The sequence below is a fragment of the Kribbella sp. NPDC050124 genome (assembly GCF_044460355.1).
Taxonomy (GTDB): domain Bacteria; phylum Actinomycetota; class Actinomycetes; order Propionibacteriales; family Kribbellaceae; genus Kribbella.
In genome coordinates, this window is the sequence record NZ_JBITJU010000024.1 from 1 (window position 1) to 57,671 (window position 57,671).

The 57,671-nt window shown below is 67.1% G+C and carries 49 protein-coding genes and 1 pseudogene (1 of these 50 running past the window's edge); 17 read left to right on the plus strand and 33 right to left on the minus strand.

The genetic code is table 11. The annotated features are described in order from the left end of the window. Positions 1–267: 267 nt before the first annotated feature. The 12 genes and pseudogenes from ACIBL3_RS37280 to ACIBL3_RS37335 all read right to left on the minus strand — a co-directional run bounded on the left by ACIBL3_RS37280 (position 268) and on the right by ACIBL3_RS37335 (position 17,244). Complete coding sequence (locus ACIBL3_RS37280; RefSeq protein ID WP_396358621.1) at positions 268–399, minus strand: hypothetical protein; 132 nt, start codon at positions 397–399, stop codon at positions 268–270. A gap of 40 nt (positions 400–439) precedes the next feature. Continuing rightward, positions 440–1,075 (minus strand): annotated as a pseudogene (locus ACIBL3_RS37285) (hypothetical protein). Next, complete coding sequence (locus ACIBL3_RS37290) at positions 1,072–3,555, minus strand: hypothetical protein (protein ID WP_396358622.1); 2,484 nt, start codon at positions 3,553–3,555, stop codon at positions 1,072–1,074. Before ACIBL3_RS37290 ends, ACIBL3_RS37285 begins: the two are co-directional and overlap by 4 nt. A gap of 33 nt (positions 3,556–3,588) precedes the next feature. Next, positions 3,589–4,458, minus strand: a complete 870-nt coding sequence (locus ACIBL3_RS37295; protein WP_396358623.1) for an NAD-dependent epimerase/dehydratase family protein — start codon at positions 4,456–4,458, stop codon at positions 3,589–3,591. After that, positions 4,455–5,768: a hypothetical protein gene (locus ACIBL3_RS37300; RefSeq protein WP_396358624.1), complete on the minus strand. Its 1,314-nt coding sequence runs from the start codon at positions 5,766–5,768 to the stop codon at positions 4,455–4,457. Before ACIBL3_RS37300 ends, ACIBL3_RS37295 begins: the two co-directional genes overlap by 4 nt. A gap of 20 nt (positions 5,769–5,788) precedes the next feature. After that, a complete protein-coding gene (locus tag ACIBL3_RS37305) occupies positions 5,789–9,343 on the minus strand; it encodes an endo-1,4-beta-xylanase (protein WP_396358625.1) in 3,555 nt (1,184 codons plus the stop codon). A gap of 25 nt (positions 9,344–9,368) precedes the next feature. Next, complete coding sequence (locus tag ACIBL3_RS37310) at positions 9,369–10,679, minus strand: Gfo/Idh/MocA family protein (RefSeq protein ID WP_396358626.1); 1,311 nt, start codon at positions 10,677–10,679, stop codon at positions 9,369–9,371. Beyond that, a complete protein-coding gene (locus ACIBL3_RS37315) occupies positions 10,676–12,652 on the minus strand; it encodes an MGH1-like glycoside hydrolase domain-containing protein (RefSeq protein ID WP_396358627.1) in 1,977 nt (658 codons plus the stop codon). The genes ACIBL3_RS37310 and ACIBL3_RS37315 overlap by 4 nt, the downstream gene beginning before the upstream one ends. A 33-nt stretch (positions 12,653–12,685) precedes the next feature. After that, a complete protein-coding gene (locus ACIBL3_RS37320) occupies positions 12,686–14,230 on the minus strand; it encodes an extracellular solute-binding protein (RefSeq protein ID WP_396358628.1) in 1,545 nt (514 codons plus the stop codon). Between the two features lie 18 nt (positions 14,231–14,248). Continuing rightward, on the minus strand, positions 14,249–15,130 hold the full coding sequence (locus ACIBL3_RS37325; RefSeq protein ID WP_396358629.1) for a carbohydrate ABC transporter permease: 882 nt from the start codon (positions 15,128–15,130) through the stop codon (positions 14,249–14,251). 41 nt (positions 15,131–15,171) lie between these two features. Beyond that, positions 15,172–16,122, minus strand: coding sequence for an ABC transporter permease (locus tag ACIBL3_RS37330; RefSeq protein ID WP_396358630.1), 951 nt, complete (start codon positions 16,120–16,122; stop codon positions 15,172–15,174). A 102-nt stretch (positions 16,123–16,224) separates the two neighbouring features. Beyond that, the gene (locus ACIBL3_RS37335; RefSeq protein ID WP_396358632.1) at positions 16,225–17,244 is read right to left on the minus strand and encodes a LacI family DNA-binding transcriptional regulator; all 1,020 of its coding nucleotides are present in this window, start codon (positions 17,242–17,244) and stop codon (positions 16,225–16,227) included. A 122-nt stretch (positions 17,245–17,366) separates the two neighbouring features. Here ACIBL3_RS37335 and ACIBL3_RS37340 point away from each other — a divergent pair, with 122 nt between their 5' ends. From ACIBL3_RS37340 to ACIBL3_RS37365, 6 genes are all read left to right on the plus strand, one after another. Next, positions 17,367–18,152: an SDR family NAD(P)-dependent oxidoreductase gene (locus ACIBL3_RS37340; RefSeq protein WP_396358633.1), complete on the plus strand. Its 786-nt coding sequence runs from the start codon at positions 17,367–17,369 to the stop codon at positions 18,150–18,152. Continuing rightward, positions 18,152–19,273 carry an extracellular solute-binding protein gene (locus ACIBL3_RS37345; protein WP_396358634.1) on the plus strand — a complete coding sequence of 374 codons (1,122 nt, stop codon included), beginning with the start codon at positions 18,152–18,154 and terminating at the stop codon, positions 19,271–19,273. Before ACIBL3_RS37340 ends, ACIBL3_RS37345 begins: the two co-directional genes overlap by 1 nt. Beyond that, positions 19,270–20,466: a CaiB/BaiF CoA transferase family protein gene (locus tag ACIBL3_RS37350; protein WP_396358635.1), complete on the plus strand. Its 1,197-nt coding sequence runs from the start codon at positions 19,270–19,272 to the stop codon at positions 20,464–20,466. The genes ACIBL3_RS37345 and ACIBL3_RS37350 overlap by 4 nt, the downstream gene beginning before the upstream one ends. Further along, a complete protein-coding gene (locus tag ACIBL3_RS37355; protein ID WP_396358636.1) occupies positions 20,463–21,245 on the plus strand; it encodes an enoyl-CoA hydratase/isomerase family protein in 783 nt (260 codons plus the stop codon). The genes ACIBL3_RS37350 and ACIBL3_RS37355 overlap by 4 nt, the downstream gene beginning before the upstream one ends. 59 nt (positions 21,246–21,304) lie before the next feature. Beyond that, positions 21,305–23,446 carry a P-loop NTPase fold protein gene (locus ACIBL3_RS37360; RefSeq protein WP_396358637.1) on the plus strand — a complete coding sequence of 714 codons (2,142 nt, stop codon included), beginning with the start codon at positions 21,305–21,307 and terminating at the stop codon, positions 23,444–23,446. A gap of 615 nt (positions 23,447–24,061) precedes the next feature. Then, positions 24,062–25,132 (plus strand): LacI family DNA-binding transcriptional regulator, encoded by a 1,071-nt coding sequence (locus ACIBL3_RS37365; RefSeq protein WP_396358638.1) that lies wholly within the window; start codon positions 24,062–24,064, stop codon positions 25,130–25,132. Between the two features lie 6 nt (positions 25,133–25,138). On the opposite strand, the gene ACIBL3_RS37370 is transcribed toward ACIBL3_RS37365, so the two are convergent. Genes ACIBL3_RS37370 through ACIBL3_RS37390 form a run of 5 tightly spaced genes read right to left on the minus strand, consistent with a single transcriptional unit; the run spans position 25,139 to position 30,898 of the window. Next, positions 25,139–26,071: a deoxyribose-phosphate aldolase gene (locus ACIBL3_RS37370; RefSeq protein ID WP_396358639.1), complete on the minus strand. Its 933-nt coding sequence runs from the start codon at positions 26,069–26,071 to the stop codon at positions 25,139–25,141. Beyond that, positions 26,068–26,946: a sugar phosphate isomerase/epimerase family protein gene (locus tag ACIBL3_RS37375; protein WP_396358640.1), complete on the minus strand. Its 879-nt coding sequence runs from the start codon at positions 26,944–26,946 to the stop codon at positions 26,068–26,070. Before ACIBL3_RS37375 ends, ACIBL3_RS37370 begins: the two co-directional genes overlap by 4 nt. 12 nt (positions 26,947–26,958) lie before the next feature. After that, positions 26,959–27,972: a Gfo/Idh/MocA family oxidoreductase gene (locus tag ACIBL3_RS37380; RefSeq protein ID WP_396358641.1), complete on the minus strand. Its 1,014-nt coding sequence runs from the start codon at positions 27,970–27,972 to the stop codon at positions 26,959–26,961. A gap of 26 nt (positions 27,973–27,998) precedes the next feature. Continuing rightward, positions 27,999–28,922: a TIM barrel protein gene (locus ACIBL3_RS37385; RefSeq protein ID WP_396358642.1), complete on the minus strand. Its 924-nt coding sequence runs from the start codon at positions 28,920–28,922 to the stop codon at positions 27,999–28,001. Continuing rightward, positions 28,919–30,898: a CehA/McbA family metallohydrolase gene (locus tag ACIBL3_RS37390; protein WP_396358643.1), complete on the minus strand. Its 1,980-nt coding sequence runs from the start codon at positions 30,896–30,898 to the stop codon at positions 28,919–28,921. Before ACIBL3_RS37390 ends, ACIBL3_RS37385 begins: the two co-directional genes overlap by 4 nt. 258 nt (positions 30,899–31,156) lie before the next feature. Between ACIBL3_RS37390 and ACIBL3_RS37395 the strand changes: the two genes are divergently transcribed. The 4 genes from ACIBL3_RS37395 to ACIBL3_RS37410 all read left to right on the plus strand — a co-directional run bounded on the left by ACIBL3_RS37395 (position 31,157) and on the right by ACIBL3_RS37410 (position 35,157). Beyond that, entirely contained in the window at positions 31,157–32,251 is a 1,095-nt protein-coding gene (locus ACIBL3_RS37395) for a sugar ABC transporter substrate-binding protein (protein WP_396358644.1), read from the plus strand. Positions 32,252–32,334: 83 nt separating this feature from the next. After that, complete coding sequence (locus ACIBL3_RS37400) at positions 32,335–33,039, plus strand: ATP-binding cassette domain-containing protein (RefSeq protein ID WP_396358767.1); 705 nt, start codon at positions 32,335–32,337, stop codon at positions 33,037–33,039. Further along, positions 33,036–34,070, plus strand: coding sequence for an ABC transporter permease (locus tag ACIBL3_RS37405; protein WP_396358645.1), 1,035 nt, complete (start codon positions 33,036–33,038; stop codon positions 34,068–34,070). Before ACIBL3_RS37400 ends, ACIBL3_RS37405 begins: the two co-directional genes overlap by 4 nt. A gap of 10 nt (positions 34,071–34,080) precedes the next feature. After that, positions 34,081–35,157 (plus strand): LacI family DNA-binding transcriptional regulator, encoded by a 1,077-nt coding sequence (locus ACIBL3_RS37410; RefSeq protein ID WP_396358646.1) that lies wholly within the window; start codon positions 34,081–34,083, stop codon positions 35,155–35,157. Positions 35,158–35,310: 153 nt separating this feature from the next. Here ACIBL3_RS37410 and npdG read toward each other — a convergent pair whose 3' ends face one another. The 14 genes from npdG to ACIBL3_RS37480 form a co-directional block, all read right to left on the minus strand. Beyond that, positions 35,311–35,967 (minus strand): NADPH-dependent F420 reductase, encoded by a 657-nt coding sequence (gene npdG, locus ACIBL3_RS37415; RefSeq protein ID WP_396358647.1) that lies wholly within the window; start codon positions 35,965–35,967, stop codon positions 35,311–35,313. Between the two features lie 83 nt (positions 35,968–36,050). Further along, positions 36,051–37,163: an alanine dehydrogenase gene (ald, locus tag ACIBL3_RS37420; RefSeq protein WP_396358648.1), complete on the minus strand. Its 1,113-nt coding sequence runs from the start codon at positions 37,161–37,163 to the stop codon at positions 36,051–36,053. A 144-nt stretch (positions 37,164–37,307) separates the two neighbouring features. Beyond that, complete coding sequence (locus ACIBL3_RS37425; protein WP_396358649.1) at positions 37,308–38,225, minus strand: ABC transporter ATP-binding protein; 918 nt, start codon at positions 38,223–38,225, stop codon at positions 37,308–37,310. Beyond that, positions 38,222–39,013, minus strand: coding sequence for an ABC transporter ATP-binding protein (locus tag ACIBL3_RS37430; RefSeq protein ID WP_396358650.1), 792 nt, complete (start codon positions 39,011–39,013; stop codon positions 38,222–38,224). Before ACIBL3_RS37430 ends, ACIBL3_RS37425 begins: the two co-directional genes overlap by 4 nt. After that, positions 39,010–39,864, minus strand: coding sequence for an ABC transporter permease (locus ACIBL3_RS37435; protein ID WP_396358651.1), 855 nt, complete (start codon positions 39,862–39,864; stop codon positions 39,010–39,012). The genes ACIBL3_RS37430 and ACIBL3_RS37435 overlap by 4 nt, the downstream gene beginning before the upstream one ends. Beyond that, positions 39,861–40,883, minus strand: coding sequence for an ABC transporter permease (locus ACIBL3_RS37440; protein WP_396358652.1), 1,023 nt, complete (start codon positions 40,881–40,883; stop codon positions 39,861–39,863). The genes ACIBL3_RS37435 and ACIBL3_RS37440 overlap by 4 nt, the downstream gene beginning before the upstream one ends. A gap of 30 nt (positions 40,884–40,913) precedes the next feature. Continuing rightward, complete coding sequence (locus ACIBL3_RS37445; protein WP_396358653.1) at positions 40,914–42,533, minus strand: ABC transporter substrate-binding protein; 1,620 nt, start codon at positions 42,531–42,533, stop codon at positions 40,914–40,916. Positions 42,534–42,592: 59 nt separating this feature from the next. Then, positions 42,593–43,570, minus strand: a complete 978-nt coding sequence (locus ACIBL3_RS37450) for an LLM class flavin-dependent oxidoreductase (RefSeq protein WP_396358654.1) — start codon at positions 43,568–43,570, stop codon at positions 42,593–42,595. Further along, positions 43,567–44,058 carry a nuclear transport factor 2 family protein gene (locus ACIBL3_RS37455; RefSeq protein ID WP_396358655.1) on the minus strand — a complete coding sequence of 164 codons (492 nt, stop codon included), beginning with the start codon at positions 44,056–44,058 and terminating at the stop codon, positions 43,567–43,569. The genes ACIBL3_RS37450 and ACIBL3_RS37455 overlap by 4 nt, the downstream gene beginning before the upstream one ends. After that, the gene (locus tag ACIBL3_RS37460) at positions 44,055–45,179 is read right to left on the minus strand and encodes an SDR family NAD(P)-dependent oxidoreductase (RefSeq protein ID WP_396358656.1); all 1,125 of its coding nucleotides are present in this window, start codon (positions 45,177–45,179) and stop codon (positions 44,055–44,057) included. The genes ACIBL3_RS37455 and ACIBL3_RS37460 overlap by 4 nt, the downstream gene beginning before the upstream one ends. Further along, on the minus strand, positions 45,172–46,089 hold the full coding sequence (locus ACIBL3_RS37465; protein WP_396358657.1) for a DUF1028 domain-containing protein: 918 nt from the start codon (positions 46,087–46,089) through the stop codon (positions 45,172–45,174). The genes ACIBL3_RS37460 and ACIBL3_RS37465 overlap by 8 nt, the downstream gene beginning before the upstream one ends. Beyond that, entirely contained in the window at positions 46,086–46,883 is a 798-nt protein-coding gene (locus tag ACIBL3_RS37470; protein WP_396358658.1) for an alpha/beta fold hydrolase, read from the minus strand. Before ACIBL3_RS37470 ends, ACIBL3_RS37465 begins: the two co-directional genes overlap by 4 nt. Further along, positions 46,883–47,434: a YybH family protein gene (locus tag ACIBL3_RS37475; protein WP_396358659.1), complete on the minus strand. Its 552-nt coding sequence runs from the start codon at positions 47,432–47,434 to the stop codon at positions 46,883–46,885. The genes ACIBL3_RS37470 and ACIBL3_RS37475 overlap by 1 nt, the downstream gene beginning before the upstream one ends. A 73-nt stretch (positions 47,435–47,507) precedes the next feature. Further along, positions 47,508–48,386 carry an SMP-30/gluconolactonase/LRE family protein gene (locus ACIBL3_RS37480; RefSeq protein WP_396358660.1) on the minus strand — a complete coding sequence of 293 codons (879 nt, stop codon included), beginning with the start codon at positions 48,384–48,386 and terminating at the stop codon, positions 47,508–47,510. Between the two features lie 287 nt (positions 48,387–48,673). On the opposite strand from ACIBL3_RS37480, the gene ACIBL3_RS37485 reads away from it, so the two are divergent. The 7 genes from ACIBL3_RS37485 to ACIBL3_RS37515 all read left to right on the plus strand — a co-directional run bounded on the left by ACIBL3_RS37485 (position 48,674) and on the right by ACIBL3_RS37515 (position 54,889). Continuing rightward, complete coding sequence (locus ACIBL3_RS37485; protein WP_396358661.1) at positions 48,674–49,765, plus strand: LacI family DNA-binding transcriptional regulator; 1,092 nt, start codon at positions 48,674–48,676, stop codon at positions 49,763–49,765. A 91-nt stretch (positions 49,766–49,856) separates the two neighbouring features. Next, positions 49,857–50,909, plus strand: a complete 1,053-nt coding sequence (locus ACIBL3_RS37490; protein WP_396358662.1) for a ketopantoate reductase family protein — start codon at positions 49,857–49,859, stop codon at positions 50,907–50,909. Beyond that, positions 50,902–51,831, plus strand: coding sequence for a 3-keto-5-aminohexanoate cleavage protein (locus ACIBL3_RS37495; RefSeq protein ID WP_396358663.1), 930 nt, complete (start codon positions 50,902–50,904; stop codon positions 51,829–51,831). The genes ACIBL3_RS37490 and ACIBL3_RS37495 overlap by 8 nt, the downstream gene beginning before the upstream one ends. Then, on the plus strand, positions 51,815–52,363 hold the full coding sequence (locus tag ACIBL3_RS37500; protein ID WP_396358664.1) for a gamma carbonic anhydrase family protein: 549 nt from the start codon (positions 51,815–51,817) through the stop codon (positions 52,361–52,363). The genes ACIBL3_RS37495 and ACIBL3_RS37500 overlap by 17 nt, the downstream gene beginning before the upstream one ends. After that, positions 52,360–53,490: a glycerate kinase gene (locus ACIBL3_RS37505; protein ID WP_396358665.1), complete on the plus strand. Its 1,131-nt coding sequence runs from the start codon at positions 52,360–52,362 to the stop codon at positions 53,488–53,490. The genes ACIBL3_RS37500 and ACIBL3_RS37505 overlap by 4 nt, the downstream gene beginning before the upstream one ends. Beyond that, entirely contained in the window at positions 53,490–54,257 is a 768-nt protein-coding gene (locus tag ACIBL3_RS37510) for a CoA transferase subunit A (protein ID WP_396358666.1), read from the plus strand. The genes ACIBL3_RS37505 and ACIBL3_RS37510 overlap by 1 nt, the downstream gene beginning before the upstream one ends. Next, a complete protein-coding gene (locus tag ACIBL3_RS37515) occupies positions 54,254–54,889 on the plus strand; it encodes a CoA transferase subunit B (protein ID WP_396358667.1) in 636 nt (211 codons plus the stop codon). The genes ACIBL3_RS37510 and ACIBL3_RS37515 overlap by 4 nt, the downstream gene beginning before the upstream one ends. Positions 54,890–54,912: 23 nt before the next feature. Here ACIBL3_RS37515 and ACIBL3_RS37520 read toward each other — a convergent pair whose 3' ends face one another. Further along, positions 54,913–57,474, minus strand: coding sequence for a bifunctional FO biosynthesis protein CofGH (locus ACIBL3_RS37520; RefSeq protein ID WP_396358668.1), 2,562 nt, complete (start codon positions 57,472–57,474; stop codon positions 54,913–54,915). Positions 57,475–57,573: 99 nt separating this feature from the next. Then, on the minus strand, positions 57,574–57,671 hold the end of the coding sequence (locus ACIBL3_RS37525) for a hypothetical protein (RefSeq protein ID WP_396358669.1). Its footprint extends 1,243 nt past the window's final position; 98 of the gene's 1,341 nt are visible here — the last part of the coding sequence; the start codon falls outside the window, past its right edge — the gene reads right to left on this strand; it ends in the stop codon at positions 57,574–57,576.

The following is a 57,671-nucleotide window of genomic DNA, read 5'->3' on the forward strand; positions in this document are numbered from 1 at the left end:
TCGAACGTGACTCGCTCAGCGATCAGCTCCGACAGCCCGGCCTGCTCGGCCAGCGCCATCACCGGGACCAGCCCCGCGCACGACACCAAGTGCTCATCATCGAACAATGGCGTGGCCCTGGACCACGCATGATGTAGTTTCACTTCCAGTGCCTTCTCGGTGCGCAGCGAACAGGGACCTCGACACTCCCGATTCTCCTGCCCCAGAAGGCACTTCTACGTTCACCCCGCCGCACGACCCCCTTTCACCCGCGACCGCTCCACGGATTCAGGATAAGGCTTCGTGGACTCCGTACGAGTGCCGGATCGGGGCCTCGATCGGAACGGTCACCTCGTAGGCGTCGACACCGGCGATGACCAGGCTCGCCCGGTCGCCGACGGTCCCGGGTTCGATGCTCATGGACTCAGATTCTCCTCGTGGGATCACAGGACGCCGTAGGTCATGAACGCGTCGGTCGCGACATACCACCGGCCGCCGCGGCGAGGAACTCCTTCTCGGCGGCACGCTTCGTCAGCGCCGCCTCGACCGTCGCAACCGCGACAGATGCAGGTACGACGACAACGCCGTCGGCATCGCCCACCACCAGGTCATCGGGCGCGATGGCGGCGCCGTCGATCTCGCACGGCACGCCGTGCGCGACGACCTCGTGCCGGCCGAGACTGTCGTACGGGATGACACCCGCGGACGCGACCGGAAATCCGAGCCTGCGGATGGCTCTGGTGTCGCGGATCAGTCCGTCGGTCGCCGCGCCGGCGGCGCCGCGGGCCTAGCAGACCGTCGACAGCAGCTCTCCCCAGACGGCGATGTCGTCGGCGCGACCTGTCGGAGTCACGAACACCTCGTCGGGTCCGATGGCATCGAGCGCGGCGACAAGCCCCCGGAACGGGCGATCCGGAACCTGGTTGACGCGTTCGATCCGGACCGGGTAGGCGTACCCGGCGATCGTGTGCGCTGGCTCGAGGGGCGTGATTCCCGCGGCCAAGCACTGATGCCGCAGTCCGCGGCTGTCCAGCGCGTCGGACAACACCGCTGACGACAGCTCCGCGCGTACGGCGCTCAAATCGATACTGCTCACGGCAACTCCCGATTGATCTTGCCCAGGTCAACGGTCTGGATCCGCCACGGTGGCACCGTGAAGCGCAGGGCACCTTCGTGTTCCTCGACCTCCTGCTGGACTCGGTCGGCGAGGTCGACGAGCTCGGCCCGGTCCCGCACCACATCCCCGGTGAGCGCCACCTCGGCGGGCAAGGCGCTCTCATTGACCAGCCTGGCGACGAGGTGGCCGTTCTCGCGCAGGTACAGGGCCGAGATCCGGATCGGATCACCGCTGTTGCCGAGAACGTCGATCTCGCCGACCGAGCCGGCGACCAATCGCGGCATCCGCCACCAACGGTCAGCACGCTCGGCGACCTGCCCAGCCCGCCAGTCCGCGTCCGCAACATCGAAGGCGAACGACCACGTGTTGAGGCCAGGGTTCGTCCACAGCATCCTGCTGTCCCCGCACGACGGCGCGGTCCGCAGCAGGACAGCGGACAGTTCCTGACCGTCGTGCCGGAACGCTGGGTGGCTGGTCGCCAGCATCAGCCCGGAATCACCTCGCCGTTGATGGACCCACTGCTGCACTTCGCGGTAGGCGCGCATGTCCTCGATCGAGATCTCGTCGGCCATCCGGCTGTTCTGCTGCCGTGGCAGGTCTTCCCAGCCCGAGCCGTGAAACGGCGTCCCATGGCTGACATCCGCCCGCGGCAGCCGCCCGAGTGGCAGCCGGATCTGCCAGCGTTCGAGGGCCGGCCACCGGACGGCAAGATCGACGTCGACGCGAGAGCTGTCGGCCCACACCCGCACGTCTGCTGTCCAGGTCACCTGGAGGAGGCGCCAACGGATCCGCACCACAGCGGCAACATGGCCCAGGCCGGACAGCTCGACGGACTCGACCCTGGCCGCCGACCGCGCCCCCTCGTCGGTTCGCAGCGTCACGTCGTTCCCCAACTCCGGTACGGCGTACGGCGCCTTGATTATGCCGCTCCAGGCCCTGTCGCGTCTCCGGTCGTGGAGGCTGACCCGGCCGGTGGCCCGATCGACGCGCACCGAGACCTCCGAATTCGCCACGACGATCTCGTCGTCGTGAGACACGGCACTCAACGGCGAGTGGCCGGCCCGCAGCTGCAGGGGTCCGACGCCGACGCCCGCAGCCGGTGCAAGGGCAAGCGCGCCCCTCGGGCCGAACCCGCCGTCGGGTAGCAACTGAACCTCCGAACTGCCCTCCAGCCAGGGGCGCAGGCGTTCCAGGACGTCGGAGTCCAGCACAATCGCTTCCTCCGACGGACCCAACCGGGTTCGCAGCACGCTCGGGGCACGGTCGTCACCGCCGAGAGCGTGCTCGATGACCTCGGCTGCGTAGTCCGCCGTCCTGTCGTGCCGGACCTTCTTCTGGAAGATCGACAGGGTTCCGTCCTGTCCGCCGCCGTTATGGTCCTGCGTGAACGCGTGCATCCGCCAGAGCCACTCCCATTCGCGTCCGGTCGGCGGCCTGTCGTCGTCGGCGAAGAACGCGTCCTCGCCATAGAGCCCTCGCCACGATGCCGCTGACGCCGGCAGCGGATCCCTGCCGGACAGGACTCCCAGGACCGATGCAGTCTCGGCATCCAGCAGCAGGCGCTCCGTCGCGCGGACCCGGTGGAAGAACCGCATCTCCTCGTCCGGCGCGACACCCCACACACTCGGCAGTGACCCGCTCACTTCGACCAACCCGGTGTTCGACTCCAGGTACGGCGCCAGCACACGGCCCGGGATAGAGAAGCCGATGTCGAACGGCTTGTCGCGGTACCCCTTCACGTACTCCTGGATGTCCTTCCCGTACCGCGTCAGGAAGTCGTCGGCCGCCGTGAGGTCACCCGCGGACCCCGAGACCGCGATCGTGCCGTGCGGATACCGCTCGGCCAGGTCCTGCGTCGACAGCACCGCGTCGCCGGCGAAGTTGCCATCTCCGTGCGGATCCAGCCCGTCCTCGTCGAGGGCGAGGAACACGTAGTGGTGCGGCCACGTGAGCATGGTCAGCGCCGTACCGTCAGGAGCTCGGTGCCGCCAGACCCGCCCCTCCTGGAAGATCTTCCGGCTGGTGACGTAGTACTCGATCCCCGCCTGGGCGTAGATCTGCGCCGTCTGCGCGTTCAGGCCCGGCAGGTCCGGGTGGGCGGCGAGCCGCCCGTCCACGCCCAGCCGGTCCCGCAGCCAGCGCCGGCCGATCTGGACGTTCCTGATCAGCGTCTCGCCGAGCACCAGGTTCTCCCACCGATCGATGTAGGCGGCCCCGATCTCGAGCCGTCCATCGGCAAGCAAGTCACGCACAACCTGCTCGTACTCGGGGTGTGTCGTGAGGAAATGCTCGGCAAAGATTGCGGTGTCGATGACGAAGGTCTCGTCGGACGTCACCGCCCGATCGAGGTACGACGCGATCACCTGGTCGCCGCGCCGCAGGCAGTTGCGGTAGTCACCGAGCCAGAACAGGTCGAGATGCGACGTCGGGATGATCGCGATGGCATGATCAGCAGACATTGGATTCACTTTCGGTCACCCGTTGGAAGTGATTCAAGGCGTCATTGCAGTGCGCCAGGAGCGGGTTGGTTGCCACCCCAGCAGCCGGGTCGCTTTCGCGGTGGAGAATGCGGGACGGTTGCCGGTCAAGCCCGAGGCCAATTGCTCGGTTCCTTCGTAGTAGCGGGGTATGAGTTCGCTGAGCGGGCTCCGGGCGAGCGCGTCCGGGGCCGAGGCGTAGAACATCTCGCCGTTCGGGACTCGGCCGCTGTTCTCGATCAGGAGGGCGATGAGGTCCGCGACATCCCTGGCGTCGACGTAGTTGAAGAGGCTGGTCGCCGCGATCTCGGGCCGGTCGAGTCGTTCCTGGATGGTGATGCCGGTCTGGGTCGGTGCTCGTCCGGCCCATTCGTCAGGCGTGACGACGAAGCACGGCCGTACCGTGAAAGCCCGCAGCCGGTGTACGAAGGACTGCAGAACCTGCTCGCCAACAGCCTTGGCCAGGTTGTACGCGTGCCAGGGCTCGAGCGGGTGATCCTCGTCGATCGGCAGGTACTGCGGGATCCAGCCGTGCGGCGCTCCGTACCCGACGGAACTCGGGCTGCCTGCGTAGATCACCGTCTCGACGCCGAGATCGACGGCAGCCTGAAACAGGTTGAAGGTGCTGGTGACGTTACAGGCGAAGAGCTTCGTCTCCGGGTGTCGGAGCGGCTCGGCCAGTGCCGCGAGATGTACCACGGCCTCCGCCCGGCTGCGTGTGAGCAGCTGGTAGCTGTCGCCGGGCCGGGTGAGGTCGACAGCGATGAACGGCCCGTCGCCGGTGTCGTGGAGATCGGCGTTGACCACGTCGTGGCCGCGTTCCCGCAGCGTCGTCACCACAGTCCGGCCAAGTCGGCCACTACCGCCGGTTACCGCGATCTTCACAGCCACTCGACGTACGGACGGTTGGCCGTGAGCAGGGCCTGGCCCATGTCCCGGACCCGGGAAGAGCTCAGTGTGGCGCAGGTGGGAGCGAGTCGTAGCGCGTCGAGCGCCCGTCGTGGATCGCGGTCGACGCAGGCCTGCACCTCCAACTCGTACACGTGGGCCCATGGCTCGACCAGGCTCGCGGCGGCGGCGGGCAGCGCACCGATGTGGACCGGAGTGAAGCCCTCCTTGTCGTATCGGACCGGTGTTTCGACGACGACACCTTCCGGCAGATTGGCGATCTGACCGCGGTTCGGTACGTTGCCCACGTCGATGAAGGGCTCGCCGGTGTAGTGGGCGCGGACGATGTCGGCGACGGTCTCGCCGCTGGGCTTCACCCAGTCGTCGGGGATGCCGTCGCGGATCATGTGCTCGACCGACTCCTGCTGCTGGGTCAGCTTCGTGAGTCGAGCGGCGACGGACGTACGGCGGAGCCCGTACTGTTCCATCCGTTCCAGGTCGGTGATGTACCACGGCACGAACTCGCAGTTGTGCCGGTCGGCGAGGTACGGCAGCGCCCCCGCGAGCCGGAACAGTTCGGTGGCCACCGCGTGGCCCGAGCTGAAGCCCAGCGGGTCGGGTTCGCGATCCGCCTCGAGGGTGTCCAGATCGGTGTGCTCGACCACCGCTGCGAGATCCGCCAGGACGTCCCTGTCCCCGACCGTGGCACGGGTGGTCCAGTAGAAGTGATTGATCCCGCCGTACGCCATCTCGATGTCCGGACCGTATCGCTTCGTCAGGAAATCGCGGTTGTCGACGACGCCGTGGCAGAGGCCGACGACCGGGCCGATGCAGTGCTCGGACAGGAGCTTCGTGAGCTGTGCCAACGGATTCGTGTAGTTGATCACCGCCGCGCCGGGAGCGTACTTGTTGATCGCCTTCGCGAGCTCGATGAAAACGTCGGCGTTCCGGATCAGCCGGCTCCAGCCACCGGGACCGCACGTGTCGCCGACCGTGTGGTAGATCCCATGCCGCTCGGCGATGTCGAGGTCGTTGGCCATCGTGTCGAGACCGCCGGTCGTGATCGTGATGACCACGTAGTCGGCACCGTCGAGTGCGGAGGCCTGGTCCTGCGTGGCCGTGATGGTCGCAGGTACGTCGAACTTCGCCGCAAGCTGCGTGGCGAAGGTCGCCATCAGGTCCGCGGCGGGTCGGTCGATGTCGAGGAGGACGTACTCCGCCCCGGACAGTTCGGGGGTGCGGAGGAAGTCCTGGATCAGGCGCGGGGTCCAGGTGCGGCTTCCGCCACCGATGATCGTGATCTTCATTTCTTTCCCAGGAGTAGGTGTCAACAGGTGCGGGTCGCACCGTTGGCGGTCAGGGACTGTCCGTTCAGCTGCCAGGTGACGCTCCGGCCGGGGTTGAGCGTGACTGGTGTTCGGCGGGGCTGGGTTCCGGCCTCGAAGAGAACCGGCTGGCCGCGGTCGGCCGGTGCCGGGCTGATCCGGTTGCTGGTCCCGACCGGTACGGGCACTCCGAAGCTGTTCGGGTTGCTGTAGCCGAAGTACGCCATGTCGGTCCTGCCTGGGTGGCGCGCCACGCAGACATCCCGGGGTGTCACCGGGGTGAATGCCGTCTCGGATGCGCCGGCGGGTTGCAGTGCCGTGTCGTCGACGTGCAGGTCGTCGGCGCCACCCGCCGTACTGATCCACCACTCGGCTCGATCGAGGGTTCCGCTCCAGCTCACGGCGACGTCGTTTGCCTGCACCTGGCGCCACTGCGACGAGGTGATGTCGCCTTCGGCCAGTGGCACGGTGGTGCTGGTGCCGTCGGTGAACCACAGTTTGAGCTTGATGAGCGCCGTGGTGTCTGGAGCCCCGTCGGCCAGCCGAAGCCAGGCCGATGTCTTGTAGCGGGCACCGCTGGTCAGGTTCAGCACCCCCTGCGCCGGACCGGTCCACGCATACGTCCGATTGGTGATCCGCAGCGCGCCGGACCCACTGTGAATCGGCGAGCCCACCGGGGATGCCGTACAGGGCGAGAAGCAGTACCAACCGGCCCCGGCGTCCTCGACAGCTCCGTTCGTCAACAAGTCGAGGCCGGGTGGCGGCGCGGATCGGGCACCGAAGGTGACATCGTCGACCAGGAGGTCGGCCTTGGTGGTGCCACTCCGGGTGCTGATCCACAGTTCTGCGGACAGGAACGACCCAGTGAACGTGACCGGCGCGGTCGAGGCGCTGAGCTGAGTCCAGGCAGTGTCCGTGACAGCGGCCGATCCCAGCCGGAGCGTCGTGCTTCCGGTCGACGACGTCACCTTGAGGGCCAGGTCGGCTGTGTCGGTGCCTGGGTTCTTCAGCCGCACCCAGGCCGACGCGTTGTACCGGCCGCTGTGCGCGACGCTGACCCGCTGCGCCGCGCCCGCCCAGGTCTCACCGCGGCCGGTGACCGCGAGTGCGCCCGCACCGCCATGGGTGGGGCTGCCGGCCAGCGCCAGCGTGCAAGGCCCGAGGCAGTACCAACCCGTCGTGCTGCCCTGCTCCAGGTCGGCGTTGGTCAGCGCGTTGGGACTGCCCGGCAGTCTGGGTTGGATGTACGGCGGTGCGGGCGGCGCCGACGGCGTACCGGTCGTCTCGGCCAGTGTGACGTCGTCGACCGTACACGTCGGTCCTCCGGCGACTCCGGGGTTCTGCCAGACGAATGCCTGCGTCCACGTGGTACCCGTCGGTGGGGTGAAGGTAGCGACCTGTTGCTGGTAGCTCGTCTCGTCACGGTAGTTGAGGGTGTACTGGAAGCCCGTCTGGCCCGGGCTCGGACCGCCACGGACGCCGACGTAGCACTGGTTGCCGGGGGCACTCGATTTCGCCCAGGCGCTGAGCGTGTAGTTCGTGCCGGCCTTCAGGTCGATGACGTCCTGAGTCACTCCCCCGCCCGCGGCGCGGCCGACCTGCAACGCGCCCGTCCCGCTGTGTGCATCGCTGCCGGTCTGCGGCGTACCGCCGAGCGGTTGCCAGCCGGTCGTGGCGGACTCGAAGCCGCCGCCACGGATCGTGCTGGACAGCTCCGTACGTGGCGCGGTGGGGATACCGTCTGCGACGATCGTGACGGTCTTGCCGCGGTTGGCCGGCATCGAGACCCGTTGCTGCTTCGTGACTCCGTTCACGGTCACCGTGACGAGGTAGTCGCCGAGGAAGCCGCGGGTAGCGTAGGAACCCCTCACATCGGTCGTGCCCTGAGCGTTGGTCCACCACTGCCGGTAGATCAGGTCCCGCCACGCCTGGGCGTTCGGTTTCGCTGACCAGTCGGTGCGGTACAGCGCCGCCATCGGGTGCCAGATGTTGGCCTGCCAGAGCCCGAACGTGCTGACCGCGTCGACCTTCGGGTGGCTGAACATCGTGGTCAGGAAGTCGCGGGTGTAGTCGGCCTGCAGTTGCTCGTCGACGTACGTCGTACTCCGGCCCGCGAGGTCGAATTCGGTGATCTCGATCGGCAGACCCAGCGCGGCGTACCGATCCAGGATCGGCAGGAGATCCTCCGGCGGCGTCGGCTGCAGGTCGGTGAAGTGACCCTGGATGCCCAGCGCGTCGATCGGCGCGCCCCGCGCCCGCAGAGACTTGAGCAGGTTGTACAGGTAGTCCTGTTTGCGCCTGGTCCAGCCGTTCTTCTCGAGGATGTCGTACTCGTTCAGCAGCAGCCGCGCCTCCGGGTCGGCCTGCCTGGCCAGCCGGAACCAGCGGGCGATCTCGTGCTGCCCGAGAATGTCGGTCACGTTGTGCTCGGAATACGGCTCGTTCACCACGTCCCACGCGTCGATCCGGCCTTTCAGCGACGACACCTCGTCGGTGATATGGTCGTCGATCCGCTTTCGCAGCGCGGCAGGATCGCCGGCCAACTGCTGAACGTCGGGCGGCATCAACCCCCACGACCCCCAGACGAGCGTGTGCCCGTGCACATCCTTGCCCTGGTCCCGCAGCCACTCGAGCGCCGGCTGGGTGTACTGGGTGCGGTGAGCCTGGTTCTCCCAGTAGTTCCATTTCAGGTCGTTGCCGAACGTCACCTGATTGACGTCCTCGCTCACCTTCGTCCGGTGCATCCGTCCGTCCGCCGTGTCGTTACCCATCGTCTGCGCCGAAACCGCCGTACCGAAGTTGAACGCGTGCTCCTGCATGTCCGCGCGAACCGCGGCATTGCGAACCGGCCGCCCGGCGGCGTCGACTACGTGGACCCGGAGATCACCCTTGCGGTACTTGTCGATGCGGGTGTCCGCGGCCGTTCGCCACGCGGCATCCGCCTCCCGGCCGCGATAGGTCACCGACGGGAACCCCGCGGGATTGCCGGGTCCGTGGTTGAGCACCGAGACGTTCGCGAGCTCGAGGACCTGCGGGCCGTAGCCGAGCCACAACGAGATCTGGGCGTCGCCGGCGGCATGGCTGCCGACGATCCGGAACGGGAACTCGAACCGCTGCCACTCGCGACTGAGCTTCAGCGACGCAACCGCGGACTTCGGGCTGCCGCCGTTGCGCTGGAACACGAACGTCGCTTCACCGGTCTCGGCCGCGGACCGCGCCCAGAACGTCGCCACCACGGCATCGTCGGCCTGTACCGCGGTAGCCGTCGATGCGGCCAGTCCGATCTCGTACTCCCCGTCCAACCCGGCGCTACGAGGGCTGCCGGGCACGGTGATCCGCAATGCGCGGTCGATCTTCGGGTTGCCCGCCACGGGAACGATCTGCGTGGTCGGCGGCGGATCCCCCTTGGGGATGGTGAAGGCGGCTAGCGAGTCGGCCGGCAGCACTTCGACCGGTCCTTCCGCGCGAGCCGGTACGGCCAGCGCGGGGAGACCGGCGATGATCATCGCCAGTGCCGCGACAGCACTGCTGATACGGCGTGGTACCACGTCGATCACATCCTTCGGACGGTGGATGTCGTGCTCAGGGAATGCGTACTACGTCATCGATGGCCACTGGCAGTCCGTGGACGAAAGCTGAGTTGGCGGCAAGTCCAGTGGCAAGCGCAAGGGCTCCGTCGACTTCGGTGGCCGTCGCAGCGTCGCTGTCCTCACCGTCGAACAGCGCCCGCAGCATCCGTGCGTCGCCACCGCCGTGACCGGCATGGTCGAATTCCGGGATCTCGATCTCGCGCGGCTGCTGCCACAGGGGGCGTACGAGGATCCGGGCACCGCCCGCGTTGTCCAACGCGGTGTCGCCATGGACAGACCCCTTGGCCGAAGTCACCTTCGCGCGCGGACGCTGCCACACGCTCTCCTCGACATCGAGCTCCAGCCGGCCAGCCGTACCGTTGAACATCACCCGATAGCCCTCACAGGGTGAGTACGCCGTCAGGTGGTACGACATACTCGCGCCGGAGTCGTACCCGACCAGCACCGCCATGTCGTCCTCGATCGTGATGCCGTCACCGAAGACGTTCCGATCGCGGCAGTAGCCGTCCACACTCTCGGCATCCAGGTACAGAGCCCGCAGCCCGTCGTTGTCGGCCAGGTGCAGTGCGAACGGGTCGTCAGCGGCCGCGGGCGAGTTGTGCGCCCGCTCGTAGTCACGCCGATACCCCGTTCGCTCGCCGTTCTCGCGTCCGTAGAAGCCGAGCCGGCCTTGGCCGAAGACCCGCTGCGGACGGGTGCCGAGCCACCAGTTCACGAGGTCGAAGTGATGGCTCGCCTTATGCACCATCAAGCCACCGCTCTTGTCCTTCTCCCGGTGCCAGCGCCGGAAATAGTCGGCCCCGTGCCGGACGTCGAGCAGCCACTCGAAGTGCACGGACAACACCTCACCGATCGAGCCGCCGGAGATCTCCCGGCGGACCAGCTCGTGCACCGGGTTGAAGCGGTAGTTGAAGGCCACCGACAGGTCGCCGCCGGTGTCGGCGACCGCATCCAGGACCTTGCGGCAGCGGTCCGCGTCCGTCGTCATCGGCTTCTCGGTCACCACCCGGCATCCGGCCCGCAAGGCCGCGACGATGTACTCGTCGTGCAGGACGTCGACAGTCGTCACGACAACGGTGTCGATGCGCTCGACGTCGAGAAGCTTTTTGAAGTCATCCGGTCCGTACGTCGCCGCAGGTGCGCGCCCCGCCACGGACAGCAGCCGGTTGTGGTGCTCCATCCGGACCGGATTCGGATCGCAGAAAGCCGCCACGTCGATGTGCTCGCGGTGTGCGAGTCCCTCGGTGAACAGCTGTGCGCGATGGCCGGTGCCGACGATGGCGGCCCGTTTCGTGGACGTCACTTGTCAGGTGCTCCCAGAATCTGTAGCGGGGCCAGTTCCCCGGAATGGATGGTGCGGCCGTCGACTGACACCTCGCAGCGTTCGGCCGACAGCGCGAGGTCGATCTCTCGCCCGCGGTAGACGAGGCCGCGCAGCTCCAGTGCGGTGGGCAGCCAGGTCGGTGGTTCGAGGTTCAGTGCGCCGTTCACTTGCGGCCGCAGCCCTGCGAGGCCGAGGATCACCGCCTCCGTGCCGGTTAAGCCGGCGATCACGTTCGTCCGCCGGCCGCGCTGTTGTACGGCGGGACGGTCGCAGAAGTGGTCCTGCGGGAAGTAGGCGAAGTGCCGTCCCATCCACAGCACCCGCCGCAGGACATCCCAGGCAAGCCGTGGCTCGCCCTGTTCCCACAACGTGAGCGCCAGTTGTGGCGCCTCCCCCGTGTAGGCGCCACCACCAGACCAGTCCAGATCGCCCAGCTCGTAGTGCGTACGGTCCTCGGCCGACACACTGCTGACGCCGTACTCAGCAAGGAAGGCGCCATCGCGCAGCTGCGCCAACATGGCCTTCGTCATGGACGGCGTACAGACGCCCGCCCGCAGTACGTCGAAGGCTTGCACCGAGTAGGCGAGCTCGGTGTGTCCGTCCGGATAGCGGCTCTTGAACCATCCGGCTGTCGCGTCCCAGAGTTCGCGCCGGACGGCCTCACGAACCCGCTCTGCCTGGGCGCGTAGAGCATCGACAGGAAGCGGGACGCCGAACTGGTCTACGAGGCCGGCGAGCGAGTCGAGGCTCGACGCGCGCTCCGCGTTCGGGCTGGCGACGACATGCTCCCAGCCGGTCGAACGCATCTCCAGCAGGTTTTCCTGCGCACCGTAGTCTCGCAACTCCCCTACCGTCAGGAACCGATCGGCGAGCCGCGCTTCCGTCTCGTGCAGTCGCGCCACGAGTTCGGGCGTGATGCCGTCGTGGCAAGCGGCTGCTTGCGCGAGCATCACCAACGACCAGGCGCTGTACGCGTAGGCGACGCCGGTGCCTGCGCCGTCAGGAGCTATGGCGTAGTGATCCGTCAGGTCTGCCTGGACCATCGCCTCGAGTACGTCGACGACGCCGCGGCCGAGCATCAGCGACAGCGTATGAGGTGCGTATCCGCCCGTGTCCCAGGCGTACGCGCACAGCGCACCGCCGTCGATCCCCGACGTCGCCGGGAACGGCACGGTCGCGAAGGACGGGTTGTCCCAGAGGCAGACGAGGCCGCTCGCGAGCGAGCGCCGGTAATACTCGTCCAGCTCGGGCAACTCGGCCGTCAAGCGTGGGACCCGAGCGAGCACCTGCGCGGTACGTCGCCCAGCCGCGACCCGCGACTCCGCGGCCAGCTGAGCCGGTGATGCATGTGGCGTCGAACCGTCGAGCAGCACAGCTAGCTCGAAGACCGCCTCCTCCGAGGGCTCGAGTCCGGTCTCCAACCGGCCGTGCACCAATCGCTCGGCCACCATGGCGCTGGGCTCCGGCGGCATCCACCCCCACTCCCCTAGCGGGACCGTCCCGACCGGCCCGGCCGAGAGCTCAGGCAGCAACCGGAGGGACAGCGTCCGGTCCGAACGGTTGCGGACAGCAACAACCAGCGCGTACCCAGGCTGCCCATGCATCGGTGTCAGCTCCGAGCGCACCTGCAGCGAGACCAGACGGCCGTCGTGCCGACGATGGTAGGTACCCCACCGCTCGACGCCGTCAAGCCGCCAGGTGCCGCCGGACGGCAACAACTTGGTGCCGTCCATCCCGGAAGTTCCGGTGTCGGTGATGCGCGTGCCCTCTGTCTCCAGCACGACGGACAAACTGGCCTGCGGCGCGGCGTACGGCGGAGAGAAGCAGGCCCCCACGCCGCACACCGTGCCCGGCACGAGCGCGACCGTCGACCAACCACTGGTCGTCCAGAGCGTCTCGGCGATCCGTCGCCGCAGATCGAAGTCGAAGTCGTGCGTGTCGTACCCTGCCACCGCAGTGAATCTCCTGTCGTCGAGTCGTCTCGCCTAGCGGACGGGGCCGACTTCCTTCAGCCGGCTTTGCGCGTTCTGCGTCCAGGTGTCGAGTCCGGTCTTCTTGACGCTGGCGACGTAGTCGCCCCAGCCGGACAACGGCTGCGTCCCACTGGCGAACTTGAACGCCCCCTCGTTGATGACCCTGGTCAGGTCCGCGCCGCTCTCCACCGGCGGCGGCGGCAGCGCCGCGAAGCTGGTGATGTCCTTCTTCGGGTACTTCGCCATCTTGTCGAGCCAGTCGTTCGCGGACCAACTGGAACCGTCACCCTGTGTCGTCGACGCCCCGCCGTACCGGCTCTTGAGCTCTTCCGTGGTGCCCTTGATGCCGACAGCAACGAGTTGCAGGTTGCTGGCGTAGTCGGTGTTGGCGTTGTTCAGGCGAATCTTCCCGTCGGCGTCCTTGACGTGGCCCTTGGTCTTGCCTTCCTCACCGAACACGGTCGGGATGTAGCCGGGGCCGGCCATCCAGTCGAGCACCTTGGCGATCTGCTCGCCCTTGCCGGCTTCGACGGCCTTCTGGGAGATGCCGAGTATCATGCCCGCCGCCGAATAGGTCCCTGACCCGGATGCTCCGCCGGGCCCGGTCGGCGGATCGATGATCTCGACGACGCCCTTCGGGTTGCCCTTGTGGAACAGCGAGTAGTTGCCGGCGCAGAGTGCGGCGCACCAGTCGTTCTGCATCAGGCCGACCTTGCCGGACTGGTACTTGACCGCGGTGTCTTCCGGCTTCTGGGCCTTCCAGTCCGGGTCGATGACGCCGGCCTTGTTCATCTTGTCGATGAACGCCAGCGCGTCGCGGTACTTGTCGGACGTTCCGACGAACTCGACCGAGTCGCCGCTCTGCTGCCACAGACCGAGCGCGTCGAAGGCACCGAAGATCGGGTCGAAACCGAACAGGCTGCCGTCCGCCTTGATCGCCCCGGTCCAGCCATAGGTGTCCTTCTTGCCGTTACCGTCCGGGTCGCGCTCGGTGAACGCCTTCATCACCTCGAGGTACTGATCGAGCGTCTTCGGCTCACCGAGGTTGAGCTTCTGCAGCCAGTCCTTGCGGATGACAACGACCGGCTTGTACGGATACCCGGTACGGCCGGTCAGCCCGGTCAGCTTGCCGTCGAACGTGCCGACCGGCTTGAACCGGTCGACCTCGTGCTCCTTGACCCAGGTCGGCATCTTGTCGAGCAACGGCGTCCAGTCACCAGCCAGCCCCTGACTACTCAACTGACTTTGCGTCGTAGCGTCGGAGTAGTACAGATCCGGAAGGTCGTTCGCCGCCGCCCGGGCCTGCAGTTTCGGCGTGTACTGGCTGCCTTCGGTCACGAAGTTCAGCTTCACGTCGACGCCCGTCGCGTCCTTGACGAGCTTCTTCCAGAAGTAGTCGTCGCCAGGCGGTCCGGCGACCGGGGTCGCCACCGACGCGAAGAGCTCGATCGTCGACGAATCGGCGTCGCCGGAATCGCCCGAACTGCCGCCCCCGCTGCAGGCCGAAGCCAGGAGGACAGTCGCCCCTGCGGCGGCGACGAACTTGAGTGAGCGCATCGTGTTGTCTCCTTTGAACTAATCCTTGACCGATCCGAGCAGCACGCCGGCGGTGAAGTAGCGCTGCAGGAACGGATAGACCAGCAGAACCGGGATGGTCGTGATGACGACCGCCGCCATCTGCAACGACTGCTGCGGCGGCGTGTCCGCCGCGGTCACGTCGACGTACGCCGAGAGATTGCCCGAGGTCAGAATCGAGCGAAGTACCACCTGCAACGGTTGCTTGTCCGGGTCGTTGATATAGAGCACCGCGTCGAAGAAGCTGTTCCACTCGGCGACGGCGTAGAACAGACCGATCGTCGCGATGATCGGCTTGGACAACGGGAGCACGATCCGCCAGAGGATCTGCCACTCCGAGGCTCCGTCGATGCGCGCTGCCTCCTCGATCTCGTCCGGCAGCGACTGGAAGAACGCCTTCATCACCAGGAGGTTGAAGGCACTGACCAGGTTCGGCAGCATCAACGACCAGTAGCTGTCCAAAAGGCTCAGGTCCCGGACGATCAGGTACGTCGGGATGAGGCCACCGTTGAAGAGCATCGTGAACAGGACGATCAGGAGGATCGGCCGCCGCAGCTTGAAGCGCTTGCGCGCCAGCGGATACGCCATCAGGGTCGTGGCGATCAGGCTGAGCGCCGTACCGACGACCGTGACGTAGAGGCTGACGCCCATCGCGCGGAACAGGCGGCCGTTCTCGAGCAACTGCTGGTACGCCGCGAAGGTGATGTTGGTCGGGAACAACGACCCGTTGGTCTTGGCCCACAGATCGGTCGGCGTCACCGAGATGACCAGCACGTACCACAGCGGCGCCAACGTCACCAGGGTGACCAGACCAAGCACTGTCCAGACACCGGCGTCCCACAGCCTGCCGTCGCGCACTCTCTTGACAGGCAGGGGTTTCACGACTGCGTCGACACGTTCTTGCAATTGGGTAGCCATCGTCCTCACCACAGTCCCGAGTTCGCCCAGCGCTTCGCGGCCCAGTTGGCCACCAGCAACAACACACACCCCACGAGGCCCTTGAAGAGCCCGACCGCCGCCGCGACCGAGTACTGGAATCCCTGGATGCCCTGCCGGTAGACCCAGGTGTCGATGATGTCCCCGACCGAATAGACCGACGGGTTGTAGAACACGAAGACCTGCTCGAACCCCGCGCTCAGCAACTGCCCGATGTTCAGCGTCGTCACCAAAACGATGACCGGCATGATCCCTGGCAGCGACACGTGCCAGACCCGCTGGAACCGCGATGCCTGATCGACCGCGGCGGCCTCGTACAGCGTCGGCGAGATCGCCGCCAGCGCGGCGAGATAGACGATCGCGTTCCAGCCGATGTTCTTCCAGACGTCGGATCCGACCAAGACGCTGCGGAACCACGTCGGGTCGGATAGGAACTCGATCGGGCTGACGCCGAAGGCCTCCAGGCCCTTGTTCGCCAGGCCGCTCGACGGCGACAGCACGACCAGCGCGATACCGAACACCACGATCCACGAGAGGAAGTGCGGCAAGTACGTGATGGTCTGCACAGCACGCTTGAACCACCGGACCCGGACCTCGTGCAGCAGCAGCGCGAGCCCGACCGCGGCCGGCGTACCGACGATGATCTTGTAGACGCTGATCAGGACGGTGTTGGCGAGAATGTTGCCGAAGTACGGGCTGCCGAAGATCTGCTCGAAGTTGCGCCAGCCCACCCAGGGACTTCCGGTGATGCCGTCCAGCACCCGGTAGTTCTTGAACGCGATGATCGCGCCGTACATCGGCGCGTAGCGGAACACGCAGAAGTACAGCAGCCCCGGCACGACCATCAGGTACAGCAGGTAGTTCGAGCGCAGGTGCTGGAGCAAACTCTTCCACGCCCCCGGCCGTGCGGCGGGTAACGCGGCGTTCGGCGCAGCCAAGCGAGCCTCCCGAATGAGATCGAACGACCGCGGGCCGCGATCGGAGAAACGATTCTCCGGAATCCTGCACTCAGCTCGGGGCGCTGTCAAGAGTTCAGTCGATCAGCTAACGCGCGGTGGGCACGTGGTGCTTCGCGGCACGATGACGGGCGCCGGCGACTGCAACAGCTCCTGGCGCGGCTCCGCATCACCGAGTTGGTCGATCAGTAGCCGGACCGCTCGGCGCCCGAGTTCCTCAAGCGGTAGGGACACCGTCGTCAGCGGCGGACTCGAGTACTGCGCGGGCCAGGCGTCGTGGTGACCGACGATCGACAGGTCCTCAGGAACCCGGAGCCCGGCGTCCCGGACGGCGGAGAGCGCGCCGATCGCCGACAGCAATGTCCCGACGACCACCGCGGTCGGACGCGTCTTCTGGGCGAGCAGCTTCATCATTCCGGCGTACCCCGTCTCGGGTTTGCTGCCCCCGTCCGCGACGAGGTCTGGCCGCGCCGGTAGGCCGGCGACGTCCATGGCCTCACGCCAGCCTTCGAGGCGGTCGAGGGACCGGTTGGTGCTGCCGCCGACGGCGAGGTGCGCAACCTCGCGGTGCCCGAGCGCCAGCAGGTGCTCGGTCGCGAGCGCCGAAGCCTGCCGGTCGTCGAGTGCGACGCCCGCGAGCTGTGCACTCACGCGTTCGTTCACGATGACGAACGGCAGGCCCAGCGCGCGAAGATTCTCGATCACCACGTCGTCGGCCGGTACGCCGTCGCGCTGGAGCAGCAGGCCGTCGATCGCGCCGCCACGCACGAAGCGCTGGAAGCCAGCCGGATCCGCAGCCAGCGTGTCGACCTCGACGGTCACCAGTAGGAAGTCGGAGCGCCGGGCCTCCGCCTCCGCGCCGCTCAGGATCTGCGCGTAGACGGGGCTGGTGAGATGCGGCAAGGCGACGCCGACCGCTCCCGCGCGCGCACCACGCAGGGCTCGCGCCGCCCGGTTCGGCGTGTAGTCGAGTGCGCGTACGGCGGCCTCCACCCGATCCCTGGTCTCCGGACGAAGACGGAGGGTCGGGTCGTTGTTGAGCAGCCGGGACACGATCGACGGGGCAACGCCCGCACGCGTCGCGACATCCTTGATGGTCGCCATTGCCACTCCTCACCTCGCCTGTGAGACCGGGATTCTAGATCCGCTCGATCCACTTGACACTCCACTGCCCGGCCGACAACGATTAGGAAATCGTTTCTCCAGAGTAGAGAACAGGAACCGGCGTGAACAGACTTACCGGCAAGAGCTGTGTCGTCACCGGCGGCGGTGCCGGCATCGGCGCGGCGATCGCGGCCCGGCTGGCCGCCGAGGGTGCCCAGGTCGCCGTCGGGGACATCGACGGTGACGCCGCCGGGCGCGTCACGCAGCAGCTCCGTGAGCGTGGATCCGATGCTTTCGCGGTTCAGGTCGATGTCTCCGTACCCGCGCAGGTCTCCGACCTCGTCAGTGCGGCGGCCGAGCGCTTCGGGCGCCTCACCACGATCGTGAACAACGCCGGGGTCGCCGTTCCCGGCAGCGTCGAGGACATCTCCGAGAACGACTGGGACCGTGTGCTGGCCGTCAACCTGAAAGGTGTCTGGGCCGGCATGCGGTACGCCGTACCGCACCTGCGATCGGCCGGCGGCGGCTCGATCGTCAACATGGCGAGCGCCCAGGCACTGGTCGGGTTCCCGGGTTGGGCGGGGTACGCGGCCACCAAGGGTGCGATCGTCGCCCTGACCCAGCAGGCGGCCGTCGAGTACGGCCCGGAGCAGATCAGGGTGAACTGCCTGGCGCCGGGCACCATCATGACGCCGCTGAACGAGCAGATCTTCCGCACCGCCCCGGATCCGCAAGCGCTGATCGAGGACTGGAACTCGGCGCACGCCCTCCAGCGGTTCGGTGAATCCGACGAGGTCGCGAGCGCGGCGGCGTTCCTCGTCTCCGACGACTCCTCATTCGTTACCGGGACCTGCCTGCGCGTCGACGGCGGCCTGAGCATCCTCGGCCCCACCGGGCGCGCCAACTGATGGCGCTGCGCATCCTGTGCTGGGACCATCCGCGCTGCGTCAGCCCCGTCCGGGCGGCCGCGGCCGCCTGGGAGCGACAGCACGGCACCGCAATTGCCGTCGCCGCACGCCCACTGGCAGCCTTCAACGACCAGCCGATCGGCGACATCGCCCGCACCGCAGATCTGCTGTTCATCGATCACCCGATGGTGGGCAGGGTTGCCCGTGAGGAGGCACTCGTGCCTCTCGAGAGCCTCCTGGACGCGTCTGTTCTCGACGCGCTGGCCGCTGATTCGATCGGGCGTAGCCACGAGTCGTACAACTGGGGCGGTAGCCAATGGGCGGTCGCCGTCGACGCCGCCTGCCAGGTCGCGGTGGTCGACGACAGCACGCTCGACGAATGGGGCGACGTACCGCGTCGATGGGACGACGTACTGGCGGCGGCCCGGAAAGTTCCTGGCTCGGTGGCGCTGCCGCTCTACCCGTCCGACGCTGTCCTCTCGCTGCTCTCGATCTCGGCAGAGCTGTCCACTACCGATGAGCTGTGGGTCGAAGAAGCGGTCGACATCTTCGTCGAACTGGTTCGTGGTGTGGACCCACGCTCCTTCCAGCTGAACCCTCCGGGCCTACTCGACCTGATGTCCTCGGAGTCTTCCGACGCACCCGTCTATGCGCCTCTGCTGTTCGGGTACACAAACTATCAACGCCCAGCCGCACGCGGACGGCCGCTGCGCTTCTGCCGGCCGCCGTCCGTCGGTGAACGCCCGGCCGCTGTGCTCGGCGGCGCGGGACTTGCAGTCAGCGCCTCCAGCAAGCAGGCAAACGAAGCCGCCGCCTTCGCCGCGTTGATGGCTGGTGCCGACGTCCAGCGGACGATTGTGCTGGGCAACGACGGTCAACCGGCCAGCCGATCGGTCTGGTTCGATCCGTCCGCCGACGAGGTGGTCGGCGGCTTCTTCTCCGGTACCCGTACCACCATCGAGTCGTCGTACCTCCGCCCGCGCGCCGCGTGGTGGCCGGCCTACCAGGAGGCCGCCGGCATCCGGCTCACCGAAGCACTGCGCCGAGGCGATGCCGCCTCCGCGATCCACGCCGATCTGAACGACGCCTTGAACAAGGCCCGTGACAAGGAGCACCCATGACGCCGGACCGCCAGCCGACGCCCAGCGCACTCGAAGGTCTTCGCGTGCTCGACTTCACCCAGATGATGCTCGGACCATTCGCGACCCAACTGCTCGGCGACCTCGGCGCCGACGTCATCAAGATCGAACGGCCAGGAACGGGTGAATGGGAACGTGGACTCGCGTACGCCGGCGAGCTGATCGGCGGCGACTCCGCGGCCTTCCTCGCCATGAACAGGAACAAACGATCCGTCGCCCTCGATCTAAAGCTTCCAGCCGCGCGCGCGGCACTGTTGCGGCTGGCCGCCACCTGTGACGTCGTCGTCGAGAACTTCCGCCCCGGAGTGATGGACCGGCTCGGGCTGGGATACGACGACTTCCGCGCGGTCCGCCACGACATCATCTACTGCTCCGGATCAGGCTGGGGCCAGGACACGAAGTACGCCCGGGAGAACCGTCCGGGACAGGACCTGCTGATCCAAGCCGCCACGGGCCTCGCCTTCAACACCGGGACAGCCGGCGACCCGCCGACCGCCGCTGGCACGTCGATCTGCGACGCAACCGGTGCGCTCACCCTGGCGAACGGCATCCTTGCCGCGCTGCTCGCCCGCGAGCGCTTCGGCATCGGGCAGCGGGTCGAGGTGGACCTCTACCACGCCACGATGGCCGTCCTGACACAAGAGATCTCTGCGATGGTCCATCACGACGTCGAATTCACGCGCTCCGAGGCCGGTATCGCCCAGCCCTGGCTCGAAGCCCCGTTCGGCATCTACCGCACCATCGACGGCTGGCTGGCCATCGCCATGGGGCCCATGGACGTCATCGCCGACGTGTTCGCCGACCCGGCGCTGGCCGAGCTCGATCCGTGGCTGGACCGGGATAACGCCAAACGACGCATCGACGAGCTCGCAGCCCAGCGCAAGACGACCGAACTGCTCGACGCTCTGCTGGACGCCGGCTTCTGGGCAGCACCCGTACGGACCATGAAAGAGGCCTACGAGGAGCTCGCAACGGACAGATCACCGTTGCTCGTCGACGTGGAACACGCATCCGGCATCCCCCTCCAGCTGATTGGCTGCCCGATCACCCTGTCCGAGACACCGTGGCGCCAGCGGCTACGTCCGCCGATCGTCGGTGAGCACAACGACGAGGTTCTGGCCGAGGTCCTGAGCGCCGACGAACTCCGCACACTCCGCGAAGCGAGTGCATCATGAGGCTTCACGATCACCTCGTGGCGGAGCGCGACGGCGCGGTTGCAGTCCTGCGAATCGACCGCGAGGAAGCGCTCGGCGCCTTGTCGCGGAGCCTGGTGGAGAAGCTCGGCGAACAGTTCGACCGCCTGCACAAAGATCCTGCGGTTCGGGTCGTGGTGCTCACCGGGACCGGTCGTGGCTTCGTCGCCGGTGCCGATATCGGTGAGTACGACCGCGTGACCCCCGAGGCGTTCGACAATTACCAGCGGTTGAGCCGGCGTACCTTCTCCGCCCTGGAACGGCTGCCGCAGTTCACGATCGCCGCTGTGAACGGCTACGCCCTCGGCGGCGGCCTGGAGCTGGCCTTGTGTTGCGACCTGATCGTGGCCTCCGAGCGAGCCAAGTTCGGACTCCCAGAGGTAAAGCTCGGCCTGATCCCCGGCGGCGGCGGAACCCAACGCCTCGCCCGGGCCGCAGGCATACGCTTCACCAAGGAAGCTGTCGCGACCGGCCGGTTCTACCGCCCCGAGGAACTCCGCCGGCGTGGCGTCATATCGTCCGTCTGCCCTCCCGACGACTTGATGCCGACCGTCACGGAGCTCGCGCAGACGATCGCCACCAACGCCCCACTTGCCGTCCGCGCCGCCAAGCGCGTCATCGACCTGAGCGCCGACGTACCGCTCGAGGCCGGTCTCAGCCTGGAACAACAGGCCCTGTCCGACCTGTACCGAACCCACGACGGCAGCGAGGGCATCGCCGCGTTCATCGAGAAGCGCGAGCCGAAGTTCATCGGCGAATGATGCCGTCCGAGGCGCTCCCCTATCCTTGGTGACCTGCAGCAGGAGCGCGGGAGGGAAGCATGATCGATGGGGGCGACGATCCGATCGACGGGACTGATCGGGCGCCGGACCTGCTCGGACGATCGCAGTTCGCGGAGACCGTGGTCACGGCGCTGTCAGCCGTGCGGCGACAAGGCCGCTCGAGTGTTCTTGGTCTTGTCGGCCCATGGGGGTCCGGAAAGTCGAGCGTGATCAACCTCGTTCGCCGGCGTTTGGATGACTCCGGTAACGACTGGAGAGTCGCGATCTGTACGCCGTGGCTGTATTCGGACCTCGAGACGCTCCAGGCCGGATTCTTCGAGGAACTGCGAGAAGCTCTGCCCGACGATCAAAGGTGGAGCCTGACTAGGCAGAAGATCGCGAAGCTCGCCGTCGCCGTCAGCCCGACAGCAAACATCAAGGGCTTCGACGCCAGCAGTCTTGTCCGGGCCGGTGCGGCGCAGTGGGGCGGCCTCAGCGCCGACGCCACGAAGCGCAGCGCGGAGGCCGCGCTGGAGAAGTCCGGCGTACCGATCCTGATGGTGCTCGACGACATCGACCGCCTGACACCGGACGAACTACTGCTGGTCTTCAAACTCATCCGGGTCGTCGGCCGCCTCCCGAACGTCTACTACCTGATCGCGTACGATGAGCAGACGGTGCTGGACCTGCTCGCGAACACCGACCTGATCGATTGCGAGCACAGCCCCGGCCGGGCCCGCGACTACCTGGAGAAGATCGTTCAGATCCGCCTGGACATCCCGCCGCTTCGCGTCCAGGACGCATCGGAGCTGCTCAACCGCGAACTGGTTCGCTTCCTCGAGCAACACAACCTCAGCGGCCGCATCGAACTGCTCCAGCGCTTCACGTCCGTGTACTACGAGTTCCTGGTCGATCGACTGAACACGCCGCGTGCCATCCGTCGCTATGTCTCGCAACTCGAAGCCCTGTACGGCCGACTCGCGACTGAGGTCGACCTCGCCGACTTCATGCTCCTGACCTGGCTCCGAGTCGCCGAGCCCGCTGCCTACCGGCTCGTTCAACAGAACCGCGCGGACCTGACCGGAACAGTCTCCAGCCAACACGAGGTCACCCGCTTCGTCCGCGACACCGACGCGAAGAACACCATCACCCGATGGGAGAATCAGCTTCGGGGCGTCGGTGTCGCGGAGGGAGACGTACGCCTGGTGATCGGCGTACTGGGCGAACTGTTCCCGCGTATCGGCTTGGCTCTGCGGGGCGCTTCGCACGCAGTCGACGACAACACCCTCCAAGCAGTCCACGAACGTAAAGGCGTGACGCACAGCGACTTCTTCGACAGGTACTTCGCCATCGGTGTACCGCGAGACGACGTGGCTGACACCGAGATCGATGCTGCCCTCGTCGATCTCGCCAACGGAGGACTGCTGAGAGAGACCGTCCGGACCGCGCTGCTGAACGACACCGCGCGGACTCTCCGCAAGTTCAACGTGGCCAGGAACCGGGATGACTATCCGGCAATCGCCGTGATCGAACTGCTTGTCGATCTCTATCCGAGGCTGCCCGCCGAGCCCGGAGCAGTGATCAGCAGCCGGGAGGCGATCCGCGCACACCTCGGGCGAGCCCTGCCAGATCTCCTGGCTGCAGGCATTGACCCAGTGCCGAACGATGACCGCGAGCAACTCGTCAGCGACATGCAGTCGACCGACAGTGGCCTGATGCTGCTGACGAACGCGATCGCGGACGCGGATCTCATTCAGCGCCCGACCGGGTGGCTCGCAGAGCATCAGACCGCGATCTTCGACGCTGTGGCCAACCGGCTGGCGAAGGAAGGATCACCGAACGCGGTCGGCCAGCTCCTCTGGAACTCTTTCGCTGCGTGGCGAACGGTCGCCCCCAAGGCCGCCGCACGCTGGATACGCGACCAGATCTGTGCCGGACGGTGGGACTTGTTCGAGACAGCCGCCTGTCTTCTCGAGCACTCGCCCGCGTCCAGCAGAGGTGATCTCGATCGTACGCTCGCACCGATCGTCGAGGTACTCGGGAGCGGCTCGTTGGACGAGCTGGTCCGCCTCGCCGGATCCGGAGCCGTCGATCGGAAGACCTCATCCGATGACCCTGAACTGCTCAAGCGCCACGAAGCCTTGCTGGCGGCCCTGCAAACCATCCTGTCCCGTCGCAAAGAACGCCCCGGACAGTCGTGAACGCCACTGCGATCCATCCTCGTCGGTGACACCTACCGCTCCGGAAGTTCGGGGTTAGCGGGCGGCGAGTTTGAGCGCGGCTGTGATGTCGGCGCCGGAATGTTTGAGGAACGTGCGGAGCTGATCGGCGGTCGATCTGGCCGGCCAACTCGTACTGGACGGCCCACATCGCCCGGTCGGACCGCACCGAGGCTATGGCGGCGTTCGACTGGCTCCGGATCGCGCGGAAGTCGTGGCCTGGGCCGTACCCGAGCCGCGCATGCGCCTGGGCACGCCGCGGATGAACCTGATGTCGGCCGTCCGCGAAGTCTCGACTTCCACGGCAACCGGTGGATCGCCTTCGTTGACTGCGGCACCGAACTGCCCACCCCGGACTCGTCGGACCGCGGACGCGGAGACCCGCGCCCTTCCCAGACCCGGCACGCGCCGCACGCGAGCCGACGCTGAAGACGCTGGCAAGGTCCGTACTCCGCCGATCCCCCCGGCGAGCAGCCCGACGCGAGTGGCGCCTCGCACGCAGCGCGGCCCGGCCGCGCTGCTTGTGGCGCGCCGGGCCGCGTACGCTATGAGATCGGCATCGATCTGACAGGTACGGCGGCCAGCGAGGAGGGTCTGATGAACAACGACGCCAACTCCCGTCGCCCACCCACGATGGCCGACATCGCGGCCCGCATCGGCGTCTCCCGGCAGCTCGTCTCGCTGGTCATGCGAGACCAGCCAGGCGCGAGTGACGAGACGCGGCGACGCGTCCGTGAGGCGGCGAAGGAGCTCGGCTTCACCCCGCACGTCGGTGCGCGATCGCTGCGCCGCGCGCAGAGCAAGGACCTGGGCGTCATCTTCGCGCCGACCCACTCGCCCGAGCCCGAGATCGTCGAGGCGATCTATACCGCTGGAGCAGCACGGGGGTACGACGTGATGCTGAGCGCGCAGACCGCGACCCGCAGTACGGATCAGGCGGTCGACGATCTGCTCGGCCACCGGTGCGCGGCGTTGATCGTCATCGGCTCGAATCTCGACCATGCCAACCTGCGGACCACTGCCGAGCGCACCCTGGTTCCGGTGGTCGTGGTGGGCCAGGGCCGGCGCAACCAGCACTACGATGTCGTCCGCTCCTCCGGCGACAAGGGCATCTCGGAGCTGATGGACTACCTGGCGGGGCTCGGGCACCGGCGCATTGCCTACGTGGATCCGGCGTCGATGGCGCCGGCCGCACTGCGTCGCCGCGGTTACGAGCGCTCCCTCAAGCGGCACGACCTGTCCCGCGATCTGCTGTCCCTGCCTGGCGACAGCCTGGCGCGGAACTACTTCGAAGAGGCCGGCTCCGCGGCGGCGAGCGAGCTCCTCAGACGTCGAACGCTGCCGACTGCAGTCGTCGCCCCGAACGACGACACCGCCGTCAGCCTGCTCCAGACGCTGGTCCGCAACGGGCTCCGTGTCCCGGAGGACATCTCCGTCGCCGGCTTCGACGACGCCCCGATCGCGCGGCTGACATCGGTCGATCTGACCAGCGTCAGGCAGGATCCAGATCTCCTCGGTGCCGCCGCGGTCGAGGCCGCCGTACGACGAGCCGAGCAACTGGAGCTGCCTCCGCGGGAGAGTGTCATCGAGACATCCCTCGTGGTGCGGGGCAGCACCGCGGCACCGCGTCGACGTACGCGCAGCTCAGCGGCAGTCGCTGCTCGATAAGCAGCTTCATACGCGGGCCGACGGCTGCACCGCGCGCAGTACTCGGGCCGCCGCGTCGACCGACGCCTTGACGTCCCCGTCCGCTGGGTAAAGCAGTGCTCTGCCTACCACAAGCCCGCGGACGGCCGGATGCGTCAGAGACCGGCCCCACGATCTGAGATCCTGCTCGGGATCCGGCCCCGGCACGCCACCGAGCACGACACAGGGCAGTGTCGTCGCGCCGAACACCACCTCGGGCTCATCGCACGCCGGGAGCTTCAGCCACGTGTACGCACTCGTAGTCCCGAGCCCTGAGGCGACGGTGACCGCACGGGCAAGGTCACGGGTATTCTTGCAGAGAACGAGGGAACCGTCCTCACGGCGCTGGTACGGCAACGGCTCGACCATCGCCATCAGGCCTTGCTGTGCAAGTTCACTGACGGCCTGCGCGCAACTCTCGATCGTCGTGGCAGTTGCCGGATCCCTGTCGTCCATGCGGAGCAGCATCTTCCCACCGTCCAGCCGGCACGCTGCAAGCTGTGCCGCGTCGTACGCGGTGAACCGATCGTCCATCGTCCATGTCGCGCCGTCGAGACCGCCGCGGTTCATCGAGCCGATGACGACCTTGCCGTCCAGCGCGCCGAGTAGCAGGAGCTCCTCCACCACATCTGGCGTGCCCAGCACTCCGTCGACGTCCGGATGTTCGAGCGCCGCAACAATCCGCGCTAGCAACGAGCGCCTGTCGGACATCGCCAACGCGTCGCCGCCGACCGTCAGAGCGCCTCGGGCCGGGTGATCCGCCGCCAGGAGGAACATCGTGCCGCGCTCCGACAGGAGCCTACCCGGTCGACGGCGCTCCGCGTACGCGCGCGCGACGACGTCGGGCCGGGTCGCACGGAGGAGAAGCAGGCGGTGCCAATCAGCCTCCTGCAGGACCGGGCCTGGGATCGTCGTGCTCACCAGTTGCTCACGTACTTGTCGATCGTCTCGCGCATAAAGGAGCTGGAGTCTCGCGCACGGTCCTCCCAGGCGAAGACGCAGGACGTCATGATGCTGGAGTCCTTGGCGCCGAAGTCCAAGCGCTGCAAGGTCGTGAAGAGCTGGCTCCACTGCACCTCGCCTTGCCCGATGTCGAGGTGCTGGTGCACGCGGGCGGTCGAGCCTGGAGGGTTGACGATGTACCGCAGTCCGGAGGAGGCGGTGTGGTCGAAGCTGTCGGCGAGGTGCACGTGGGTCAGGAGGTCACCCGCGTACTTCATGATCTCCACCATCCGCTCCGCCGTCGTGCCGCCCATGTGGAAGGTGTGCGGAGCGCAGTACAGGAAGGAGACCAAGGGCGAGTTGATGCCCCGGATCATGTCGACCGCGACCTTTCCATCTTCGACGAAGTCGTCCGGATGCGGCTCGAGCCGGAGCTCGACACCCTCGTGCTCCAAGACGGGGAGCAGCTCCTCCAGGGACTTCCAGAACATCGCCTCGCTGTTCGCAGCCTTCTCGGGGCGGCCGTTGAACTCCGAGTTCATTACCTGGCAGCCCAGGTCGACCGTGAGCTGGATCGCCCGCTTCCAGTACCGCACCGCGGCCTGTCGCTCGTCCTCGTCGGGCCCGGACCAACGGTACAACGGCAGGTGGCTCGCGATCTTCACGCCGGCTGCATCCAGGGCCCGCTTGAACGCCCGCACGGTTTCGTCGTTCGCTCGTGGGTGCAAGAAGAACGGAGTGAAGTCCTCGCGGGGTGACAGTTCGATGTATTCATAACCCAAATCGGCGACGAGCGCGGGCAACTCCAAGAGTGGCGTCGTACGGAGCATGTAGGGATCGAGAGCGATCTTCATCGGGACTCGCTTTCAGTGGCTGTCGTACAGGGCGGGTTTGGTTCCCAGGGCGATGGCGACCCGATCGCCTGCGGCCAGCGACTCGACGCCCGCGTCACAGACGACGGTCGCCGCGTAACCGTCCCAGGAATTCGGGCCGGTCGGCGCCACCCCGGAGGCGATCGCGTCGATCCACTCCTGGAGTTCGGTGTCGAAGGCACCGACGAAGCGCTCCCGCCAATCGGCCGGGATGCGGCCGGAGCGGGCGCCGGCGCTGCGGATGTCGACGAGGTTGCGGTCGGCAAGCGATGCGGTACCGGTCTCGCCGACGACCTCGCCACGAATGTCGTAGCCGTAGGCAATGTTGACGCTGGTCTCGACGTTGACCAGCACGCCGCTCTCGGACTCGAGGATCATCAGCAGCGGATCGAGCAGCTCACCGCCGCGGCTGTTCCGCTTCGCCGGCAGCACCCGGATGCCGACCAGTTCCTCGCCGAGCAGCCACCTGGCCATGTCGAAGTCGTGGACGGCGGTATCCACGATGGCCATCTCGCGGGTGTAGCTGCCTGGCACCTCGGGATTCCGGTGGCCCGAGTAGTAGATGAGGGGCGCGCCGATCTCACCGGAGTCGACGACCGTCTTGAGTACTCGGTAGGCCACGTCGTAGCGTCGCATGAAGCCGACCTGCACGAGCCGGCTCCCGTGCGCGACCTCGGCGTCGATGATCCGCCGGCAGGCCGCTGCCTCCGTGGCGAGCGGCTTCTCGCAGAAGACTGGCTTGCCCGCGGCGATACTCGCGAGGACGAACTCCTCGTGGGTACTGCCCCACGAGGTGACGATGACCGCGTCGACGTGGTCGGATTCGATCAGCTCCTGGCCGGCGTCGAACACCTCGGCGTCGGGCAGGTCATTCGCGACCTCCTTGGCCAGGTCGCGGTTAGCATCACTCACGGCGGCGATCGCGGCACCTGACAGCGCTTGGGTGATGCAGCGGATGTGGGTCTGCCCGATCATGCCGGTGCCGATGACTCCGATGTTGAGCGTCATACCGAGTCGTTTTCTCCTCTCCGAGGTCAGTAGGGCCATCGGCGGACCGGGCCCAGGCCGCAGCCGACGTAGTAGCCCGCGGTCCGGGCGCCGATGGGCAGCGGGATGTCCGGCTCGACCGGGTACAGGTCCTGCTCGATCACACAGAACAGGTCACGCTCGAGGTCGCCGAGCGCCGCCAGCAGCGGCGGCATGTCGGGTTCGCCGTACGGCGGCTCGCACATGACCCCGAGCTTCACCGCCTCCGACAGGGGAAGGCTCTCCGCCAGAGCCCGAGCCCGTACGGCGGGGTCCATCGACTTCAGGTGCACGTACGTGATCCGCTCGGGGAACCGCTTGACGATCTCGAGATTGTTGCCCGCGCAGTACGCGATGTGGCCGGTGTCCAGACACAGATTGACCGCGTCCGGGTCGGTGTCGGCGAGGAATCGCTCGATGCGAGCCTGGGTGTCGACGTGCGTGTCGACGTGCGGGTGGAAGACGAGTTTCACGCCGTACGACTCGAACAGGTACCTCCCGAGTTCGTTGGTGCCGGCGACCAGGTTCTTCCACTGCTCGGGGTCGATGTCAGCGCCTTGGGTTGCTACGCCGGTTCGCATGTCCGTGTATTGCTCGGGCAGCTGGACCAGGTACTCGGCGCCGAGAGCGGCCAGGAGTTTCGCCTCCCGGCCGAAGGCCGCCTTGGCCTGATCCAGCGCCTCGGCGCCGCGGTGCAGCCCCGCGAACACCGTCCCGCCGCAGGCCTTGAGCCCGCGGCTGCCCAGTTCGTCCTGGAGCCGGTCGGGATCCTGGGGCATGAAGCCCTGCGGTCCGAGCTCGGTGTGGACGTATCCCACCGCTGCGATCTCGTCCAGGTACAGGTCCCAGGTCACTTGACGCGGGTCACTCGCGAACCACACGCCCCAGGAGTCCGGCGCGGTGCCGAGACGAAGCTTCGACAGGTCGGTCATCGGACAGTTCCTCCGTACTTGTCGACGATGTCCTGATAGAACCCACGCGCCTTGTCCAGGATGTCGATCAGATCCTCCAGCTGACCGGCGGCGGTGAAGTTGCCGTGCTTGCGCGCGAGCGCTTCGAAGCGGTCGAGCCACCGCAGGCACCACTGCGCGTCCGCCGGCCTTGCCACGGTCCGGTCATGGACGTTCACCCAGACTGGGCTGGTGTGCGCATACACCTTCGGCCCGGGCACTGCTGGGTGTTCCGGTCCCCGCGCGACTGCGGCTATCCAGGTCGGCTCCGCGATCTCGATCCCGGCCGTCAGCTCGGCTGTCTCGGTTCCGGACGCTACGTCGAGGAAGGCCATCACCCCGTCCGGGCTGACGATCTCAAGACGCTCTACCCCCAACCCGACCGTGCGTGCGCCCACCTGCACCGTCTGGGGTGCGTTGAGCCGGAGGGTCTCCCCCAGTCCGTGGCCGGCAACGTCCAGTTCAAGCCATGGGCCGTTGGTGATGAAGGTACGGCACGCTCGTACAGCGTCCTGCCAGCCGTCGACCGACAGTTGGGCGCCCCGGAGATCCGCATAGGCGCGGAACCAGCCAGGCGGGTTCGAGAGCGGCCACATCCGCGACAGCTGCATCATCACGTCGGTGCCTGCGGAAGCAGCCAAGCGGAGACCGCAGCCCAGCAGCCGGTGGTAGAGATATTCCGTGCCTTCCAAGTCACCGTTCGTGCCTACGTCAACCGAATCGACGAACCCCAGAGCGGCATCGGCGACCAGCTCCCGTGCGTCGCAGGAACGAACCATGCGCTCCTCCGAGAACACCTCCGCGAGCGTGCCGGCATCGTCCAGCGGCACCTGCACGGGGTGCGTGTAGCCGACTGTTGCTCCCAGGTTCCGGAGTTCGGCTGCTGCTTCGGAGTTCGGCGGCCAGTCTTGGGGGTTGCTGGAGCGGACATGGCCGGTCTGGTACCGCCTCGGTGGCGCACTGGGGTTCAGCGCGTGGAAGTGACCGAAGAGGTCGTTGCGGTACTCGACACCCCACCGGGCGACCGTATGGCTGTGCGACCAGGGCAGGTCGTGGCCGACGAAATGCTCAAAGGCTTCCTGATCGTAGATCAGCGACGTCAGGGCATTCCCCGCAACGAGATTCATCAGGTGCAGGCCCTCGCCCCGTTGCATCGCGGCCGCGTCTCGCGGGGTGGCGACGTCGTCTCCGAAATAGTTCATGTGGACGTGCAGATCCGCCCCGTACCAGCCGCGTTCTGCCGCGTCGTACAACCGCTCGGGGCTCAGCTCGACGGTGACCTCGGCACCGGGCTCGATCTGGATGTTGACGCTGACGGGCCGGAACTCACAGCCACGCGCGACGACGACCCGCGCGCCGCCCGCGGGTACCTCCAAGGTCGCCTGCTTGCCATGAAAGAACGGTTTGCCCTGCCAGCCGAACTTGTGCAGCACGCCGTTGGGGAACCAGCTGCCGCCGCGTCCGTCGACGACGGTCCAGCGCGAGACGTCGTCGCCGACGAGGTGCAGCCTGCCGGACCGAGTTGACTCCGCAGCGCGAACGTAGTGTCCGTCGATGCGCAGGAATGGGTTCTCCGCGGTGACCACGGCCTCGTCGATCCAGCCCAGGCCGGAAACGTCCCCGACCCGGACGATCTGATAGGTGATCGGCCGGCCAAGGAGTACGAACGGCAGGGGCCGCGGCAGCCGGACATCGCCAGCGTGGACCACCGCGACATGCGGCGGCAGCGGATCCGGCAGCGATCGGACCAGGAAGCCGATCGGGTCGGCGACGACTTCGAGGGAGAAGAACGCCGCCTGGATCCGCGCCGGGTCGCAGTGTCCGACGACCTTCAACATCGCCTTCCGGGCGCCCTCGAAGTCATCGCCCCAGTCGAAGCCACGCTCCGCCATCAGGCTGCGATAACGAGCCAGCATCTCCGCGACCGGCGGCGGAACCGAGTCCTCCTCACAACACATGGAGACAATCCTTCCTCGGGCGGTGACCTCGAACTTCCTGCAGTGAACTAGCACGAGCTAGCACCTGTCAAGAGCTCAGCCAGCGCGGCGAACTAGCACGTGCTACGCGCGTCCTCGATCGGGTATGGACTGAGCTCTTGACATCGACTAGCTCGTGCTAGTTACTGGTGATCATCGCCACATTTCCTGAGTTCAAGCAGTCGGCGACGCGGCCGGACGGGTGGCGACAGCCGGCGCGTCGCGGAAGGGGACTATCCCATGAGGTTCACAAGCCCGCGGTTCGCTCGGGCCGGCGTCGCAGCGACTGCTGCCCTCGCGACAGTATCACTCGCGGCGTGTGGATCAGACTCCCCCGCCGCTTCCGGCACCGCGTCCGGCGACTCCCTCGACGGCAAGATCGTGGCCCGGGTCGCGCCCGCCGTACAGCAGGTCGAATCCGTCCTCCAGGGCATCGCGAAGGAGACCCTGGCGGAGAAGGGCGTGAAGTTCCAGGTCGCCAACGCGGACGGCGACCCCGCGAAACAGCGGAGTCTGACCGAGCAGTACATCGCGCAGGGAGTCAACGCGCTGATGCTCACGAACGTGGACATGTCGGGCTGGGAGTCGACGTTCAAGGACGCCACCGACAAGGGGATCGCCGTCGTCAATATGAGCGGCTCTCCCATCTCCGGAGCGTCCGTGAACTTCAACCAGGACCAGAGCGGCCCCGGCTTCGAGGTCGGCAAGTTCGTCGGCAACTGGTTGAAGGAGAAGCATGCCTGCCAGGGGTCCGTCGGGTTCATGACCACGGTGACCATCCCCGCGTTCCAGCCGCGGACCAAGAACGCGCAGACGCAGATCCACCAGATCTGCCCCGAGGTCAAGTTCGTCGATCCCGTCGATGCGTACACCCCGGAGATGGGCGCGAAGGCCGGCGGCAACCTGATTCAGTCGCACCCTGAACTGGACGCGATCGTCAGCGTGAACGACGATGCCGCGGTCGGTGCCTTCCAGGCGATCAAGGAGGCTGGCAAGACCGATCCGAACAAGTTCCTGCTGACCGGCTACGACGCCACGCCCGAGGGACAGAAGCTCCTCGAGCAGCACACCGTGTTCCAGCTCAGCTGGAGCTACGCGATTCCGTACTGGGCCGCCCAGGGTGCACGCTTCGCGATGGACGCGATCGCTAAGAAGGACGTTCCGCCCACGGCCCGTGTCTTCGGCGCCCCGGTCACCGCGGACAACCTCGCCGAGTACCGGAAGTGGGCCGACGCCCCGCTGGACCCGGCCAACCAGGACCGCTTCGCGAAGCTGATCCAGACGAGTACCGTCAAGCTGAGCAGTGGGGATGCGATCGGCAAGGCCTTCCAGTGACTGAATCCTTACTCAGGTCCGACCAGCACATCGAAGTCCGTGCCGTCAGCAAGTGGTTCGGCGGCGTTCGCGCTCTGCACAACGTGAGCATGAGCGTCCCGCCTGGCCAGGTCACTTGCCTGGTGGGCGACAACGGCGCCGGCAAGAGCACTCTGGTGAAGATCATCAGCGGACTCCAGGAGCCCGACACCGGAGAGATCTGGCTTGGCGACCGCAGGCTCGAGCACTTCACTCCACAGGCTGCCCGCGATGCCGGCATCGCGACCGTCCATCAGAACCTCCAACTGTGCGACAACCTGGACGCGGTAGCGAACGTCACCCTGGGCGCGGAACGCGTGCGCGGGAGAGGCCCGTTCGCCCTCCTCGACAACGCCCGAGCCCGGCGTGACGCGGTCGACCTGCTGAACGACGTCGGCGGTCACATCCGGGACCTCAAGGCGCCGGTGAGATCGCTTTCCGGAGGGCAGCGTCAGGCGATCGCCATCGCACGGGCACTGTCGGCCGCCACCCGCCTGATCATCCTCGACGAGCCGACAGCGGCCCTCGGCGTGAAGCAAACGGCGGCGACGCTGGATCTGGTACGGCGGGTTGCGGACGTCGGCCTGCCCGTCGTGATGATCAGCCACAGTCTCGACGACGTCTTCGCCGTAGCCGACCGGGTTGTCGCCCTTCGCCTCGGCGAGATCTCGCTGGACACCGAGAAGAGCCGGACGGACCGCAGCGAGGTCGTGTCCTGCATGACCGGACTCCTCGTCGGAACGAGCCCTGAAACGAGGCATCAACCGTGACCCGCGCCATCGGCAAACTGCTCAACTCACAAGGCCGCAACCTCGGACTGCTCACCGCCTTGGTGGTCCTGACTGCCTATGTCACGGCGCAACGGCCCACGTTCGGGTCGTTCGACAACTGGCGCGCAATCCTGCTCAACGCATCCTTCACGGCCATTCCGGCGCTCGCTACGACGGTGATCCTGATCCTCGGGAAGGTCGACCTCTCCATCGGCTCGATCTACGGATTCGGTGGGATCCTGAGCGCCTGGCTCAGCGTCGACTCCGGACTCCCCTGGTGGGCTGCGATGCTCGTCGGCGTACTCGCGGGTGCTCTGCTCGGCCTACTGAACGGTCTGCTGGTCCGGCGCATTCCCGTGTCGCCTCTTATCGTGACCTTGGGCAGTCTGACGCTGATCTACGGCGCGAACCTGCTGATGACCAGCGGCCAAGGAATCCGCGGCATTCCCGACACCTTCACCAAGCTCGGGCAGGCCCGGCCGCTCGGTATTCCCACGTCTGTGTGGGTCTGGGCGATTGCGGCCGTTGCCACGGCGGTCTTGCTGCAGGCGTTCCGCGTCGGCCGCCACATCTACGCCATCGGCGGCAACGAACAGGCGGCAGCCACATCGGGCATCAACGTGCGCGCTATCGTCCTCTGGGCGTTCAGCCTCAACGGTGCCTTCGCTGCCCTGGGAGGCGTCCTCTCGGCGAGCCGCCTGCAGTCGGCTGACGCGAACCTAGGCCGCGGCTCCGAGCTCTCCATCCTCACAGCGGTGATCCTCGGCGGCGTCGCGTTCACCGGCGGCGAGGGCGCCGTCCTGGGCGTCGTCATCGCGGTCGTCTTCCTGGCCGTGATCGACAACGCCCTGGTTGCCCTCAGCATCGATCCGTCCTGGTCGTTCGTGGTCAAGGGCACCGTACTTATCATCGCGGTGGCATTGAACCAACTGGCCATCGAGCACCGAAACCGCCGCCAAAAGGCAGCGATGCTGAAGATCGAGACAACAGAGACCAAACCGGTGGAGAAGCTGGCCGGCCAAGGCACGTGAAGGAGGTCTCATGACCGGCGACACCGCTGATTCGACCGACCGAGGGCAGAGACCTCCGACGATGGCCGATATCGCCGCCCACCTGGGAGTCTCGCGGCAACTGGTCTCGCTGGTCATGCGAGATGCTCCGGGGGCCAGCGATGAGACCCGACGGCGCGTGCGCGAAGCAGCCAAGGAGCTCGGCTTCAGTCCACATATCGGGGCGAGGTCGCTTCGCCGCGCCCGCAGCCGGGACCTCGGCGTGATCTTCGCGCCCGCTCACTCGACGGAACTCGAGATTGTGGAGGCGATCTATCCGGCCGCCGCAATGCGTGGGTACGACGTCATTCTGAGCGCCCAGACCGGCACCCGCAGTACTCGCCAAGCGGTGGAGGAACTCCTCGGCCACAGGTGTGCTGCGCTGATCGTCATCGGATCCAACCTGAACCACGCCGCCCTGCGGGCACTTGCCGAGAGGAGCCCGGTGCCAGTAGTCGATGTCGGTTACGGTCGGCGGAACCGGTACTACGACGTCGTTCGGTCCTCCGGCGACCGAGGGATCGCCCAGGAGGTGCGCTACCTGGCGGAACTCGGGCACGAACAGATCACATACGTGGATCCCGCGGCCATGCCGCCGGCGGCCCTCCGGCGGCGCGGGTACGAGCGGGCGGTCAAGAGTCTCGGTCTGCGCGCTGACATCTACTCGATCTCCGGGCAGTACACCGCCGGGAGCTACTTCGAGGAAGCAGGCTCCGAGGCAGCAGGGCTGCTCCTCGCGGGCCGTGCTCTTCCGACTGCGGTCATCGCCCCGAACGACCACGCAGCCGTCGGCGTCCTCCAGACGCTACTGCGGAACGGCGTACGAGTTCCGGACGATGTCTCCGTCGCTGGCTTCGACGACTCACCGATCGCGCGACTATCGGCGGTCGATCTGACTACGGTGCGGCAGGATCCCGAACTCATGGGAGTGGCGGCAGTCGACGCTGCCGTCCACCGGATCGACCACCCTGGCGCAAGCCCTGACGAGACCGTCGTCGAGACCTCACTCGTAGTGCGGGGAAGCACCGCAGTACCGCGGTCCCGAGCGCGCCGCACTCGATCAGCCTGATCGGCACAGGGTCATGGTTCCGGTCGAGGGTCCAGCGAGAAGCCGGTCGGCGCCTCCAGCTTGGAGCAAGCGATCGAGTGGACCTGGGAGGTGCGACGCTCCGCGCCGACCTCATCGACGAAATCGGCGGATGGTCGGCTCTCGTCGCGAACGTCAGTGTGCGAGCCCGGCTACTGCGATGCCTGAGCGGACCTTGTACTTCTTGTTGATCGAGATGAGGACCGCGGTGAGTGGTTCGAGCTGCCTGGCCAGACGCAGCGCGCCGGCGTCGATGCCAGGCTTGCCGGTGACCGCCTTGGCCAACTCGATCACTGTGGCCTTGGCGTCTGCGTCGTCACCGCAGACAAGGATGTCCTCGTGGGCGAGAGTCGCGTCCGTTGCCAGGCTGACAGCCGACAGATGATGGAAGGCGCCGACGACCGCAGCGTCCGGCAGCATCTCCTGGACTCGTTCGGCGGCCGAGTTCTGTCCGAGATCGAGACCGTAGGGGCCACGCGCGTCGAATCCCAGCGGGTTGACGCAACTGACGACAACGCGCCCGGACAGGTGCGGCGCGAGCTCGCCGATCAGGTCGTCCTGTCCGCGCCAGGGTACGGCGAGCAGGACCACGTCGGCGCTCTCGCACGCCTTCGCGTTCGTCGCGCCGCGCACCGCTCCCGACACGCCCTTCCGCGTCAGGCTCGCCGCGGCTTGGACGGCCCTGGCCTCGCTGCGCGAGCCCAGGACGATGTCATGACCTGCCATCGCGAAGCGAAAGGCGAGACCACTCCCTTGGGGCCCCGTGCCCCCGACAACCGCAACCGTACGCAAACTCGTGATCTCCCTCGTTCCGATGCGCCCGGAGACGCAGCTTCCTTTGACTGCGGGGTGCGTGAGCACCCGTTGGCGTGCCACTACAGAATCTGTGCGAGTTCGACCGCCGACTTGCCATGGGCCGCGGCGACCGGGGCGCTGGTCAGCGATCCCGCATGGGTGTTCAGTCCCAACGCCAGCGATCGGTCGTCGCGGCAGGCCTTTGCCCAGCCCTTGTCGGCGAGCGCCACGACGTACGGCAACGTCGCGTTGGTCAGTGCATAAGTGGATGTGGCCGGCACGGCACCCGGCATGTTCGCCACGCAGTAGAAAGTCGAGTTGTGCACCTGGTAGGTGGGCTCGGCGTGCGTGGTTGCATGGGTGTCCTCGAAGCAGCCGCCTTGGTCCACGGCGATGTCAACCAGGACCGAGCCCGGCTTCATTCGCGAGACGAGCTCGTTGGAAACCAGCCTCGGCGCTGCAGCGCCGGGAATCAGGACGGCCCCGATGACCAGGTCGGCCTCCGTGACTTGCTGCTCGATGGCCAGCTTGCTGCTGGCGAGCCCGCGCACCCGGTTGTCGTACCGCCAGAACGACATTCGCAGCTTGTCGAGGTCGGTGTCGAGCAAGGTGACGTCGGCGCCCAGGCCGAGAGCGACGTTCGCAGCGTTCTGACCAGCGACGCCGGCGCCGATGATGACGACCTTCGCGTTCGCGACGCCGCCGATCCCGCCCATCAGCACGCCTCGGCCGCCCTGCGCCATCATCAGTGCATAGGCGCCGACCTGCGGCGCCAGGCAGCCGGCCACCTCGGACATCGGGTACAGCAACGGCAGCGCACCCGAAGGCAGCTGCACTGTCTCGTAGGCGATCGCGGTGACATTCTTGGTCAGCAGTTCGTCGGTCAGCCGCTGGTCCGCGGCCAGGTGCAGGTAGGTGAACAGGAGCAGGTCGTCACGAAGCCGGTGGTACTCCTCGGCCACTGGCTCCTTCACCTTCAGTACCAGGTCCGCACTGCCCCAAGCCTCGTCCGCATCGGCGACGATCTTCGCGCCGGCCGCGACATACTCGTCGTCGCGGATGGAAGAGCTTTCACCGGCGCCCTCCTGCACGATGACGTCGTGCCCGCGGGACACGAGCTCGTGCACACCGGTGGGCGTGATCGCAACCCGGTACTCGTGGTTCTTGACTTCCGCCGGAATGGCGACCTTCATGGCGACTTCCTCCTCAATGAGTAGCTGCTGTGCATGTTTCTTCGAGCACCGCCGCGGCATCCGGGCAGAGCTGGACGACCTGACGGCCAGATCTCGGTCGTCAAGCTGACCGGCATACCAGAGGCGTGTCCGCGGAGCGGCGGGTCAGCCGGTTGTGCCGGTGAGGAGCCAGCTGCACCTCACCCAGTGGCCCTCGTCGACCTCGACCAGATCCTGGCCATGCTCCGCGCAGCTGCCGGCGATCTGGCACGTGAGCTCGCGCTCCGCGCCGATGCTGAACTCTTCGGGAGCCCACGTCGTCCGTGGATCAGGAGGCGGAACAGCCGCGATGAGGGCGCGTGTGTACGGGTGGAGTGGGGCCTCCAGCACCTGTGCCGCGTTGCCTTGCTCAACGATCCGTCCGCGATACATCACCAGGATGCGGTCCGACATCCGGCGGACGCTCGACATGTCGTGGCTGACCAGGAGATAGCCCGCGCCGGTCGTCGTCTGCGTCTCCATGAGTGTTGCAAGGAGGCGCGTCCGGACTGTCTGGTCGAGGCTGGCTGTGGGCTCGTCCAGCACCACTACTTGCGGCCTCGAGATGATGGCGCGGGCAACTGCCACCCGCTGTGCCTGTCCTCCGGACAGCGCCTTCGGATGGCGGTCGAGGAACTCGTCGCCGAGTCCGACCTCCTGTAGCGCTTCCGCAACGCGAGACCGCAGCTCGTAGCGGCGTACACCCCCCAGCCGCACGAGCGGTTCGGCGACCGAGCGCCGAACGGTCCAGGTCGGGTTGAGCGAATGATCTGGATGCTGGAACACCATTTGAACTCGCGGCGTCCTGCGCATCACCCGATCGGTGCTCGAGGCCTGTGTCTCCTCCCATCGCACCGTTCCGGCCGTCGGCCGCTGCAGGCCGGCCATGACTCGGCCCAACGATGACTTACCGCTGCCTGACTCCCCCACGAGCGCGACTGTCTCGCCTTCGCTGACGGAGAAGGACACATCCTGCACAGCGGGGTTGGTACGGCGGCCGCGCCGATACGTGACAGACACTCTCGACAGTTGAAGGGTCGTCATCGGTACTCCTTCGCCCGAACAGTCATCGCAGCGGTTCCGGCCGCGATGAGCTCCTTCGTGTAAGCATCGGTCGGTGCATGGAATATCTGGTCGACCGGGCCTGCCTCCATGACGCGTCCGGCATACAGCACGACGACGCTCGTGCACATCTGGGCGACCACGCCGAGGTCGTGAGTGATCAGCAGAACGCGGCGATCCGACCCCGCTGTGACCTGGCGCAGGAGCCGCAGGATCTGTGCCTGTACGGTGACGTCCAGACCCGTGGTCGGTTCGTCCGCGATGAGGAGCTCGGGATCGGTCGCCATTGCCATTGCGATCATCACTCGCTGATTCATCCCACCGGACAGTTGATGAGGGTAGGCACGGCGTACCCCGGCGGGGTCCACGATGCCGACGTCGGCCAGCCAGCGTTCGGTCTCGGTAGTGATTGCGTCCTTGCCTTCGACCTTGCCCAGGTGCCGGAGCAGTCGGCCGAACTGGTGCCCGATCCGCATCGTGGGGTTGAGAGCCGAGCGTGCGTTCTGGAAGACCAACGAGATCGACGTGTTCCCGACTCGTACCCCGTTGTGCAGGAAACTCTCCGCACCGATCCTGGCCTCGCCGCTGATGGCCTGCATCGATGGCGGCAGCAGACCGGTCAAGGCTAGTGAGGTCATCGACTTGCCGGATCCCGACTCCCCGACCAGGCCGACGATCTCACCGGGCGGAACCGTGAACCGCACGTCGTCGAGGATCGTCAGGCCGTCCACTGTCTGCACGGTGAGGCCCTCGAGGTGCATCTCGGTCATCGCAGCATCCTCTCGAGGCGGTCGCCGATCAGCTGGAAGGACGCTGCGACGACCAGAATCATGAATCCGGGAAAGAAGGCCGTCCACCACTGGCCGAGCAGGACGTCGCCTGCGCCCTCGGCGATCATCGCGCCCCATTCCGGCGTCGGTGGCTGCACTCCGACCCCCAGGAAGGAGAGGCCCGCGATGTCGAGGACCGCCCATCCGGCGATCAACGACGCCTGGGCGAGCGGCGCCCGGAACGAATTGGGCAGGATGTGTTGCAGAGCGATTGTCAGCCTGCCCGTTCCGGATACCCGCGCGGCCGCTACGAAATCCGAGCCGCGAACCTCCAAGGCCTGCGCTCGGGTCAGCCGGATGAACTGCGGCAGGTAGGCGATCGTGACTCCCACGGCCGCGTTCGTCGCGCTGTTGCCCAACGAGGCAGTGATGATCAGCGCCAGGACGAAGGCTGGGAACGCCATGAGCATGTCGGTGATGCGCATCAGCAGAACGTCGAACCAGCCGCCGATGGCGGCACTGATCGACCCGAGCAGGCTTCCGGCCAGTAGACCGCACACCGAGACCGCCAGCGCGAGCGAGAGATCGATCCTGGCGGCCGACAGCGTGCGTTCGAGAACGTCACGTCCGTAGCGGTCCGTACCGAACAGGTGGTCCCAGCTCGGACTCATGCCGGCCGCGGACGCGTCGGCGACCCGACCACTTCCTAGGAGCAGCGGCGAGACGATCGACGCGACGAACAGCAGGACCAGGATCGTGATGCCGACGATCAGCCCGAGGTTGCCTCGAGGACTTCGGCTCGATCCGCGGTCTGCCAGGCCACGGCGCATCGCCAATGGAAGTGCACTCATGCCGCACGCCCCTCCAGCTCCACGCGCGGATCCGCGATGGTATAGAGCACGTCGATGGTCATGTTGATGACGACGTAGCCGGTTCCGACCAGCAAGGCGAAGCCCCGCAGCGCGTTCAGGTCGTGTGCCTGTAGCGCGTCATAGGCGTACTGGCCGATTCCGGGCCAGGAGAAGAGTTGCTCGACGATGATGTTGCCGCCTATCAGGAAGCCCGTCACGATACCCACGCTCGTCAGTACCGGGAGCAGTGCGTTGCGGACGCCGTCCTGGAAGAGGATCGAGCGACGTGAGTATCCGAACGAGCGCCCTGTTCGGGTGAAGTCGGAGTCGAGCGCGCGATTCGTCGCCGTACGCAACGTCTTGGCGATGCTCGGTGCCGCGAGTACGGCGAGCAGGAGGGCCGGCAGGACCATCATCCACAGCGAGACGAAAGCAAGTCTCGGATCACCGCTCACGAGGGCATCGACGACCTGGCTGCCGGTGACCGTGCCGGGTGCCGTGAACCCTCGCGGAAGTCGTCCGGTGGGACTCGGGAAGATGCCCAGCTTGTTGCAGAGCACCATGATCGCGAGCAGCCCGATCCAGAACGCCGCCGACGACGCCGCGACCACAGTCAGGCTGCGGGCCAGACCGTCGGTGATCCCACCACGCCAGGCCGACGACGCGAGGCCGAGCGCCGCGCCGGCGAGCACAGCGAAGATCAGCGCGAGCGCACTGAGCTCCAGTGTGGTCGGAAGCCGTTGCAGGAGCTCCCCCAGTACCGGTTGACCCGTGCGCGTCGACTCGCCCAGATCGAGCTTGACCAGGCCGGTCAGGTAGTCCCACAGCTGAGTCGGCAACGGCCGGTCCAGCCCGTACTGGGTACGGATTGCCTCGATCTGTTCCGGCGTCGCGTACTGCCCGGCCCGGACACGTGCCGCATCACCGGGCAGCAGTTGAGTGACGACGAAGATGACCAGCGCGATCCCGAAGACGCTCATGGCCGCGGTGAACAATCGACGAGCGATGAACCTGAACATCGGCTACCTCCGTTCCGCGTTCCGGGCCGGCTAGTTGAGGGTGAGGTACTGGAACCGCGGGAACAGGTCGTCGGGCTTCGTCAGTCCGCCGACGTTCTGCCGGGTCAGCGTGATCATGTCCCGGGTGAACATGAACGCCCACGGTGCCTCGTCGATGGCGATCTGCTGGGCCTGCTTGCCCAGCGCATACCGCTCGTCGTCGCCGGACAGCTTCATTGCTGCGTCCAGCAGACCGTCGACCTGCTTGCTGGAGTACCGGGCGTAGTTCGTGTACTGCCCGGTGCGCAGCAAGAAGTTGAGCTGGTAGATGGGGTCCTCACCCCACGAGTGCCAGGAGCCGATGAACAGCTGCGTGGTCCCGTCGCCGACCGCGGACTGGTAGTCGGCGTCGGACAGCTTGTCGACCTTGACCGTGATACCTCCCTCGCCCAGGGCGCTCTGAACGAAGGTCGCGGACTTCACCGCGGTGACGTCCGACGCCTGCACCGTCATCTTCAGGCTGAGGCCCGACACGCCGGCCTGCCTGAGCAGGGCGGCCGCGGCGGCGGGGTCGGTGTCGTACGCCTGCTTGGTCCCGGAGCCGTCGAGCGTTCCGTTCATCGGGTAGGGGTCAGGACCGTAAGCGGGTCCGGCGAAACCCGCCATGACTTTCTCGCGCAGCGCGCGGTACGGGACCAGGTGCGAGATGGCCTGGCGGACCCGGACATCCTTCAGCGCCGGCGTCGTCTGATTCATCCCGAGGTACACAAGGTCGCCCGTGGCCGCCTTGTAGACCTTGAGGTCGCGGTTGTCCGCCGCTTGAGCGGCCAGATCCGGCGACACGCTCAGGTCGATATCGATCGATCCGCTCTTCAGCGCGAGGTAAGCCTGCTCCGCGTTGGGCTGGTTCTGGATCGTCACCTTGGCAGGCGCGTCGGCCAGGTTCGCCACCGTGTACTCAGGGTTCTTCACCAGCGTGATCGAGCTGCCCTCGGAGCGGGCCTCGATCTTGTACGGACCTGACGAGACGCCGCCCTTCGCGAAGTAGTCCGTCGCCCACTTCTTCGTACTGCCCTTCTCCGCGGCCGCCTTGCTCAGGATGCCGAACGTCTGGAACGACAGGAACTTCCTGAGCAAGGGAGAGACCCCGCTGGTCTGGATCTCGACCGTCGTGTCACTCGCGGCGCGCACCCCGCTCGCACCGTTCGTGAAGCGCAGGTAGCTTGCAAAGATGCCGGTGTAGCCGACATCGGAGAGCGAGCGCTGCAAGGTGTAGACGACGTCGGCGGCCGTCAGCGGGCTGCCGTCGGCGAACTTGAGACCGGGCTTCAGCGTGATGGTCAACAACTTTCCGTCGGCGCTGTAGTTCGCGGACTCCGCGAGCGACGGCGCGTACTCCGCGGTGCCGACGAGGACCCCGTCCTTCGCCTGGAACTTCTGCGCGAAGAGGGTGCCGTAGACGTTGCCCACGACAAGCGTTGCCGTGTTCGTCTTGAACTGCGTCGGATCAAGGGTGTCGATGTCCCCGTAGCCGACGATGACTTCCGCACCACCGTTGCTCGACCCGCTCTTGCCGGGCGGAGTGGTGAGTCCACACGCTGAAAGTGTGATCGTGCAGGCTGCGACGACCATCGCCAGCTTCGTGAGCCGGCGCCTCGCGGACAACTTCATCGGTTCGATCTCCTTCTTCTCGGGTCGTACTGGGCTATGGCTGGGGTGTACGGATCAGGTCAATCACCCCTGCTCAACCCGAGAACGGAGCCCGCGTGGACAATGTGGGACACGATGTCCGCCGCCTCCACGACCGGCATCAGAGCGACTTCGTCGGCTCCGGCCGCGATCAGCGCATCGATGGCTTCACGACACGTCGCGGCATCACCACAGACACAGAGCCGATCGATCCACTCCCCTGGCATTGCGGCCTCGAAGCCGTCCTTGCCGACAGCGTCCAGCAGCGCGGAGAGCTCCTCGCTGATCCCAGCCGCGTCGGTGAGCTGTGTAGGCCCGAGGGCCAGATACCCGGCGACCACCGGGCGTGCGGCCGCACGGGCCTCCTCGACGGTGTCACCGAGCGCGAAGATCGCGAAGGCCGTCAGCTTCGTACGGCGTCCGGCCGGGGCCGACCCGTCGACGGCGGTCCGCGCCGATCTCACGAAGTCCGGCGTCGCCATCACGGACATCAGCACGCCGTCGGCCAGCTCACCGGCGAGGGCCATCATTTTCGGACCGGTGGCGCCGACGAAGATCTCCGGCGGAACGTCCGGGGGAAAGGCAAGACGTACACCGTCGAGGACGAATGGTCCCGAGCTCTCGACCTTCTCACCGGCGAGCAACCGGCGGACCGAATCCACCGTCGCTCGCATCGTCGCTAGCGGGGCCGGTTGGGCAATCCCCACCTGCTCCAGCCAGGCCTTGACCCCTGAGCCGAAGCCGACGGTCAGGCGGCCGGGGTACGCCCCAGCGAGGGCACCGACCTCCATTGCCGACAGCGCCGGGTGGCGGGTGTAGGTCGGCAGCAGACCGATGCCGACCGCGATCGTCTCGGTCGAGCCCAGAACGATCGCGGCACCGGCCACCCCGCCAGTGAAGAAGTAGTCCTCCGACAGCCAGATCGTCGAGAAGCCCGAGTCCTCCAGCGCACCCGCAGCCTTGGGCAGCAGGGCGGGCGGAAGCGTGCTGCCCAAGACGAATCCGATGGGTCTACTCATGACGAGTGTCCTTTCACGTCGGGAAAGGCACCCCGGTGCGGCCCGCCGAACCGTCGCAGCTGAGTAACGAGTGGGCCGGGTAGCCCGCCGACTTCGATCGAGGTGATCAAGTCCCCGGAAGTGCGCAGCAGGTCGACTCCGTCGGCGGCCCACGCAGCACCGTCGGCGCTCACGCCTCGCTCACGCCAGACCACCGCACTGAGGGCGCCGTACGTCTGAGCCTCGACAATCTGAAAGATCAGCTCGTCGAACAGCGTCTTCTGGAAGGTGAAATAGCTGATCGCATCCTCCCGACCGGTGAGGACCGGGTACGACGGGAACTTCACTCGAATTCCATCCGCGAGCGTGGCGTGCAGCGCCGCGTCGTCCTCGTCCAGTAGCGCACGGTAGAACCGGCCGACGGTCAGAGGCATGCGTTCGATCACGTCGTTGTTGTACGCATCGTCTACTGACGCCTTCGTGCGTAGTCCGGTCAGCACACGATTCATGACGGGACCCGCCGATCGACTGGGAGCCTTGCCCCGCCGTCCAAGGGAATGACAGCACCGTTGAGGCTGTCGAACGGCGCGCGGGTCAGCGCCAGGACCGCCTGGGCGACCTCTCCCCTGGTGACGAAACGGCCCGTGGGCGTGGCGCGCAACGTCCGGGTACCGGCACCGGGATGCAGCGCCTCCATGGTTGCGACGCTCTCGCGGATCTGTCCTGGTGCGACCGCGTTGACGGTGATCTCAGGCGCAAGCTCGACTGCGAGGGTCTGCACCAAGGGCGCCAGCATCGCCTTGGAGAGCCCGTACAAGCCGTGATCACGAATCCAAGCGGATCCAGCCGAAACCAGCATGATGCGTCCTCTCCCCGCCTGGCGCATGCCGGGGGCAACGAATCCGCACAGATCCAGCGCCGAGGACACGTTGGCGTCGAACGAGGCCTGCCGAGCGGCACCACGGGCGCCGGCGGCCGGCGTGGGATCCCACGGGCCGAGTGCGTGAACGAGCACGGTGATCGGAGCGCCGAGAAGCTCCGCCGCCTCGATCGCGAGTCGCTCAGCCTCGCCTGCGCGGGTGAGGTCCGCGGCCACGTACCCAGCACTGCCTGTGGCGGCATCGGCGACAGTACGTCGACCGTGGATGACGACGGCCGCCCCAGCCTCCAGGAACCCTCCTGCGATGGCCTGTCCCAGTCCACCGCTCGAGGCAGTCACCAGAACCCGCTCATCTGCAACAGGTACCTCATCGACGCAGACCGCCGGCAAAGGTACCCCTGCAACAGGCGGCGCGTAACCGGCGTCGGTCGCGCTCTCGTGGTTGAGATCCGGATAGCCGAGCAGCTCCACGATCGGGCCGCTGTCCGGGTGGGTTGCGACAAAGGCGAATCGGCTCGACGGCAGCCCCAGCTCCGCGGGCACCACAACGACACTGCGGTGCTCGTCGCCGAGCAGGGTCACGCCGCATCGCTGCGCGGTGCTCAGTCTGTGCAGAGCCGACTCGACCGTGGTCTCATCACCGCCCAGGTCCACCACAGCGCGAGCCGCGAGCAGCGCCGCGACTGCCTCAGCGGACCTCGCACGGACCGCGGACGCCAGCGCCTGGCCGACAGAGCGGATCTCAGTCATCACCCAGCGCCGTCCGTCCGGGCACGGGAAGGATCCCCACCGCGTGCAGTCCGTCCAGGTAGTCGCGGTATGCGGAGCGACGCTCAACGGCCGCACGAAGGCAGATCGCCGCCTCCCGAGATCGACCGGCTCGCGCGAGCAGGACGCCCTTCCAGAGGTAGGGCTCGGGATCCGGGCCGATCGTCGCGGCGGCGTCGTCGAGGGCACTCAGGGCCGCGTCGAGCGCCTCTCCCGCCGTGGGAGAGTCGGCGGAGAGCAGGCCCGGGGTGAAGACCGCCTGGCCGAAGACACGGTGTGCGCGGCTCAGCGTCACCAGCCTGCGCAGCTCGGCGAGCGGTTCCGCTGCGTCGTCCACCCGAACATCGATGAGCCGTCCGGCCCAGGGATCTGCTGCCAGCTCGCCGGACACCACGATCAGCGAGGCGGACATTTGCCCTCGGGCGTCACCGCCTGCCGCCTCGGCGGCGTCCATCGCAGCGAGCAGGCGATCTGCGAGATCACCAGTGGCTGCGGCGAAGGCAACCGCCATCGCCGGCACAACGGCGTCGGACGCGAGCATGTTGCCCAGGGCTACGAACTGATCTCCGGCCTGATCGCCTCGGCGAGCCACGCAGCGGCCGCCGGTGTGCGCCGCCGTACCACCACTGGTGTCGACCATCGCGACCTGGCGCAGGTCTGCCTCGGGGTCCCCGGCCACGAGTTTCCCCAACGCGTCGGTGGCCCTGATCCCGGACTCCATCAAGTCGAGGCCACGAGGTCCGTACGACGGATCGACGAACGACTGTGTCGCGACGACACCGACACCTGCTCGCGCGAAGGTCACCACGCGACCCACCGCGAAGTAGTGTGACTGACTCGCGACGCCGAGTGCTCCGGACTGCGGGTCGCGGGCAACGATCGAGTACGTCATGGTGCGCTCGTTTCGGCGTGGACGAGGTGGCGACGCACCAGGTCGACGGTCGCGTCCGGCAGCTCGAACATCGGTAGATGTCCACAGTCCGGCAGGATCTGATGATCACCACGTAACTGCTGGGCCATGGTCTTGCCTGCCTGCGGCGGACACGTCAGGTCGTCCGCACCCGTGACGACCGTGATCGGGCACACCACATCCGGGGCGATGCTCCGCACGTCGGCCGCAGCGGCAGCCTTCCACACGGCGCGGACGTCGTCCGCCCCGTTCGGATTGGTCGTCGCGAGGACTTCGTCGACCACCTGACGGCCGGCTCGCGGACCCAACGAATACCGCGGGATGATGTCCGCGAACATGTCGGGAACCGACTTCGTGGCGAGGGTGGCGAGCACCGCTGCCGAGTCCGCATCGTCGCTGTGCAACTGGCTGCCGAAGGCCAGGACCGACGCTACTCGTGGAGGCTCGATCGCGGCGAGGAACGTCGCGACAGCGCCGCCGAGGGATCCGCCGACTACGTGGAACCGCTCGACGCCGGCCGCCGCGGCCGCGTCCAGGCAGTCCTGTGCCCACAGCCGGATGTCGTATCTCTCCGCGGTGTCCGAGTCTCCGAACCCCCGGAGATCGGGTACGACGCAGAAGCGCTCGTCGGCCAGCTCCGCGACAACACGGAACCAGGCGTAGCCCCGAAGGTTGATGGGGTGGACGAACAGGAGCGGCAGCGTCCGGCCGCGCGGATCGCCGTACGTGTTCACGACGAGCCGCCCGTCCGGTCTCTCCACCACCAAACGCGTCATCAGCCGACAACCCCGAAGATCTCGTGACCCGGCACCGCACCGAGGCCGCGCTGCTCGCTGGTGTCACCGACCGAAGGACGCGGTTCGTCGGCAGGCGGCAGGGGCGAGCAGTGGAAGTGCCACATCGTCCAGCGGAGCTCGCCCGTGCCGTCGTCGCGCTTGTAGACCTCAGTGGCGCGCATCCGGATCTCGGGCGGGAACGACTGCTCGGACTCTCCGATCAGCAGCACCTCGCCGCTGTCGTCCGCCTGGCGAAGCTGCCGGCTCGGGAACACTCCCTCGGCGGCGATATAAGCCAGGTCGCCGACCACGTCGAGGCGCATGATCTTCACCAGGGGCGCGGTGATCTCGATCCGGCCGCGGTACCACTGCCACAGATTGGTCTTCTCCTCGATGCCGAAGTACGGGTGGCCGTTGAGGTTGAACATCAGGTAGGCATCGCCGGTGGGAAAGACTTGCCGCATCCTCGGCACGTCGAGGCCGTTGTTGGACTCCCACCAGTCCTTGTGCAACTGGAGGATGGCCTGTTCGTCCGCGGTGAATTCGCGCATTCTTCGTCCTTCTGTCAGGTGTGCCACCGGTCGACCACGACCGTGTGGATGATGTGCTCCGCGCGGGAGGGGCTCAGGCACCGAACCGGTGCGCCGGCAGTCCGTGTACTCCGAGTCCGTCGACCGCGAACAACGCTCCACGCTGGGGACCGTCCTCCGGGAACCTGGGCAGCGGCGGCCGCGCCATCGAGGTCACGAACAGGACATCGAGATCGACTCCCCCGAACATCACGCTGGTCACCTTTCGAACCGGCATGTCGAGTGTGCGATCCAGGGTGCCGTCGGGGGCGTACCGGTGGATCTTCCCGCCGTACACGTGGGCCTGCCACAGGAAGCCGTCGGCGTCGACCGTCATGCCGTCGCAGGCGCCACCGTCAGCCGTGTCGACCGTGGCGAAGACGCGGCGATTCGTCGCGTTTCCGGTCGCGATGTCGTAGTCGTACGCCCAGATGTCTCCGGTCCAGGTGTCCGCGAAGTAGAACGTGGACTCGTCTGGGCTCCAGCACGGACCGTTCGAACAGGTGATTCCGTCGTCCAGCACGTGCAGCGAGCCGTCCGGATCCAACCGGTAGAGCCGGCCGCTCGGGCTTGCCTCGAGGGTGTCCATCGAGCCGACGACGAACCGTCCGCGGGAGTCTGCCTTGCCGTCGTTCAGGCGGTTCGACGGCACGTCCTTCTCCGGCGCCGCGAGCAGTTCGACGCGATCGGCGGCGAAGTCGAACCTGTACAGACCGTCATCGAGAGCCACGACCGCTCCGTCACCGTTCGCGGTGAGGGCGAGGGAGCCGATCTTGCGTCGTACGTCCCACGTCTCCAGGCCGGTTCCATCCGCGGCCGCCCGAAAGACGCGACCGTCCATCGAGTCGACCCAATAGAGTCGCTGCTGCTCGACGTCCCAGACCGGGCTCTCGCCCAGGCTCGTCTTGACATCGACAACGCTACGAATGCGCATCGCGGCCCTCTTCGGTCGGTCCCCGCCGGCTTTCAGCGAGGTGGTGCGGCCGGCGAGCCGGGGGTGTACCCGCCGACCTGCCGGTCGACTGCTGCCCCGGTTCGCAGTCGATACTTAACAGACGAAGCTAGTGATGGGTGTCACGTTAAGCAACGTTAAGTTGGCACTCACGTGCAGAGACCGTTCGAGGGTGACTTAATGTTGCTTAACGAACTCGCTCGACGTACGTTCACAGCGCCGGGCCGAGTTCGAGCTCGACCCAGCCAGTGAGGAGGTGCCACCTTCGAATGACAGCGACAAGCGGGAAGAAGGCCGGCATCCGTGCGCTGCGCGTCTCGGCGGCCGACGTGGCCCGGCATGTAGGGGTCTCGCGCGCGACAGTTTCCTACGTCATGAACGGGCGGCCCGGTGTGTCGTCCGAGATGCGCGAACGCGTGCTCGCGGCCGCGGAGGAACTCGGCCACACGTCGAGTTCCAGGGCGGCACAGCTCCGGTCGCAGCGGACGCGGGTGATCGGCCTCGTGCTCACCGACATCGCGAATCCGTTCTACACCGAGATCGCGGCCGGCGTCATCGACGCGGCGCGCGAGCAAGGCTATGAGGTCTTCGTCGCGCACACCCAGGAGAGTCCGGACGTCCTCGCGTGTGTCGTGGACGCCATGATCGCCCGCGGGGTGGACGGGATCGTCCTCACCGTCCTGCATCCGGAGGACGGTGAGGTGATCCGGGCGCTGCGGAAGGCGCACGTACCGTTCGTCCAGCTGTCGCGCCGCATCCCGCAACTCGACGCGGACTGGGTTGGGCTCGACGACCACCATGCCGCGATCACGGTGATGGACCATGTGCTCGACCACGGCTACCAGCAGATCGCGACCATCGTCGGCCCGCGCAGCTCGAGCGCTTCGGCCGCCCGTGAGCTGGGCTTCGTCGCAGCGGCCCGAGCCCGGGGCATCGAGATCCCGCCGCGACGGCGGATCAGTACGTATCTGAGCGAGGACGGCGGGCGACGCGCGGTCGAGCGGCTTCTCGCCGACGGACCGCTGCCCGATGCCCTCGTGTGTGGCAGTGACGCGATCGCGGTGGGCGTACTGGAAGTACTCCGGGTCCAAGGCGTCCAGGCGGGCGACGACGTCGCCGTGACAGGCTTCGACGGCCTCTATCCCGGCGTTTCCCTGCTGTCGATCATCACGACGATCAACCAGCCACGACGGCAGATGGCGCGCACGTCATTCGACCTGCTCGCCCGGCGGATCGAAGGGTTCGGCGGAGCCCCACAGATCATCACCTGCCCGCATTTCCTCCGCATCGGAACAACCTGCGGATGCCCCGACAGCTCCGTGGCCCCGAGCGGCCTGGAACTCGCGAGCCCACGTCACTAGTTCGACGCCGAGCGTCAGCACGCTCGAGTCCCTGTCCTGCCGCTCCGCTGCGCAGAGCGGCCTGTCAACTATGCCTACCACTGGAGCAAATATGAGGTCTCACCACGAGGGGCCGCGCATCCTCGTGCTCGGCGCCGGCGCCATCGGCGGAGTCACGGCGGCCCAGCTCACCCGCGCCGGCGAGGACGTCACCGTCCTCGATGCCGACGAGGAGCATGTCCGAGCGCTGAACGGCCGCGGCCTCCTCCTCGACGAGTTCGGCACCGAATCCTTGATCAGGATTCCCGCCGTCTCGCACGCCGAGCAGCTCGATGGGCAGTTCGACTACTGCCTCATCACGGTGAAGTCGCTGTACCTGGACGCCGCGCTGCCCCCGCTGGTCGCGAAGCGGTCCGCGACGACGTACGTCTCGCTCGGGAACGGCCTGGTCCAGGAACGCGTCCGCACGCTTGTCGGAGACGCGAACCTGCTGCTCGGCATCGTCGAGTGGGGAGCGACGAATCTGAGTCCCGGCCACGTCCGCCAGACCACCAAGGCACCTTTCGTGATCGGCGAACCGGACGGGCAACCGTCGCAGCGCGCGGAGCTGCTGGCTCAGGTACTGCGACGCGCTGCTGCCGGCACCCGGACTACCACCGACATCGCGGGCCAGATCTGGTCGAAGCTCCTCGTCAACAGCACCTTCTCGGGACTCGGGGCAGTCAGCGGGCTCCTGTACGGCGGCGTTGTCGCGGACAGCGTGGGGCGGGAGGTCGCGCTCCGGCTGTGGGCGGAAGGGGCCTGCGTCGCCCGCGCACTCGGCATCGGACTCGCAGACGTGCTCGGAATTCACCCCGCTGAACTCACCGCCCCCGACCCCGATCCAGCGCTCGAACGCCTGATGGAGACCGTCGCCGCGACGAAGGCCTCGATGCTGCAGGACCTCGAACGCGGCTCACTCACCGAGGTCGACGTCATCAACGGCGGTGTGGTCGAAACCGCGAATCGGCTTGGTCTGGATGCTCGCTTGAACAAGGCGATCGTCAGTCTCGTCCACGGCTACGAGGCGGGAGTCGGCCGTCCGTCACCCGAGGTCTTCACGGCACTGGCATCGGTGCCCGTGTCTCCAGCCGAGCGTCGACCCGAGGAGAACAGCCATGCATGACGAGAAGACGATCATCACCTGTGCCATCACCGGCGGCATGACGGTCCCCGCGCAGAGCAAGCACATCCCGATCACAGTCGCGCAAATCGTGGAGGAGGGAGTACGTGCGGCAGAGGCGGGGGCGGCTGTCCTGCACGTCCATGTACGCGACGAGGAGACCGGTCGCCCCGTCGCTGATCTGGACTTGTTCGAGCGTGTACTCACTGAGCTGCGCAGCCGGACCGACGCCGTTCTGCAACCCACCACCGGTGGTGGCCGGAACATGACCGTCGAGGAGCGCGGAAGCGTCCTCCGCTTCCGGCCGGAAATGGCCACGCTGAACGCCGGCAGCATGAACTTCGGCCTGTTCCCTGTCGCGCGCCGCGACCTGCCTTTCGAGGACTGGGAGCGCGACTACCTTGAGGGGACCCGCGACTACATCTTCAAGAACACCTTCGCCGACATCACCTACCTCGCCGGTCTCATGCAAGCCGCCGGGACCAGGCCGGAGATCGAGGTCTACGACGTCGGTCAACTGTTCAGCTTGCGGCAACTCGTGCGCGACGGCGTTCTGACTCCTCCGTTCAACCTTCAGTTCGTCCTGGGGGTCCTGGGCGGGATCGCCGCCGAGCCGGACCAACTGCTGCACCTCCTCCGTACAGCTCAGCGGATGTTCGGAGAAGACGGCTTCACCTGGTCGGCCGCAGGCGTCGGGTACCCGGGCGAGTTCGCGATGGCTGCGCTGTCCCTCGTGATGGGAGGCAACATCAGGGTGGGGCTCGAGGACAACCTGCGGCTTCGGCGCCGGGAGGCGGCCACTTCGAACGCGGATCTGGTCGCGAAGGCGGCGACGCTGGCCGACCTGTTCGACCGGCGCCCGGCGACGCCGGCGGAAGCTCGAACGGCACTGGGGCTCAAGGGCGCAGATGCTGTCGGCTTCTGAGCAAGGCCTTCTCGTGTCGCTCGGCTGCGGCGAGCCGTGGATCGCTGTGGATGCCTGGGTTGCTCCCACAGCGACGCTGGCCGGACGCGTGCTCCTGGGAAGCCACGCGAGCGTCTGGTACGGCGCTACGCTTCGAGCGGACCAGGACGCCATCTCGATCGGGATGCGCAGCAACGTCCAGGACGGATGCGTGCTCCACACCGACCCGGGTCATCCGGTGAGTGTCGGATGTGACGTGTCGGTCGGGCATCGCGCGATTCTGCACGGATGCGTCGTCGAGGACGGCGTACTCGTCGGCATGGGCGCCGTCTTGATGAACGGCGCCGTCATCGGCACCGGCTCGATCATCGCGGCCGGCTCGGTGGTCCTTGAGGGAACCCACGTTCCGCCAAGTTCATTGGTCGCAGGCGTACCGGGCAAAGTCCGGCGCCCGACCACGGACGACGAACGGAGCGGGACACTCGACAACGCGAGCAGCTATGTCGATCTCGCCAGGAAGCACGCTGCAGGTCTCGCGAAGGGACGGGCGTGAGACGCGTCCTGGTAGCGCCGGACAAGTTCAAGGGATCCCTGGACGCCGTGGATGCCGCAGGCGCAATCGGCCGCGGCATCCACGCTGTGCGCCCCGACACCATCGTCGACCTGTGTCCGGTGGCCGACGGCGGGGACGGAACGGTGGCGGTTGTCCGCAGCTACGGATTCGAGCCTCGGAGAGCCATCGTCACCGGCCCGCTCGGAAATCCGGTCACCGCCGAGTTCGCAGTACAGGATGGCCGGGCAGTGATCGAGATGTGTTCGGCAGCAGGAATGGGACGGCTGCCGGGTCTCCCGAACGCTCACACCGCGCTGACGGCAGATACGGCCGGAGTCGGTGATCTCATCCGGGAGGCCCTGAACCTCGGCGCGCGCCGGATCGTGGTCGGTCTCGGTGGCAGCGCCGGCACGGACGGCGGTGCAGGCGCCCTCCGGGCTCTGGGAGCGCACTTCACCAGCCGCGACGAACCTGCAGCGCACGGGGGTGGTGCCCTCGCCGATCTCCGCACCGTGGACCTGTCCGGATTGGATCCGCGCCTGCAGTCGATTGAGCTCGTCCTCGCCTGCGATGTCGACAACCCACTTCTGGGACCCGAAGGCTGCGCAGCCATGTTCGGCCCTCAGAAAGGAGCCGACGCGGCCGCCGTACGTCGGCTGGAACTGGGTCTCGCGCACTGGGCCGACCTCGTCGAAGCGGCATCCGGGCGAGTCGTGCGCCAGCGGCCAGGTGCCGGAGCGGCCGGCGGGCTCGGGTTCGGATTGATGGCCGGTCTGGGTGCGGTTGTCGAGTCCGGAATCAGCTTCGTGCTCGGTGTGGCCGGATTCGCCGAGCGCTTGCGCAACGCGGACCTGGTGATCGTCGGCGAAGGCTCCCTCGATGAGCAAAGTCTGCGCGGCAAAGGGCCGGTCGGCGTTGCGAGGATCGCCAGACGCGCAGGTGTCCCGGTCGCTGCCGTTGTCGGAAGAAGTCTCGTCCCGCCAGGCGCGGCACGCGACTGCGGGATCGACCAGGTGATTTCACTCGAACAGTTCGAGCCGGACGTCGTACGTCGGATGAGCGAGGCGGACCGGCTTCTCGAGTTCGCCGGCCGCCACGTGGCTGCGGCCTGGAAGAAGGAGGACTGATGGACAAGCTCGTCGGGAGCGCCGAGGAGGCAGTGGCAGATGTCCCGGACGGTGCCACGATCGCCGTCGGTGGCTTTGGCCTGTGCGGGATCCCCGCCGTACTCATCGACGCATTGCTCGCACACGGCACGCGTGAGCTCGAGGTGATCTCCAACAACGCGGGCGTGGACGACTGGGGACTCGGCCGGCTCCTCGGAGCCGGCCGGCTGCGGCGAATGGTGGCGTCGTATGTCGGAGAGAACAGGGAGTTCGCCCGCCAGTACCTGACCGGGGAGCTCGAGGTCGAACTGATACCGCAGGGCACTCTCGCCGAGCGAATGCGGGCCGGCGGCGCGGGCATTCCCGCCTTCTACACCGCGACGGGAATCGGCACCGCGGTCGCCGAGGGCGGCCTGCCCTGGCGGTACGACGCCGACGGGTCCGTCCTGTGCTCGAGCCCGGCCAAGCCAACAGCCGTGTTCGACACGCCTGACGGCGAGCGCGAGTTCGTTCTGGAGCGAGCGATCGTCGCCGATGTCGGACTCGTGCGGGCCTGGAAAGGCGATCGCCACGGCAATCTCGTCTACCGCAAGAGCGCACGGAACTTCAACCCACTGGCTGCCGCATGCGGGCTGGTGACCGTCGCCGAGGTCGAGCACCTCCTGGAGCCCGGGGATCTGGATCCGGAGGAGGTCCACACCCCGGGTGTGTACGTGCACCGGGTGGTCGCGCTGACTCCGGAGCAGGCCACGGACAAGCGAATCGAGAAGAGGACGGTGCGGCAGTGAGCTGGACACGAGAGCAGATGGCCGCCCGCGCGGCAGCCGAACTGGTCGATGGTGACTACGTCAACCTGGGCATCGGTCTGCCGACCCTGATTCCGAACTACGTGCCCGACGACATCGACGTCGTACTTCAATCCGAGAACGGAATCCTCGGTCTCGGGCAGTACCCGCACGCAGGCGCGGAGGATCCCGACCTGATCAACGCAGGCAAGGAAACCGTGACGCTGAAGGCGGGCGCCTCCTACTTCGATTCGGCGACGAGCTTCGCGATGATCCGGGGTGGCAAGATCGACGTCGCCGTCCTCGGGGCGATGCAGGTCTCCGCCGCCGGAGACATCGCGAACTGGATGATCCCGGGCAAGATGGTGAAGGGCATGGGCGGTGCGATGGACCTGGTGCACGGCGCCCGGAGAGTTGTCGCTCTGATGGAGCACACGGCGCGCGACGGCTCGCCCAAGATCGTGCGAGAGTGCACGCTGCCGTACACCGGCAAGCGAGTCGTGCACCGGATCATCACCGACCTCTGTGTCGTCGACATCACCGCGGATGGGCTGGAACTGGTCGAACTCGCTCCCGAGGTATCCCTGGAGGACGTCCGCTCCCGAACAGAGCCGGAGCTCCGCGTCGCGGTCTGATCCGCCACGTCGAAGGCAGGTGCTCAACGGTGCGGCACGTACTCGTAGGTGGTTGTGCGCTCGACGACCGGGCGGCCGATGCCGGCGCCGATCTCCGCCAACTCCTGGACAGTCTTGGCCGAGCCATGCTCGGAGCCGGCCATCCGGGAGATCGTCTCCTCCATCAGGGTGCCGCCGAGGTCGTTCGCGCCGGCGTTGAGCATCGCCTGCGTACCCTTCACGCCAAGCTTGACCCAGGACGTCTGGATGTTGTCGATCCGGCCGTGCAACATGATCCGGGCCAGCGCATGCACCGCGAGATTGTCCCGCAGCGTTGGACCGGGACGGGCGACGCCGGCCAGGTAGATCGGGGCGCTGGTGTGCACGAACGGCAATGGTACGAACTCGGTGAACCCGCCGGTCTCGTCCTGGATCCGCGAGATCACGCGGAGGTGGCTGACCCAGTGCCGCGGGTTGTCGACGTGGCCGTACATCATGGTCGAGCTGGATCGCAGCCCGACCCGGTGTGCGGTCGTCACCACCTCGACCCAGGTCCGAGTGGGTAGCTTGCCTTTGGTGAGGATCCAGCGCACCTCGTCGTCGAGGATCTCGGCGGCGGTTCCCGGGATGGTGTCCAGCCCGGACTCCCGCGCCTTGATCAGGAAGTCCTCGAAGCTCAGCCCGGTGCGGCTGGCGCCGTTGACGATCTCCATCGGCGAGAACGCGTGAACATGCATCCTCGGCACCCGCTCCTTGACGGCCGCAGCGAGGTCGAAGTACGCCGTACCTGGCAACTCCGGGTCGATCCCGCCCTGCATGCAGACCTCAGTGGCGCCGAGGCCCCAGGCCTCCGCGGCACGGTCGGCGACCTGCTCGAGAGACAGCGAGTAGGCATCGGCGTCAGTACGGCGCTGGGCGAAGGCACAGAAGCGGCAGCCTACGTAGCAGACATTGGTGAAGTTGATGTTGCGGTTGACGACGTAGCTGACGTTGTCGCCGATCGTCTCCCGGCGCAGGTCGTCGGCGAGGCGGCAGACCTGCTCCAGCAGCGGGCCCTCCGCGGTCATCAAGGTGAGTGCATGCGCGTCGCTCAAGTGACCGGGATCGCGCTCTGCTGCGGCGAGCGCGGCCGACCCCGGCGGTACGACTGCCCTTGACACGCCACGTCCTGCCTCGGAAGGGCCCGCCGGCACGACGCCCTCTCGTGCGACGCCAGCGGCCTGATCCCGGACGGCATTCCATGATCCGTAGACGGTGTCGAAGTCGCCGCGGCGGTCCGTCGTTCGGCCGGCCGCGTCGATCGCAGTGTGCAGGTCGATGCGTCCAGAAGTGACGAACCCGCCATCGGGTTCCTGCCAGGGCCGGCCAATGGGCCGGACTCCGGCTCGAGCGAGGCCGTCGTCAGCAGCGAGGGCGGCGACGTGCCCGCGGATGCGGGGATCCAGCCAGGGCTCCCCCTGACGCACGTACTCGGGGTGGACGGTCAGACGCGGACGCAGGTCGAAGCCGCCGCGCAGGGTGAGATCGCGCAGGCGGTCCACCGAAGGCCACGGGCGCTCCGGGTTCACATGGTCAGGAGTCAGCGGCGAAACCCCGCCCCAGTCGTCGACACCGGCGCCGAGGAGGGCTGCGCATTCCTGGAGCGAGACCAGATTGGGCGGCGCCTGGATGCGCATCTTCGGGCCGAGCACGATCCGGGCGACGGCGATCGCGGCGCGGTACTCGTCGAGGCCGAGGTCCGCCGAGTGACGCATCGCGGTGTCCGGCTTGGCGCGGAAGTTCTGCACGATCACCTCCTGCAGCGCACCGTAGCGGCGAGCGCTCGCGCGGAGCGCGAAAATCGTCTCGGCGCGCTCCTCGAGGGTCTCGCCGATACCGACGAGGAGGCCGCTGGTGAAGGGGATGGACAGTCGGCCGGCGTCCTCGAGCACCCGAAGACGTACCGCCGGATCCTTGTCCGGCGAGCCGAAGTGTGGCCCACCCTTGTCGGTGAACAGCCGGCCTGCGACGGTTTCGAGCATCATCCCCATCGACGGCGCGACCGGCTTCAACCGGTTCATCTCTTCCCAGGACATCACTCCGGGGTTGAGATGCGGCAGCAGCCCGGTCTCCTCGAGGACGCGGACCGCCATCGCACGGACATAGGCGAGCGTTGAGTCGTATCCCTGCGCCTCCAGCCACTGCCGGGCTTCCGGCCAGCGGTCCTCGGGCCTGTCGCCCAGCGTGAACAACGCCTCCAGGCACCCGACTGCTGCGCCTTCGCGCGCGATTTCGACGATCTCGTCGGGCGAGAGGTACGGCGAATCCAGTTTGCCGGAGACGGTGACGAACGTGCAGTAGTGGCAGCGGTCGCGGCACAGCCGCGTCACCGGGACGAACACCTTCGGGGAATACGTCACCACTCCCGGACGGCCGGCGGCCTCGAGCCCGGCGTCGCGGACACGTGCGGCGACGGCACACAGCCGGTCGAGATGCTCACCGGTGGCGGCCAGGAGGGCGGCCGCTTCGGGTACGTCGATCACCGCACCGCGCTCGGCACGGGCCACTGCCCGACGGAGCTGTTGCGCTGTCGGCGCCGGTCGCGGGCTGCTCGTTCGCATTGCCATGGATGTCACCTCAGGTCTCGGTGTCTTGTGTCGTGCCTGTGCCGGGCAGCATCGTTGCTGCCCGGCACAGGGCCCGACCGGATCCGTGCGACTGGTGAACTACTGGGCGAACAACCAGTCGATGATCACGTCGTTCGTATAGGTCGGAATCCACGAGCCATGCGGAAACACCGGAGTCGTCCCCTTGGGCAGCGTCG

Coding starts and splice junctions, on each gene's coding strand:
- ACIBL3_RS37465 (WP_396358657.1), bottom strand. CDS start 46,089: ATGACGTACTCGATCGTTGCCCGCGACCCGCAGTCCGGAGCACTCGGC.
- ACIBL3_RS37385 (WP_396358642.1), bottom strand. CDS start 28,922: ATGACCGACCTGTCGAAGCTTCGTCTCGGCACCGCGCCGGACTCCTGG.
- ACIBL3_RS37500 (WP_396358664.1), top strand. CDS start 51,815: ATGCTGTCGGCTTCTGAGCAAGGCCTTCTCGTGTCGCTCGGCTGCGGC.
- ACIBL3_RS37495 (WP_396358663.1), top strand. CDS start 50,902: ATGCATGACGAGAAGACGATCATCACCTGTGCCATCACCGGCGGCATG.
- ACIBL3_RS37490 (WP_396358662.1), top strand. CDS start 49,857: ATGAGGTCTCACCACGAGGGGCCGCGCATCCTCGTGCTCGGCGCCGGC.
- ACIBL3_RS37425 (WP_396358649.1), bottom strand. CDS start 38,225: ATGACGACCCTTCAACTGTCGAGAGTGTCTGTCACGTATCGGCGCGGC.
- ald (WP_396358648.1), bottom strand. CDS start 37,163: ATGAAGGTCGCCATTCCGGCGGAAGTCAAGAACCACGAGTACCGGGTT.
- ACIBL3_RS37380 (WP_396358641.1), bottom strand. CDS start 27,972: ATGACGCTCAACATCGGAGTCATCGGCACCGGCATGATCGGGCAGACC.
- ACIBL3_RS37440 (WP_396358652.1), bottom strand. CDS start 40,883: ATGTTCAGGTTCATCGCTCGTCGATTGTTCACCGCGGCCATGAGCGTC.
- ACIBL3_RS37280 (WP_396358621.1), bottom strand. CDS start 399: ATGAGCATCGAACCCGGGACCGTCGGCGACCGGGCGAGCCTGGTCATC.
- ACIBL3_RS37360 (WP_396358637.1), top strand. CDS start 21,305: ATGATCGATGGGGGCGACGATCCGATCGACGGGACTGATCGGGCGCCG.
- ACIBL3_RS37480 (WP_396358660.1), bottom strand. CDS start 48,386: ATGCGCATTCGTAGCGTTGTCGATGTCAAGACGAGCCTGGGCGAGAGC.
- ACIBL3_RS37445 (WP_396358653.1), bottom strand. CDS start 42,533: ATGAAGTTGTCCGCGAGGCGCCGGCTCACGAAGCTGGCGATGGTCGTC.
- ACIBL3_RS37350 (WP_396358635.1), top strand. CDS start 19,270: ATGACGCCGGACCGCCAGCCGACGCCCAGCGCACTCGAAGGTCTTCGC.
- ACIBL3_RS37470 (WP_396358658.1), bottom strand. CDS start 46,883: ATGACGCGTTTGGTGGTGGAGAGACCGGACGGGCGGCTCGTCGTGAAC.
- ACIBL3_RS37345 (WP_396358634.1), top strand. CDS start 18,152: ATGGCGCTGCGCATCCTGTGCTGGGACCATCCGCGCTGCGTCAGCCCC.
- ACIBL3_RS37300 (WP_396358624.1), bottom strand. CDS start 5,768: ATGAAGATCACGATCATCGGTGGCGGAAGCCGCACCTGGACCCCGCGC.
- ACIBL3_RS37410 (WP_396358646.1), top strand. CDS start 34,081: ATGACCGGCGACACCGCTGATTCGACCGACCGAGGGCAGAGACCTCCG.
- ACIBL3_RS37430 (WP_396358650.1), bottom strand. CDS start 39,013: ATGACCGAGATGCACCTCGAGGGCCTCACCGTGCAGACAGTGGACGGC.
- ACIBL3_RS37460 (WP_396358656.1), bottom strand. CDS start 45,179: ATGACTGAGATCCGCTCTGTCGGCCAGGCGCTGGCGTCCGCGGTCCGT.
- ACIBL3_RS37390 (WP_396358643.1), bottom strand. CDS start 30,898: ATGTGTTGTGAGGAGGACTCGGTTCCGCCGCCGGTCGCGGAGATGCTG.
- ACIBL3_RS37290 (WP_396358622.1), bottom strand. CDS start 3,555: ATGTCTGCTGATCATGCCATCGCGATCATCCCGACGTCGCATCTCGAC.
- ACIBL3_RS37455 (WP_396358655.1), bottom strand. CDS start 44,058: ATGAATCGTGTGCTGACCGGACTACGCACGAAGGCGTCAGTAGACGAT.
- ACIBL3_RS37450 (WP_396358654.1), bottom strand. CDS start 43,570: ATGAGTAGACCCATCGGATTCGTCTTGGGCAGCACGCTTCCGCCCGCC.
- ACIBL3_RS37520 (WP_396358668.1), bottom strand. CDS start 57,474: ATGGCAATGCGAACGAGCAGCCCGCGACCGGCGCCGACAGCGCAACAG.
- ACIBL3_RS37485 (WP_396358661.1), top strand. CDS start 48,674: ATGACAGCGACAAGCGGGAAGAAGGCCGGCATCCGTGCGCTGCGCGTC.
- ACIBL3_RS37320 (WP_396358628.1), bottom strand. CDS start 14,230: ATGCGCTCACTCAAGTTCGTCGCCGCCGCAGGGGCGACTGTCCTCCTG.
- ACIBL3_RS37355 (WP_396358636.1), top strand. CDS start 20,463: ATGAGGCTTCACGATCACCTCGTGGCGGAGCGCGACGGCGCGGTTGCA.
- ACIBL3_RS37395 (WP_396358644.1), top strand. CDS start 31,157: ATGAGGTTCACAAGCCCGCGGTTCGCTCGGGCCGGCGTCGCAGCGACT.
- ACIBL3_RS37375 (WP_396358640.1), bottom strand. CDS start 26,946: ATGAAGATCGCTCTCGATCCCTACATGCTCCGTACGACGCCACTCTTG.
- ACIBL3_RS37335 (WP_396358632.1), bottom strand. CDS start 17,244: ATGGCGACCATCAAGGATGTCGCGACGCGTGCGGGCGTTGCCCCGTCG.
- ACIBL3_RS37475 (WP_396358659.1), bottom strand. CDS start 47,434: ATGCGCGAATTCACCGCGGACGAACAGGCCATCCTCCAGTTGCACAAG.
- ACIBL3_RS37435 (WP_396358651.1), bottom strand. CDS start 39,864: ATGAGTGCACTTCCATTGGCGATGCGCCGTGGCCTGGCAGACCGCGGA.
- ACIBL3_RS37510 (WP_396358666.1), top strand. CDS start 53,490: ATGGACAAGCTCGTCGGGAGCGCCGAGGAGGCAGTGGCAGATGTCCCG.
- ACIBL3_RS37365 (WP_396358638.1), top strand. CDS start 24,062: ATGAACAACGACGCCAACTCCCGTCGCCCACCCACGATGGCCGACATC.